The organism is Priestia taiwanensis (assembly GCF_014638355.1).
GTDB lineage: Bacteria > Bacillota > Bacilli > Bacillales > Bacillaceae_G > Priestia_D > Priestia_D taiwanensis.
Window position 1 is genome coordinate 461,371 of sequence record NZ_BMFK01000002.1, and the last position, 57,671, is coordinate 519,041.

General features: G+C 37.7%; 57 protein-coding genes, 1 riboswitch and 3 other annotated features (2 of these 61 only partly in view). Of the genes, 16 read left to right on the top strand and 41 right to left on the bottom strand.

Translation table 11 applies throughout. The features are described 5' to 3' along the window. The 4 genes from pulA to pepV all read right to left on the bottom strand — a co-directional run. Positions 1-1,762, bottom strand: the 5' portion of a protein-coding gene (pulA, locus tag IEV41_RS14405) for a type I pullulanase (RefSeq protein ID WP_188389194.1). 374 nt of this gene lie to the left of the window's left edge; 1,762 of the gene's 2,136 nt are visible here — the first part of the coding sequence; it begins with the start codon at positions 1,760-1,762; its stop codon lies off the left edge, out of view. Positions 1,763-1,768: 6 nt separating this feature from the next. Then, complete coding sequence (locus IEV41_RS14410) at positions 1,769-2,740, bottom strand: hypothetical protein (protein WP_188389195.1); 972 nt, start codon at positions 2,738-2,740, stop codon at positions 1,769-1,771. Then, positions 2,740-3,897, bottom strand: coding sequence for an MFS transporter (locus IEV41_RS14415; protein ID WP_229722253.1), 1,158 nt, complete (start codon positions 3,895-3,897; stop codon positions 2,740-2,742). Before IEV41_RS14415 ends, IEV41_RS14410 begins: the two co-directional genes overlap by 1 nt. 124 nt (positions 3,898-4,021) lie before the next feature. Then, positions 4,022-5,434, bottom strand: coding sequence for a dipeptidase PepV (gene pepV, locus IEV41_RS14420; RefSeq protein WP_188389294.1), 1,413 nt, complete (start codon positions 5,432-5,434; stop codon positions 4,022-4,024). A gap of 357 nt (positions 5,435-5,791) precedes the next feature. Between pepV and IEV41_RS14425 the strand changes: the two genes are divergently transcribed. Further along, positions 5,792-5,992: a DeoR family transcriptional regulator gene (locus tag IEV41_RS14425; RefSeq protein ID WP_373284245.1), complete on the top strand. Its 201-nt coding sequence runs from the start codon at positions 5,792-5,794 to the stop codon at positions 5,990-5,992. Positions 5,993-6,092: 100 nt separating this feature from the next. On the opposite strand, the gene IEV41_RS14430 is transcribed toward IEV41_RS14425, so the two are convergent. From IEV41_RS14430 to IEV41_RS14440, 3 genes are all read right to left on the bottom strand, one after another. Then, positions 6,093-6,806 (bottom strand): pseudouridine synthase, encoded by a 714-nt coding sequence (locus tag IEV41_RS14430; protein WP_188389197.1) that lies wholly within the window; start codon positions 6,804-6,806, stop codon positions 6,093-6,095. 4 nt (positions 6,807-6,810) lie between these two features. Next, entirely contained in the window at positions 6,811-8,439 is a 1,629-nt protein-coding gene (locus IEV41_RS14435) for a putative polysaccharide biosynthesis protein (RefSeq protein ID WP_188389198.1), read from the bottom strand. A 206-nt stretch (positions 8,440-8,645) separates the two neighbouring features. Then, positions 8,646-9,902, bottom strand: coding sequence for a hypothetical protein (locus tag IEV41_RS14440; protein ID WP_188389199.1), 1,257 nt, complete (start codon positions 9,900-9,902; stop codon positions 8,646-8,648). Positions 9,903-10,072: 170 nt separating this feature from the next. Between IEV41_RS14440 and IEV41_RS14445 the strand changes: the two genes are divergently transcribed. Then, positions 10,073-11,332: a BaiN/RdsA family NAD(P)/FAD-dependent oxidoreductase gene (locus IEV41_RS14445; protein ID WP_188389200.1), complete on the top strand. Its 1,260-nt coding sequence runs from the start codon at positions 10,073-10,075 to the stop codon at positions 11,330-11,332. A gap of 36 nt (positions 11,333-11,368) precedes the next feature. Here IEV41_RS14445 and IEV41_RS14450 read toward each other — a convergent pair whose 3' ends face one another. Then, positions 11,369-11,551 (bottom strand): sporulation protein Cse60, encoded by a 183-nt coding sequence (locus IEV41_RS14450; protein ID WP_188389201.1) that lies wholly within the window; start codon positions 11,549-11,551, stop codon positions 11,369-11,371. A 7-nt stretch (positions 11,552-11,558) separates the two neighbouring features. Further along, the gene (locus tag IEV41_RS14455; protein ID WP_188389202.1) at positions 11,559-11,792 is read right to left on the bottom strand and encodes a DUF2553 family protein; all 234 of its coding nucleotides are present in this window, start codon (positions 11,790-11,792) and stop codon (positions 11,559-11,561) included. Between the two features lie 500 nt (positions 11,793-12,292). Here IEV41_RS14455 and IEV41_RS14460 point away from each other — a divergent pair, with 500 nt between their 5' ends. Then, positions 12,293-13,216, top strand: coding sequence for an alpha/beta hydrolase (locus tag IEV41_RS14460; protein WP_188389203.1), 924 nt, complete (start codon positions 12,293-12,295; stop codon positions 13,214-13,216). An 8-nt stretch (positions 13,217-13,224) separates the two neighbouring features. Here IEV41_RS14460 and IEV41_RS14465 read toward each other — a convergent pair whose 3' ends face one another. The 7 genes from IEV41_RS14465 to IEV41_RS14495 all read right to left on the bottom strand — a co-directional run bounded on the left by IEV41_RS14465 (position 13,225) and on the right by IEV41_RS14495 (position 20,635). Continuing rightward, a complete protein-coding gene (locus IEV41_RS14465; protein ID WP_188389204.1) occupies positions 13,225-15,615 on the bottom strand; it encodes a penicillin acylase family protein in 2,391 nt (796 codons plus the stop codon). Between the two features lie 106 nt (positions 15,616-15,721). Continuing rightward, the gene (locus IEV41_RS14470) at positions 15,722-16,015 is read right to left on the bottom strand and encodes a rhodanese-like domain-containing protein (protein WP_188389205.1); all 294 of its coding nucleotides are present in this window, start codon (positions 16,013-16,015) and stop codon (positions 15,722-15,724) included. 70 nt (positions 16,016-16,085) lie between these two features. Then, positions 16,086-17,300 (bottom strand): MFS transporter, encoded by a 1,215-nt coding sequence (locus IEV41_RS14475; protein ID WP_188389206.1) that lies wholly within the window; start codon positions 17,298-17,300, stop codon positions 16,086-16,088. Positions 17,301-17,364: 64 nt separating this feature from the next. Beyond that, positions 17,365-17,940 carry a TetR/AcrR family transcriptional regulator gene (locus tag IEV41_RS14480; RefSeq protein WP_188389207.1) on the bottom strand — a complete coding sequence of 192 codons (576 nt, stop codon included), beginning with the start codon at positions 17,938-17,940 and terminating at the stop codon, positions 17,365-17,367. 125 nt (positions 17,941-18,065) lie between these two features. Continuing rightward, positions 18,066-19,286, bottom strand: a complete 1,221-nt coding sequence (locus tag IEV41_RS14485; protein WP_188389208.1) for an ABC transporter permease — start codon at positions 19,284-19,286, stop codon at positions 18,066-18,068. 1 nt (position 19,287) lies between these two features. Continuing rightward, on the bottom strand, positions 19,288-20,169 hold the full coding sequence (locus IEV41_RS14490; RefSeq protein WP_188389209.1) for an ABC transporter ATP-binding protein: 882 nt from the start codon (positions 20,167-20,169) through the stop codon (positions 19,288-19,290). A 154-nt stretch (positions 20,170-20,323) separates the two neighbouring features. Next, complete coding sequence (locus tag IEV41_RS14495; RefSeq protein WP_188389210.1) at positions 20,324-20,635, bottom strand: MTH1187 family thiamine-binding protein; 312 nt, start codon at positions 20,633-20,635, stop codon at positions 20,324-20,326. A gap of 347 nt (positions 20,636-20,982) precedes the next feature. Here IEV41_RS14495 and IEV41_RS14500 point away from each other — a divergent pair, with 347 nt between their 5' ends. Beyond that, on the top strand, positions 20,983-22,329 hold the full coding sequence (locus IEV41_RS14500; RefSeq protein WP_229722254.1) for a glycosyltransferase family 2 protein: 1,347 nt from the start codon (positions 20,983-20,985) through the stop codon (positions 22,327-22,329). 102 nt (positions 22,330-22,431) lie between these two features. Here the strand turns inward: IEV41_RS14500 and IEV41_RS14505 are convergent, their stop codons facing one another. From IEV41_RS14505 to IEV41_RS14575, 15 genes are all read right to left on the bottom strand, one after another. Then, positions 22,432-23,289, bottom strand: coding sequence for a hypothetical protein (locus IEV41_RS14505; RefSeq protein ID WP_188389211.1), 858 nt, complete (start codon positions 23,287-23,289; stop codon positions 22,432-22,434). Between the two features lie 149 nt (positions 23,290-23,438). Continuing rightward, positions 23,439-23,813, bottom strand: a complete 375-nt coding sequence (locus tag IEV41_RS14510; protein WP_188389212.1) for a VOC family protein — start codon at positions 23,811-23,813, stop codon at positions 23,439-23,441. Positions 23,814-23,912: 99 nt separating this feature from the next. After that, positions 23,913-26,330 (bottom strand): leucine--tRNA ligase, encoded by a 2,418-nt coding sequence (gene leuS, locus IEV41_RS14515; RefSeq protein ID WP_188389213.1) that lies wholly within the window; start codon positions 26,328-26,330, stop codon positions 23,913-23,915. A gap of 64 nt (positions 26,331-26,394) precedes the next feature. Then, positions 26,395-26,614, bottom strand: a binding site (T-box leader). Between the two features lie 66 nt (positions 26,615-26,680). Continuing rightward, positions 26,681-27,799 (bottom strand): Ger(x)C family spore germination protein, encoded by a 1,119-nt coding sequence (locus IEV41_RS14520; protein ID WP_188389214.1) that lies wholly within the window; start codon positions 27,797-27,799, stop codon positions 26,681-26,683. Beyond that, entirely contained in the window at positions 27,796-28,905 is a 1,110-nt protein-coding gene (locus IEV41_RS14525) for a GerAB/ArcD/ProY family transporter (RefSeq protein ID WP_229722262.1), read from the bottom strand. The genes IEV41_RS14520 and IEV41_RS14525 overlap by 4 nt, the downstream gene beginning before the upstream one ends. Next, positions 28,892-30,445: a spore germination protein gene (locus IEV41_RS14530; protein ID WP_188389216.1), complete on the bottom strand. Its 1,554-nt coding sequence runs from the start codon at positions 30,443-30,445 to the stop codon at positions 28,892-28,894. The genes IEV41_RS14525 and IEV41_RS14530 overlap by 14 nt, the downstream gene beginning before the upstream one ends. 117 nt (positions 30,446-30,562) lie before the next feature. Further along, the gene (locus tag IEV41_RS14535) at positions 30,563-31,768 is read right to left on the bottom strand and encodes an MDR family MFS transporter (RefSeq protein WP_188389217.1); all 1,206 of its coding nucleotides are present in this window, start codon (positions 31,766-31,768) and stop codon (positions 30,563-30,565) included. Between the two features lie 174 nt (positions 31,769-31,942). Beyond that, positions 31,943-32,722 carry a tryptophan synthase subunit alpha gene (trpA, locus tag IEV41_RS14540; RefSeq protein ID WP_188389218.1) on the bottom strand — a complete coding sequence of 260 codons (780 nt, stop codon included), beginning with the start codon at positions 32,720-32,722 and terminating at the stop codon, positions 31,943-31,945. After that, positions 32,712-33,920 carry a tryptophan synthase subunit beta gene (gene trpB, locus IEV41_RS14545; protein ID WP_188389219.1) on the bottom strand — a complete coding sequence of 403 codons (1,209 nt, stop codon included), beginning with the start codon at positions 33,918-33,920 and terminating at the stop codon, positions 32,712-32,714. The genes trpA and trpB overlap by 11 nt, the downstream gene beginning before the upstream one ends. Next, complete coding sequence (locus IEV41_RS14550; protein ID WP_188389220.1) at positions 33,917-34,525, bottom strand: phosphoribosylanthranilate isomerase; 609 nt, start codon at positions 34,523-34,525, stop codon at positions 33,917-33,919. The genes trpB and IEV41_RS14550 overlap by 4 nt, the downstream gene beginning before the upstream one ends. Next, positions 34,522-35,256: an indole-3-glycerol phosphate synthase TrpC gene (gene trpC / locus IEV41_RS14555; protein WP_205181488.1), complete on the bottom strand. Its 735-nt coding sequence runs from the start codon at positions 35,254-35,256 to the stop codon at positions 34,522-34,524. Before trpC ends, IEV41_RS14550 begins: the two co-directional genes overlap by 4 nt. Continuing rightward, entirely contained in the window at positions 35,257-36,864 is a 1,608-nt protein-coding gene (locus IEV41_RS14560; protein WP_205181487.1) for a bifunctional anthranilate synthase component II/anthranilate phosphoribosyltransferase, read from the bottom strand. Continuing rightward, positions 36,861-38,288, bottom strand: coding sequence for an anthranilate synthase component I (gene trpE / locus IEV41_RS14565; protein ID WP_188389296.1), 1,428 nt, complete (start codon positions 38,286-38,288; stop codon positions 36,861-36,863). Before trpE ends, IEV41_RS14560 begins: the two co-directional genes overlap by 4 nt. Before the next feature lie 52 nt (positions 38,289-38,340). Beyond that, positions 38,341-38,569, bottom strand: a binding site (T-box leader). A 35-nt stretch (positions 38,570-38,604) separates the two neighbouring features. Continuing rightward, positions 38,605-38,821, bottom strand: a binding site (T-box leader). 62 nt (positions 38,822-38,883) lie between these two features. Continuing rightward, positions 38,884-39,033, bottom strand: coding sequence for a glycogen biosynthesis protein GlgD (locus IEV41_RS14570; protein WP_188389221.1), 150 nt, complete (start codon positions 39,031-39,033; stop codon positions 38,884-38,886). Positions 39,034-39,047: 14 nt separating this feature from the next. Beyond that, positions 39,048-39,311: a DUF2524 family protein gene (locus IEV41_RS14575; RefSeq protein ID WP_188389222.1), complete on the bottom strand. Its 264-nt coding sequence runs from the start codon at positions 39,309-39,311 to the stop codon at positions 39,048-39,050. Positions 39,312-39,503: 192 nt separating this feature from the next. On the opposite strand from IEV41_RS14575, the gene mnmL reads away from it, so the two are divergent. Further along, the gene (gene mnmL, locus IEV41_RS14580; RefSeq protein WP_188389223.1) at positions 39,504-40,466 is read left to right on the top strand and encodes a tRNA modification radical SAM protein MnmL/YtqA; all 963 of its coding nucleotides are present in this window, start codon (positions 39,504-39,506) and stop codon (positions 40,464-40,466) included. Continuing rightward, entirely contained in the window at positions 40,463-41,035 is a 573-nt protein-coding gene (mnmM, locus tag IEV41_RS14585; protein WP_188389224.1) for a tRNA 5-(aminomethyl)-2-thiouridylate-methyltransferase MnmM, read from the top strand. Before mnmL ends, mnmM begins: the two co-directional genes overlap by 4 nt. A 22-nt stretch (positions 41,036-41,057) precedes the next feature. Here mnmM and tbcS read toward each other — a convergent pair whose 3' ends face one another. Further along, positions 41,058-42,119 carry a tetraprenyl-beta-curcumene synthase gene (gene tbcS, locus IEV41_RS14590; RefSeq protein ID WP_188389225.1) on the bottom strand — a complete coding sequence of 354 codons (1,062 nt, stop codon included), beginning with the start codon at positions 42,117-42,119 and terminating at the stop codon, positions 41,058-41,060. 122 nt (positions 42,120-42,241) lie between these two features. Between tbcS and IEV41_RS14595 the strand changes: the two genes are divergently transcribed. Continuing rightward, entirely contained in the window at positions 42,242-42,757 is a 516-nt protein-coding gene (locus IEV41_RS14595; RefSeq protein WP_188389226.1) for a gamma carbonic anhydrase, read from the top strand. A 16-nt stretch (positions 42,758-42,773) separates the two neighbouring features. On the opposite strand, the gene IEV41_RS14600 is transcribed toward IEV41_RS14595, so the two are convergent. The 3 genes from IEV41_RS14600 to metK form a co-directional block, all read right to left on the bottom strand. Next, the gene (locus IEV41_RS14600; RefSeq protein ID WP_188389227.1) at positions 42,774-43,241 is read right to left on the bottom strand and encodes a DUF1796 family putative cysteine peptidase; all 468 of its coding nucleotides are present in this window, start codon (positions 43,239-43,241) and stop codon (positions 42,774-42,776) included. Between the two features lie 3 nt (positions 43,242-43,244). Further along, entirely contained in the window at positions 43,245-43,397 is a 153-nt protein-coding gene (locus IEV41_RS20375) for a DUF1796 family putative cysteine peptidase (RefSeq protein WP_188389228.1), read from the bottom strand. A gap of 111 nt (positions 43,398-43,508) precedes the next feature. Continuing rightward, entirely contained in the window at positions 43,509-44,708 is a 1,200-nt protein-coding gene (metK, locus tag IEV41_RS14610; RefSeq protein WP_188389229.1) for a methionine adenosyltransferase, read from the bottom strand. 151 nt (positions 44,709-44,859) lie between these two features. Next, a riboswitch (SAM riboswitch) is annotated at positions 44,860-44,986 on the bottom strand. 350 nt (positions 44,987-45,336) lie between these two features. Here metK and pckA point away from each other — a divergent pair. From pckA to IEV41_RS14635, 5 genes are all read left to right on the top strand, one after another. Then, a complete protein-coding gene (pckA, locus tag IEV41_RS14615; RefSeq protein WP_188389230.1) occupies positions 45,337-46,923 on the top strand; it encodes a phosphoenolpyruvate carboxykinase (ATP) in 1,587 nt (528 codons plus the stop codon). A 169-nt stretch (positions 46,924-47,092) separates the two neighbouring features. After that, entirely contained in the window at positions 47,093-47,530 is a 438-nt protein-coding gene (locus IEV41_RS14620) for an ester cyclase (RefSeq protein WP_188389231.1), read from the top strand. 139 nt (positions 47,531-47,669) lie between these two features. Beyond that, entirely contained in the window at positions 47,670-48,680 is a 1,011-nt protein-coding gene (locus IEV41_RS14625) for an ABC transporter substrate-binding protein (RefSeq protein WP_373284239.1), read from the top strand. Positions 48,681-48,692: 12 nt separating this feature from the next. Next, the gene (locus IEV41_RS14630; RefSeq protein WP_188389232.1) at positions 48,693-49,448 is read left to right on the top strand and encodes an ABC transporter ATP-binding protein; all 756 of its coding nucleotides are present in this window, start codon (positions 48,693-48,695) and stop codon (positions 49,446-49,448) included. Further along, complete coding sequence (locus tag IEV41_RS14635; RefSeq protein WP_229722255.1) at positions 49,435-50,247, top strand: ABC transporter permease; 813 nt, start codon at positions 49,435-49,437, stop codon at positions 50,245-50,247. Before IEV41_RS14630 ends, IEV41_RS14635 begins: the two co-directional genes overlap by 14 nt. 65 nt (positions 50,248-50,312) lie before the next feature. Here the strand turns inward: IEV41_RS14635 and ytkD are convergent, their stop codons facing one another. Beyond that, the gene (ytkD, locus tag IEV41_RS14640; protein WP_188389299.1) at positions 50,313-50,798 is read right to left on the bottom strand and encodes an RNA deprotection pyrophosphohydrolase; all 486 of its coding nucleotides are present in this window, start codon (positions 50,796-50,798) and stop codon (positions 50,313-50,315) included. A gap of 84 nt (positions 50,799-50,882) precedes the next feature. Further along, positions 50,883-51,194: a hydrolase gene (locus tag IEV41_RS14645; protein WP_188389233.1), complete on the bottom strand. Its 312-nt coding sequence runs from the start codon at positions 51,192-51,194 to the stop codon at positions 50,883-50,885. Positions 51,195-51,424: 230 nt separating this feature from the next. Here IEV41_RS14645 and ytzI point away from each other — a divergent pair, with 230 nt between their 5' ends. Both ytzI and yidD read left to right on the top strand, forming a co-directional pair. Continuing rightward, positions 51,425-51,580, top strand: coding sequence for a YtzI protein (gene ytzI / locus IEV41_RS14650; RefSeq protein ID WP_188389234.1), 156 nt, complete (start codon positions 51,425-51,427; stop codon positions 51,578-51,580). 77 nt (positions 51,581-51,657) lie between these two features. After that, positions 51,658-51,882 (top strand): membrane protein insertion efficiency factor YidD, encoded by a 225-nt coding sequence (gene yidD, locus IEV41_RS14655; protein WP_188389235.1) that lies wholly within the window; start codon positions 51,658-51,660, stop codon positions 51,880-51,882. Here yidD and IEV41_RS14660 read toward each other — a convergent pair whose 3' ends face one another. Next, positions 51,883-52,446, bottom strand: a complete 564-nt coding sequence (locus IEV41_RS14660; protein WP_188389236.1) for a beta-class carbonic anhydrase — start codon at positions 52,444-52,446, stop codon at positions 51,883-51,885. 247 nt (positions 52,447-52,693) lie between these two features. On the opposite strand from IEV41_RS14660, the gene IEV41_RS14665 reads away from it, so the two are divergent. Continuing rightward, positions 52,694-54,037 (top strand): cytochrome ubiquinol oxidase subunit I, encoded by a 1,344-nt coding sequence (locus IEV41_RS14665; RefSeq protein WP_188389237.1) that lies wholly within the window; start codon positions 52,694-52,696, stop codon positions 54,035-54,037. Beyond that, complete coding sequence (gene cydB, locus IEV41_RS14670) at positions 54,027-55,055, top strand: cytochrome d ubiquinol oxidase subunit II (RefSeq protein WP_188389238.1); 1,029 nt, start codon at positions 54,027-54,029, stop codon at positions 55,053-55,055. Before IEV41_RS14665 ends, cydB begins: the two co-directional genes overlap by 11 nt. Before the next feature lie 38 nt (positions 55,056-55,093). On the opposite strand, the gene IEV41_RS14675 is transcribed toward cydB, so the two are convergent. The 3 genes in view from IEV41_RS14675 to IEV41_RS14685 are tightly spaced (at most 24 nt apart) and all read right to left on the bottom strand, a layout consistent with a single transcriptional unit that may run on beyond the window. Next, complete coding sequence (locus IEV41_RS14675; RefSeq protein ID WP_188389239.1) at positions 55,094-56,167, bottom strand: Ger(x)C family spore germination protein; 1,074 nt, start codon at positions 56,165-56,167, stop codon at positions 55,094-55,096. Continuing rightward, the gene (locus IEV41_RS14680; protein WP_188389240.1) at positions 56,164-57,258 is read right to left on the bottom strand and encodes a GerAB/ArcD/ProY family transporter; all 1,095 of its coding nucleotides are present in this window, start codon (positions 57,256-57,258) and stop codon (positions 56,164-56,166) included. Before IEV41_RS14680 ends, IEV41_RS14675 begins: the two co-directional genes overlap by 4 nt. A gap of 24 nt (positions 57,259-57,282) precedes the next feature. Further along, a protein-coding gene (locus IEV41_RS14685; protein ID WP_188389241.1) for a spore germination protein crosses the window boundary here: on the bottom strand, positions 57,283-57,671 show its 3' portion. 1,447 nt of this gene lie beyond the right edge of the window; only the last 389 of its 1,836 coding nucleotides appear in the window; the start codon falls outside the window, past its right edge — the gene reads right to left on this strand; the stop codon is at positions 57,283-57,285.

Consider the following 57,671-nt stretch of genomic DNA (forward strand, 5'->3'; position numbering starts at 1 on the left):
TATTATCCGGAGCATTGTAACTATTCTCCACTCCATGTTTTGTACGAAAGAACTCTTGCCCACTATGCAAAAACGGTATCCCTTGTGACAACAATACAAAAGCCGTTGCCAGTAAATGCCTCTTTCTTCTCATAAGAATTTCTTCGTCTTTATTAGACACGTATAACTTATCCCACATCGTATAGTTATCATGACACTCTACATAGTTCACACTTTGAGTTGGATGAGAAAACAAAGCATTGCCTCGTTCACGTAACGAAATACTTCCTGTCACTAAACGAAGGATCTCTTCTTTCTTCGTCACATTTCCGCTAACGAACCCTTTGTCATGACGATGAAATGTACTTCCTTTTACCCCATCTCGGAAACGATCATTGAAATGTGCAATACGCGGCATCTTATCCGCATTATGAATAGCTGCCTTCGCTTCATATGCTAATGGTGTATTTAAATCCCATCCTTCTCCTAATAAAAGAATGGATGAATCTATTTCATCTACAACTTGACGAATTGCATTCATCGTTTCAACATCAAGGATTCCCATCAAATCAAATCGAAAACCGTCTATTCCATACTCCACTACCCAGTAGTGAATCGAGTCGAGAATATACTTACGGACCATCTTACGCTCAGAAGCAAGATCATTTCCAACCCCCGTTCCATTGGACGGCATACCATGATAATCATGGCGAAAATAGTAGCCGGGAACAATCTTTTCAAACGATGAAGACTCTCGCACATACACATGGTTATACACAACATCCATAATAATCCGGATTCCGTGTTGATGTAGCACACGAATCATTTCTTTCAGCTCTGTTATACGGTTATATGGATCATAAGGATTGGTCGCATAACTTCCTTCTGGTACATTATAATGTAGCGGATTATATCCCCAATTATATGATTTACTCGGATTCTCTTCATCCACTCCCCCAAAATCATTAAAGGGAAGTAATTGGAGATGAGTAATACCCAATTCTTTTATATACGAAAGACCAGTCAGGCCACCTTGTATATCCCGTGTTGCTTCTTCGATAATCCCAATATATTTCCCTTTATTTCGAATCCCGCTTTGTAGATGCGATGTTATATCACGTATGTGCGCTTCATAAATAACCGCATCGGTCATAGAATTCCCTTTCCATGATAACCGATTTACACGAGGCGTCTTCCCTAAATCGATGACTACACTCTGTTCACTGTTAACAGTTAAGCCAATCGAATATGGGTCTGTCGCTTCCCTCCAAACAAGATTCACGCACACTAAATACGTATAGATAAAGCCGTCACAATCACCTACACACTCAATCTTCCATACACCTTTTTCTCTCCGCTGCATATCATATTCCACATATTTCATCTGTTCATATATACGCAACTTGACGTGAGAAGCTGTCGGTGCCCATAACCTGAAGACTGTTTTCTCCTCCGAATACGTAGCACCTAACTTGCCATCATATGCATACATACCATCGAACTCTTTTGTTCGAATAACAGCTCCTACTTGCAAATCAGTTTGCCGACCTTTTCCATCTACCACATCATACGTCTCCCCTATTTCAAGTGGAATTGGTACGCGACATTCATACTTCATATGTTGTGCTAAAGATAGACTATTAAAGACCGGCAATTCCCATCGCTCGTCCTTATGTACGAGCATAAACGAATCACAATTCTGTCCCGTTTGCTTCGGTACCAAAATTGTGATTGTCTGCATTGTATCGATATAGGCTTCAAAGGTGCGTTTAATTTGTAGCATGTGTATTCACCTTTCTTCTACACGTTCACCTTCTTCTTGGTCTGTTGCTACTGTTCGCTTACATGTATCTAATAACGCTTGTGCCGCCTTTAATTGCTGGAACTTAATTGGCGAAGAAAGTTGACGTAATGATTCATACCATTTATTCACATTTCGCTTATCAATAATCTCTACATCAATTGGTGGAGACGGATAATCGATGTATCCATCTCTTGCTAACAAAATGTGACGAATTGGCATGTCAATCTGCTTATTCCGATAAATAGATTGCACGATTTTCCCCATTCTATGTGATGCATGCATAGGATTTATTATTTTTTGCTCATGCCTTAATGATTTATTCACCCAAAAATTCCCTTTACGTGCCACAAACGTGCTATCACTATCTCCGTCTACGCATGTAATACACCACGTCGCTACAGGACTAATAATGATAATCTCTGCCTCTACAGGGGCACTTCCTATATGAAAAACTGGACGATACATCACAAAATAATTATCTGGTAACTTCGTGAGAAAATGTCTTAATAAGCTACTATTTTTAACAATTGCGTCCGTCATGGGCTTCTGTCCTACTAAAGAACTTGCCCATTTCATTTGCAATTGAAACATGAATCGCTGATAAGATTTTTGTAATGCTTCTGCCGAAGAGGGATTATATTGCAGGAAGAATTCTCGCACATAATAAAACGGTTGATCTTGTGGATCTGATTTAAGTTCTTCCTCCTGTATGATTTCTTTCTTCTTAAAGCGTTCAAACATTGACGAAATAAATCCTTTTTTCTCTGTTTGTGCTACTACACTATATTCTTCTTCTTGAAGAATGTTCATTCGATACTCCTGGAACAAATCACTCTCATATGTATCACTAATTCGTTTCCATTGCTCTTTCTTTAACGAAACATATTGAGAAGGATAATAATACATATCATTTTCATAGCGTGACGGATAATCTTGTAATTTAATTAATTGAGCCATTATTCATGCACTCCCTTAACCTTACACGGAAACTTCTTTACCACGTATAAAAGAATAATACCTAACAAGCTCGATAATGCAAAAATAATATACACGTAATGAATAGATAGTTTTTCTAAAACATATCCTCCAACAAGTGTACATACGAATCCACCTACTCCGAATCCCATCGCAGAGTATAATGAAATTGCTGTTGATTGCATTGTACTTGGCGTAATCTGGCGGATGTAATACAAAGCCGCGGGAATAAATAGACCAACAGATAACCCTTGCGAAATTGTTGAAGCGTATACAACCCACAAAGGAGGAGTGAAGTAGTATAATCCCCAACGAAACATACAAATGATAGCCGTTAAAATTAATAGTTTTTCCACACCTAATTTTTCAATAATATAATTCGACATTTTCATAAACGGTGCTTCACTACCAGCTGCTAATAAGAAGGCAATTCCAACCCCCGTTAACGTTCCATCTAAATCCGTAATATATAAACCAAAATATGTGTTGTTTGCATTAATGGGCCCAACAATAAGGAAAGTACATATTAAAAACATCACAAACTTTTTCTCACCAAGTAAGTGGCTTAATCCTTCTTTCAAGTTTCCCTTCAGCTCTTTCCCTTCTGATGGAAGCTTTCGGCTTAATAATGCACCAATAACAAACATAACAGCTGCAATATAAAAAATAACATGTAAACCAAATGCATCAGCAGCTCGTCCACCAACTAATACAGAAACAGCAAAACCAATTGCACCGTATAGACGAATCGATCCATAATGCTCATTACTTTTTTCTGTATAGGTCAATGTAATACTATCCGATAGTGGCGTCAATGCGCTTTGGAAAAACGCAAGTAAAAAACTTACGACAAGTAATAACCAAAGGCCTGTTGTAATGGAAAATAATAAACTAGATAATGCCATACATAGTAAGGTGAAACCTAAAATTTGCAATGGCTTTTGTGTATAGTCACTTAATATCCCCCATAAAGGCGGTCCGAAAATCATAACGATTGGTATGAGTGACATTACTAGTCCAATCTCTGATCCACTTAGTTTTAAATCATCTTGTAAATAAACAGCTAATAATGTGTTAAGTATTCCCATTCCAAAGAAAATTGCTACATAATATGCTCTAAATAACTTTCCAATATTCAATTGTAAATCTCCTTCCAACGCTGTCTCTCTATTATGCCTAAATCACATATAAATAGGCAGTAATCCTCTCACAATGCAAATAAACGTACGAGTAGGATTCACTGCCCATTATATTACAGTCTACTTACTTTGCTAATTCATATATTGCTTGTGCATAAATTGCAGTTGCTTTTAGTAAATCATCAATTTCTACATATTCATCTTTTTGATGTGCTACCTCTGGTTTTCCAGGGAATAGCGGTCCAAAGGCCACACCAGCTTCTAACGAACGTGCATACGTTCCACCACCAATAGAAAGTAATGTTGCTTCCTCACCAGTTTGCTCTTCATATACACGTTGCAACGTTTGAATAAGTGGATGATTCTTATCTACATGGTGTGGGTTAGAATTGTTATCGTTCATTACTACGAAATTCATTGATGCACTCTTTTCACGTAGCGTCGCAATGACTTTCTCACCGTCTGCTGTGACTGGATAACGTAAACTAATACCAACCTTGCCACCATTCGCTTTATCATACGAGAATTGACCTGCATTCACAGTTAAATCACCTGTAATATCATCATTATAGGCAACTTCTAGATTCACCCCGCGAGTATCCTCTAATAAATACGTTGCAATGAATGATGTGAAGTGCTTCGCCTGCTCATCTAGTGATAATGTATGTAAAAATGCTCCTAAATATAGACCGGCATTTTTACCGTTGTTTGGCTCCATTCCGTGTGCTGAAATACCTTCTAATTCCAGATGCACATCATTATTTTCAATATAACATTTTCCTACTAATTGCTTTTCTATTAAATAATCATTGTACGTACGAAGTAACGCCTCTTTTTCATCTGTTTGCACAATTGCCTTCGCAAAGTCTGGCACCATGTTTTGACGTCGTCCTGATTGGAATGAAACTAATTCATATGGACGACCTTCTGTTTGAAGACCAGACACTTCTTGTACGAAATCAAAGCCCATAATTCCTTTTTCTGCATAAATAATTGGGAAATCTGCATCCGGTGCGAAGCCCATCGTTGGCATTTCTTCATTCGCGAAATAATGCTCCACGCATCCCCAATTACTTTCTTCATCTGTGCCTAAAATCATGCGTACACGTTTATTTAATGGAAGACCAAGTTCTTTGACAATTTTCATTGCATAATACGCCGCCATTGTTGGACCTTTGTCATCGATTGCACCTCTAGCAAAAATCTTACCATCGCGAATATCCGCGCTATACGGGTCTGTTGTCCAACCATCACCTTCTGGTACAACATCTACGTGACATAAGATTCCTACTAATTCTTCACCTTGTCCCATCTCTATATGTCCCGCATATCCGTCAACGTTTTTCGTAACGAATTCGTCCTTCTCTCCTTTGTGAAGCATATAGTATAATGCTTCCTCAATTCCTTTACCGAACGGGGCACCTTCTACCTTGCTATCCTCATCTAATACACTTTTAATTTGTAAAAACTCACATGTATCATTCAAAAATAGTTCTTTTCTTTTTAAGACTTCGTCCATCCACTTTATTTCTGTCATTTTCCCACCCCATTTTTTCATATTACTTCCATCTTATCAAATCAACTTTTGAAGTGGAAGCTACTCTTCTCCTAACTTTCTTACTTTTTCACAAAAAAGAGAAGGAATTTGTAACTTTTTGTAGAATATAGGACTACTATAAACACATTTGACTCCGACACATCGTGATACGTATACTATCTAGCTTGTTTACAAAGAATTCACAAAAAATTCAACCATTACTATTGATAATATACGCATGAACGTATCATAATGGAGTAAAATGTTTAGTAGAAATACCATTTCATTCTGCTTCTATATTCGTCTAGAAGCAAAAAAACATGAAGGAGTGGTCTTTTGAATAATGCAACATCCCGTATGCTAACTCGTATCAAGTCAATTTACATGTTTATTCATGAGAAAGGAACGGTTACCACGCAGGATTTGGTTGACGAATTCGGCATTACTCCTCGGACGATTCAACGTGATCTAAATGTATTAGTATTTAATCACCTCGTCCACAGTCCCTGTCGAGGCAAATGGACTACAACTGGAAAGAAAGTGAAAAAAACTTCTTAATACTATTAACTCGTAAAATAATATCTTACTTATATAGCTCATTTTCCATGTACAAAAATACCACCTATCACTCTTATATAAGAGTGATAGGTGGTATTTTTTATACTTTATAATTTTTTAACATCTCTACTTCTTCATCTGTTAACTCGCGGTACTCGCCAACTTCTAAATCACCTAATCCAAGTGGCCCCATTTCTAAACGTTTTAAGAAAATAACTTTCTTATCAACCGATTCAAACATACGCTTTACTTGATGGAACTTACCTTCTGTAATAATTAACTCAATTTCAGATTGCTCTCCGCTCTGTAAAATTGTTAATTCTCCAGGCTTCGTATGATATCCATCATCTAACGTGACACCGTTACGGAAAGCAACGATATCTTCTTCTGTTACAATACCTTGTATCGTTGCGTAATATTTCTTCGGTACGTGTTTTTTCGGAGCAAGTAAGTGATGCGATAACTGCCCATCATTTGTTAGAAGTAATAATCCTTCTGTATCTTTGTCTAATCTTCCAACCGGGAATGGATTGAACACTGCATCGTCTAACTCTAATAAGTCTACAACTGTCTCATGCATCGTATCTTCCGTTGCTGAGATTACACCTTGTGGCTTATTCATTAGAAGATAAATAAATTCTTTATATTCAATCTTGTCATCATAAACCGTCACTTCTTCTTGTGACGGCTCAACATGTTGTTTTGCATCTTTCACCGGCACACCATTCACTTTAATAGCGCCTTCTTTTAACAACTTTTTCACTTCTTTACGACTACCAAATCCCATATTTGCTAGTAATTTATCTAATCTCATTGTTTTACCCTCTTCTTAATACTTTACGCTGTATCTTCTCCATTAACTCCGCACCGAATACTTTCGTAATTAAATTTGTCATCCATGCTAATGAAAGATACACAGCTCCTCCAACAACAGCGCAAATTGCTACAATCAACAAGCATTGAAGCTTTCCATCGTTCCATATCATAAAGAATGATAGAATCCACTGTGTAAATAACACAACTATTGCCATGATAGCTACAAATATCGCTATTAATCCTACACGTCGACGTACAATACTAAAGTTCATCGACGTATGTTTCTTAATTTTTAAGAATGTATACATAATAGAAACGAAGTAACCTAATCCTGTTGCGATAATCGCTCCTTGTGTTTCGAATAACATAATCAGCGGAATATTTAATACAAGCTTTACGAGAATACCGTAACCCAAACTTAATACTGCATATTTTTGCTGATTAATTCCTTGCAGAATAGCTGCATTCACCGAATAAAAGGCAAAAAGAATTGCCACCGGTGCATACCACATCAATATTTCTCCACCTATATGACTAGATTTATAAAACATACCATACGTCGGATAGGCTAACACAGAAATACCTACTACTGCCGGTAATGTTAAAAATGTTGTCATCTGCAATGTTTGTCCAATTTGACGATGTAGCCCCTTATAATCTCCTGCTGTGTGAAGCTTTGTAATCGCAGGCACTAACGTTAAGCTAAATGCAGTTGCTAGTGATACAGGTATCATAATTAACTTATGTCCATACATGGAGAAAATAGAAAGTAACTCCTCCGCAATATCTCCTTGGTTAATCCAAGACATTGCTTTATTAAAAGTAAGGATATCAATTTGTTGATATAACGGCGTCGCAATTCCAACGAATACGAACGGACCAGCATACATGAGTAATTCTTTGTACATCGACCACGTCGATATTTGCGAACGTTGCGTACGTGGTGTAATTAACTTATCCATATGAGTCTTACGCTGGAACCAATACCATAATAAGACAGCTAAACCACCAAGAGCACCAATAAAGGCCGCAAATGTCGCCCAACCTACTGCAGTTTGGTACCCTCCATCAAACACTTCCATAACGAGATATGTTGCTGTTAATAAAAAGACGATTCGCACAATTTGTTCCACAAGTTGTGATAATGTTGTTGGGCCCATCGATTGATGTCCTTGGAAGAAACCACGAATCAAACTCATAATTGGAACAACTAACAACGCAAAACTAACCATACGTATAACCATCGTTACATCTTCTACCGTATTTCCTTCATTACCTGAAACAGGTAATACATGCGGTGCTAATAAAGGTGCACCTAGATATAGTACAATAAACGACACGAAACCAGTCACCGTCATTAATACTAATCCAGACTGAAACATCCGCCTGCTTGTATGATAATCGCCTAACTCATTGTATTTCGATACAAACTTCGATACAGCTAATGGAACACCAGCTGTCGCAATACTTAAAAAGATTGTATATGGTACGTATCCATATTGATAAAGAGCCCCGCCCGGTTCTTTAACTAACTGATAAAACGGGATTACATAAATCATCCCTAGAAACTTCACAAGGAATGTACCGAGGGTCACAATTAATGTACCTCGTAAAAACTTCGAATCGGACATGCTTATGCCTCCTACGTATGCTTACCTACTAAATAATTAACTTAGTTATTTTAACACAAATCATTCCGACTTACATACCCCTTACTTGCTCCCCTCTATAAATAAACCGACACATTTGTAAAACTTTTTTCACATTTCATAAAAGAAATCCTTCTCTTTTTCTATATCTAAATAACTATTTTATGTATCGACAGCTAGTAAAATCATCAGCTGCCTTTAAATTTCTCCATCGGTGGATTCGGACGGTACGGAGGTCTTTTTTGCATTGTTTCCCCGTATGGGTCAGCTAATACATCTACTACTGCTAGGCTAACAATTGTACTTAGTACATCTGCTCCTAAAAAAAATAAATTCATTTTTTCTAGTTTTTGATTTTTTTTATCCCTATTTGCTTGGGTATTTGACTTAGTTTGTTTATTTAAGCTAATTGCTTGATCAAGAAGCCTCATTGGTTTTGAGCTGCTTACTTGGTTCTGAATAACTGATTTATTTGATTTACTGCCTCCGTCTAACATTCGCTCTACTCTCGGATTGTTTTCTTGACTCTGAATATCTGGATTACTTAATTTACTTCCTCCATCTAATATTCTCTCTACCTTTTCATTACTTACTTGGTTCTCAACATCTGGTTTATTTGATTTACTTCCCACGTCTAACATTCGCTCTACTTTTCCATTACTTATTTGGTTCTGAACATCTAGTTTATTTGATTTACTCCCTCCGTCTAACATTCGTTCTATTTTCGCTTTACCTGCTTGTTTCTGGACATCTGTTTTATTTGATTTACTTCCTCCGTCTAACGTTCTCTCTGCCTTTTCATTACTTACTTGGTTCTTAACATCTAGTTTATTTGATTTATTTCCCACGTCTAACATTCGCTCTATTTTTGCATTACTTACTTGGTTCTGGATATTCAGATTACTTGATTTGCTTCCTCTGTCTAACGTTCTCTCTACCTTCGAATTACTTGCTTGGTTCTTAACATCTAATTTATTTGATTTACTTCCTCCGTCTAACATTCGCTCTACTTTTCCATTACTCACTTGGTTCTCAACATCTAATTTATTTGATTTACTTCCTCCGTCTAACATTCGCTCTACTTTTCCATTACTCACTTGGTTCTCGACATCTGGTTTATTTGATTTACTTCCTCCATCTAACATTCTCTCTATTTTCGCATTACTTACTCGGTTCTCAACATCTGGTTTATTTGATTTACTTCCTCCGTCTAACGTTCTCTCTATCTTTTCATTACTTACTTGGTTCTCAACATCTGGTTTATTTGATTTACTTCCTCCATCTAACATTCGCTTTACTTTCGGATTACTGACTTGTTTCTGAATATCTGACTTACTTAATTTGCTTCCTCCGTCTACTATTCGCTTTGAATTCGGATTGTTTGCTTTGCTCCATATATTCTGCCTTTTTACTTGACCTCCTCCATCAAATATACGTGGAGGCATGAGTTCTCTCCTTTTATCCTCTTGTTCTCTCTCCATTTGCCCACCCCTTATTCTCTATCGTATGTACCATACTAGCTGTAGGCGTGGGTAACCTTTTCGTTCTCTTTGTATATTTTTCACTACAAAAGTGGTATCCTGTACTACAGTATACTGATAAAGTTGGTGAAAGAATGAACTATGATGTTATCGTCATCGGAGGAGGACCATCTGGACTAATGGCGGCAATTGCAGCTGGTGAACAAAACAAAAAAGTCCTTCTTCTTGATAAAGGAAACAAACTTGGCCGAAAATTAGCCATTTCAGGTGGCGGACGTTGTAACGTAACGAACCGTCTTCCAATCGATGAAATTATTAAGCACATTCCAGGAAATGGTCGCTTCCTCTATAGCGCCTTTTCACTTTTTAACAATGAAGATATTATTACTTTTTTCGAAAAACTAGGCGTACGCCTAAAAGAAGAAGATCATGGACGTATGTTCCCTGTATCCGATAAAGCACAGTCTGTCGTAGATGCGCTATTAAAACGTCTTGATCAACTTCACGTAGAAATTCGTGTGAATACACCTGTCAAAACAGTCGAATATGAGAATGGACAAACGAAAGGCATTGTATTACAAAACGGCGAATTCCTTTCTTCTCCGAATGTTATCATTGCTGTAGGCGGTAAATCTGTTCCACACACTGGTTCAACCGGTGACGGATATGCTTGGGCAGAAAAAGCTGGTCACACCATTACAGAACTATTCCCAACAGAAGTACCAATTACATCACATGAACCATTCATCCAGCAGAAACAACTACAAGGGCTTTCTCTTCGGGATGTAGCACTAACGGTACGTAATCCAAAAGGAAAAGTAGTGAAAACACATCGTATGGATATGCTATTCACACACTTTGGTATCTCTGGCCCAGCTGCCCTTCGTTGCAGCCAATACGTTGTAAAAACGATGAAAAAATTCAAGGTCAATCATGTAACAGTGTCGATTGATATGCTTCCAGACAAAAATAACGAAGAAGTATTCCAACAACTTGTAAAGCTAACGAAAGACGAGCCTAAAAAAGCAATTAAAAACTTGCTAAAAGGGATTGTCCCAGAGCGTATGTTGTTATTTGTACTTGAACGAAACAATATTGACTTAGCAAAAGAAAGTGGTCACGTATCACATGAACAACTTCGTCAACTAGTAGAAGAATTCAAGAACTTCTCGTTCTCTGTTCATGGTACACTATCACTTGAAAAAGCATTCGTAACAGGTGGAGGCGTGTCAGTAAAAGAAATTAACCCGAAAGAAATGGCATCTAAATTCATGAACGGGCTATATTTCTGCGGAGAAATTCTTGATATCCACGGTTATACAGGTGGTTATAACATTACATCTGCTCTTGTAACAGGGCGACTTGCTGGTTTAAATGCAGGGCTAAATAGCTAAATAAAATGAGCCTAACCATTGTTCCTATAAAAATGGTTAGGCTCGATATACAATCATGACCGAAAAACAATAATACTGATGGGCACTATCCGTACTCGTCGCAGCTACGCGATACTGAATATCTTTTATATCCTTTTCTCCTACCGTCGCTAAAAATGTATTTACCGCATACTCCAAATCTTTCTCATGCTCTTCATCAAATACTTTTACTTTTAACATTTCTTCATCACCAACCTATATACCCATCCTCTACATATGACCTCTCTTCTCTACCGATATCGATCACTTTATAAAATCGGCCTTTTTCATATATATACCCATCTGTCAATTCAGCTTTTTTCTCATCTATATCTATATGGTATTTCCCAATACAAAACCCACTCAAATAAACCTCTAAATATGACTCCTTAAACTTCGCCACGACATTATCTGTAATATCAATCTTTAAGATTCTCTTCACCTTTCCTTCTCCTTTCATGCATAATCTTCCTTGTTCATATGTATTTATTTCCACAAGAAAATATTCAATCATTTTCTTATGTCTAACTTGAATACACATAATATAGAAAGTATTCATTTCAAATAAACAAAGGGAGGTTCTCTATGCTTTCATACAAAATATACTCCTATCTTTATATAGCTATTCTTCTGCTCAGCATCACTGTCGGTATAATAGGGATTAGTTACAACACGTATCTCTTTGGTATCTTCTCCTACTTCTTTTCCTTTTTTCTCTTATATGTTATCTTCCTATGGTATCCCTTCTATCACACAAACAAAAAGGAAAAAAGCCATCCTTTCATGCACACATATTGCAAATGGATAAAAAAAGGCGGCGTATATAAAAAATTGTTTTAAGTATTTCTACTATCTTTTTCGTTCATTTTTTCATACAATAAAAAGTAAATAAAATTGACTAAATTTCTCATTCGTTCAATCAATAGAGGAGGACATTTATTTATGCTATGGGAAGGAACGATACCATCACATGATGGTACTTTATTATATGTACGTAAGCGTATTCCATCTAACGTACGTGCTGTTATACAGATGGCACATGGAATGACAGAGCACGGTGGAGTATATGATGAATTTATTGATGCACTAGTAGCAGCAGGATTTGCTGTTTATATTCATGATCACCGTGGCCACGGCAAGACGGCTTTAGAAGAAGATTTAGGTCACTTGGAGCCGAAACTCGGTTGGAATCACGCCGTCCAAGATATTATTTTTCTATCTGAACATATTCGAGAGGAAGTAGACGCACCACTATTCTTATTAGGTCATAGTATGGGATCTTTCTTATCACGACGCGTTGTGCAACTACGTGATGACTTATATGATGGTCTACTTCTTTCTGGGACAGGCGCTTCTCCCGGGTTATTAGGAAAGCTTGGCGAAATCGTAGCAAAATTTGAAATGACTGTTCGCGGGAAGAGAACAAAAAGTCCACTCCTAAATCACCTGTCATTTGGGAGCTTTAATGCCCACTTCAAACCAGCAGCAACAGAAAGCGATTGGCTATCATCAGATCCTCAACAAGTACAACGTTATATGAATGACCCACTATGTGGATTTATTTGTACAACGAGTTTCTACAAAGAATTATTTAGTGGTGTAGCACAAGCAACAAGTAAAGCTGGAATGATGCAAACTCCTACTACACTTCCTATTTATTTATTCTCTGGTGATCGTGACCCAGTCGGAGATATGGGAAAAGGTGTTCAACAATCATACAACTTATACCGTAAATGTGGTGTACAAGATGTCACAATTAAATTATACAAAGATGGCCGTCACGAAATGTTCCATGAGGTGAACCGACAAGATGTATTCCAAGATGTTATTCATTGGCTACATGCACACATACGAAAAAATGAGTAGGGAATCCCCTACTCATTTTTCTTTGTTTTTGGCATAAGAAGAAGCGTATTCTCTTTCGCTCCTTCTTCCTTCAAGCTTGTGACATGATATATACCGTCAGCCCAATCTTGAATTTGATTATCATACCATTCGCTCTTCACATGCCCCGATTGTCCAGGACCAACAACATGATATCCTTTCGTCAAATCAGCTGCATCAATAACAAACCTCCATGATGCTCCGTGATTAACAAGTCCCGTCTTCTTATTCCAACCAGCTGCTTGAACTGTTACATGACTTCCACCAACAGGAACTGGGTTCTTCCAATTGAACATCCACTTCAAAGCACTAACATTCGATAACGGATGCAAAAAGGCTAATTGATGCTTCTCTCCCCATTTCCACTTCTCAATCTTGTTCCCTTGTGCCTCGCTTACTTCATCTATTGTTTCTTTCAACGCTGCATGTAAGACTGCAGGAAGTCCTCCTTTTTCATGAATCCAAATACTTTTTTCTCCTTTTGCTGCTTTTCGAAGGAGCTCATCGACAATATTTCCTTTCCCGGAAAATAATTCGAGCATTTTCTCCGAAATATCATCTTTAAATAACACATTCTCTACTTTTTCAATTAATGTATGAAAGATAAGTGGCGCTGCAAACTCTTTATCATCTACATAGTTCCACTCTTCTAATGCTGCCACAGCCTGCTTTTCCTTTTCTGTTAACGATACTTGTTCGAACGCTTGAAGGAAAATAGGCACAAATTCTTTTGCTTGTAAGTTTACTTGATCCATTTGGAGCTGTTGCATATCTTCTACTGTAAACTTTTCTTTCGATTTCAATACTTCTACAATTCGCATTTGTCGGTACGGTTGTGCCCACGTATAAGAAATATGATATGGATACGTATCATTAACTACTTTATTATTTGCTGTTGCAATGAATCCTTCTGATGGATTTATCACCGTTGGCAATTTATCAAATGGAATATATCCATTCCATTCGTATTCATCTGTCCATCCAGGAACAGGTACCATACTCGCTCCTTTTTTACGGATAGGAATCTTTCCATTCGCTTTGTATGCAATTGTCCCGTCCTTCGCTGCAAATACAAAGTTCTGGGCGGGTGTATGAAATAATTCTAAGCCTTTCTCAAATTCAGTCCAGTTCGTCGCTTTATTCAATTTCAAAATAGCTTCTAATTCCGGTGATGGATCGTGCGCTGTCCATCTCATTGACAGAACCTTATCGTTACCATTGTCATGTGCAAATTCTGAAATAACAGGTCCATGTCGGGTCACTACTACTTCATAAGGGATAGCTGTTTCACCCTTTACTTTAATCGTTTCTCTATATATTTCTGCATTTTCCCATTTATCGTTGTATAAGAACTGTGTTTTATTTGCTGGATTCCGTTTTTCAATATATAAATCTTGTACGTCTGGCCCAACATTTGTCACACCCCATGCAACGTGTTCATTATGGCCAAGAATAATTCCTGGAACTCCAGCGAAAATAACACCACTCACATTCATATCAGGTGTTTGTAACTGTGTTTGATACCAAATAGCTGGTGTTGCCAATGATAAATGTGGATCATCTGCTAAAAGCGGCTTTCCAGACACACTTTTCTCACCACTAATAACCCAATTATTACTACCATTAAATTCATTCGGAAAGACAACCGAAGCAAAGCTTTTCTCAACATCTATGTTTGTCGATTCTACAATTGTCGGTGCGTCTTTCGGATAAGATGGAAATAGTTCATACGCCTTTTCTTTTGGAAGCTTCTGCATCAAGTAATGGCGGAAAGCTTGACCTCTCCAATGACCACCTAAATCATATGCCATGTACTTACCAATCGTGAGTGAATCAAATGGCGTCCATTCTTTCGGTTCGTATCCTAAGAGTGTAAATTCAACAGGAAGCCTATTTTCCTTTTTAGCTTCTTCTATAAATGCATTCACTCCGTCTGCATACCACTGCAAAACATTCTTTCCTTCATCTGAATACACATCATATGAAGCTATCGCCGCTCGCTTTAAGCCAAACGTTCGAAAAAATTTATCTCGCTCAATTGTCGCATCCCCAACAACCTCACTTAATTCTCCAGATGCTTGCCTCCTACTCATATCCATCTGAAAAAGACGTTCCTGCGCAGTCACGTAGCCTTGTGCAATAAATAGATCACGTTCATTACGTGCCGAAATATGTGGAACCCCTTCTTTATCTCGTACAACAGATACTTCTTCTGTCAATCCATCAATTACCATTTCTCCACTAAGTGGCGGTACCGCTTTATGTAAATAACTATTCACAAAACCGAGTAACAACGCGAGCAAAAGAACAAGTGCAATAAACGCATATAAAATAAATCGATACCCTTTTCTCTGTATCTTCTTCTTGACTACAACTTCCATCTTTTCACCTCTTTCAGCTTAGTAACGATTTACTTCCATATTTATGAGGGAAATTCCTTTTCAAAACATAAAAAAACATGGACACTACTGTCCATGTTTTCCATTTTCATTCCGTCTCCCACTCAAGCATACCGCCGACCATGTTCTTCACGTTAAGACCTTGCTCTTGTAAGTAGTGGCACACATTCTCACTACGCACACCTGAACGACAAACAAAAATATATTCATTCTCTTCATTAAAGTAATCTAACTTCTCTGGAATATCATTCATTCGAATATGCACAGCTCCTGGAATCATACCAAACTGTACTTCATGATCTTCACGTACATCTATTAAATATAACGTTTCATCGTTTGCTAAACGTTCTTTTACTTCTTGTGGTGTAATTGTTTCAATCATGTTATCACCCTCCTATTGTTTATCACATTGCCATTGTAGCAATAGTTACAAGGAGACGCAATGATGCAGCTTATAGAGAAGGAGCTACCTTCTCTTGTTTCGTTTCTTCTACTACCCTTGTTGAGAAAATAACGGCTACTAGCATAATAGACGCCGCTAATATAAACACTCCCCATAACGAAATTGTCTCCATTAGAATACCTGCTAGCGAAGAGCCAAGCAACATTGTACCCATGAACATCGGCACAATTGTTCCATTTACTCGACCTACTAACTCACTATCTACTAACTTAATAAACAAAGTCGTTGTAATCATCCCAATAGCTGCGGTCATCATTCCACCGATGAAACGCATCGTCGCCGTTAACCAAAACGTAGTCGACCAAACTTCCACGACAAACGACACACTAAGGAATAATAAACCTGCAAACAATACCGTCTTACTCTTTAAGCGCTGTGACACCATAGCTGCTACTATTCCACCTACTAAAATTCCAATTCCGCCCACTGCCGTTAAATATTGTACATATTCTTTTGATAATCCAAGACGATTTGTCACAAGAAACACTTCAAGAGGTTGCGTTAAACCCACTGCTAAACCAACGAAAACATACGTTATTGCTAAGTTACGTAACACAGCTTGACGGTATACATATTTCCAGCCTTGTTTCATTTCCTCAAAGAATGTTGCATCTGTCTCTACAGTTCCTTTCTCATCTTTTGGTAAAAATGATAAGATAATCGCTGATAAAAGAAACAACACACATAAACTAATCAGCGATGGATACATACCTACTTGTGTATAAATAATTGTCCCAATAATAGGTCCAATTATAATAAATAATGACATCATGCTTTGCGAGATTGCGATAGCGGTAGGCACATGTTGTTCTGGAATATGCTTCTTAAAAATTTTTGCTGATGAAGGCTGTGAAAATTGACTAACAACCGCTGACACAAATGTTGCGAAAAAGACTGCCATCCAAAGACCATTCCAAATGAGGAAAATAATAACCAAGATCGAAGCAAAGCTTAATATATCTCCCCATATCATTGTACGCTTCGGACTATTCCAACGATCAGCAAATACCCCACCGACAAATGAAAAGATAAAAATCGGTGCATATTCTGCAACTGTTAATAACGATACAGAAACTGGATCATTATTCGTTATCTCCATAACAAAAAAGAGTAGGGCCATATTTCGAATCCAAATTGCTATTTGTTGCATAACGTCCGATGTTGTCACAAGCATAAACGTTTTATTTCTCCATAAATCTCCCATCTAATCTCCCCTTAGTTTTTAAACCGACTATCCGGTCTAATTTATTTCAAAAAAGAAAGAGTAACTAGGTACTCATTCCATCTAAAAACACTGTTATACCTTCTTTGTATACATCTTTCATTTCTTCAATTGACATATCATAATACGTAATACCAAGCCCTGTCATTAATCCATATAAAATATACATAATGGTACGAGCATCTTTCTTTTTCAATTCTCCTCGTTCCATTCCTTCCACAATTAATCGTTCATACACAACATATGGTTGACGAGATAATTCCAATGCTTCTTCCAAAATATCTTTTGTCGCTAATTGACTGCCTGAAAACTCTTCGACAGCTTTCATAAAAGGATTCTCAAACTCATCAATATGGTGTTCTGCAAGCGCATATAGTTTCTCTTTCGTCGTACGATAGTACTTTTCTTTCTCATTCCATGTCTGAATCCATTCCTCTGTTATTGTACGAAAGATGAATAAGAACAGTTCCTCTTTACTTTTAAAATGGTAATATATACTCCCTTTACTACGACCAGTAGTTTGACAAATTTCTTCCATCGACGTTGCACTATATCCTTTTGTCGCAAATAAATCTTTTACTTTCAACGCTATATCTAATTTTGTTTGTTGTCCTTTTTGCATCGTATATACACACCCTTTTCACTAAACCGACTGTTCAGTCTAATATTAACATATCATGGAATTATTTAGCAACCAAAAAGAAACTTCCAACCAATTGCAATTGGTTGGAAGTTTCTCTACATGTATTAATTCTTCTTCATAAAGCGAACAAGGTTTTTCCACTGCCATTTTTCGCTGTAGTTCATTACTGCGTTCACATAAATACGATTTACAAAAATATTGATAATAATAATAGTTACAAACAATATCCCAAGTGAAATACTCATATCATATGCACTCATTTCGCCCATAACAACTCGGCTTAATCCAGCAAGTGGTGATAAGAATGGCACATATGATGAAATAACCGCCATTGTCGAATTCGGGTCTCCAAGTGTACTCATTCCAATAAAGAATGCTGCCAATATTAACATTGTAGCCGGCATGACCGCTGTTGGTAAGTCTTCTGTACGGCTAACAAGTGAGCCAAGTGCAGCATATAGTATTGCAAACAACCAATAACCTAAAATAAAGTATGCAATAAATGCAACTAGCACCAATGGGGTAACAGAAGAAAAATCAATAGCTCCACCAAATAAAGACAAGTTATCTGGATCTAACCAGCCAAGCCCCATTGCCACTCCGATTGCTATACCAATTACGGAAAATTGAAGAATACTTAAAGATAACATAGCTAATATTTTTCCGTACATCATATAAATTGGTTTTACCTTTGGAATTAGTACTTCCATTACGCGTGATGATTTTTCCGCTGCTACCATTGTAGCAATCCCTGGTGCAAAGGTAAGCAGAAAAATATACATTAAAATCATAAAGACATTTGCAAGTCCAAGTGTACTAGATTTATCAGCAATTGCTTCTTCCTTCATCTCCACTTGTGAGAATAATTTTGCTGCTACTTCTGGCGCAACGTTATTTTCCTTTACTGTCGTATTTATAAATTGCTGCTGCACATATACATTAGTAAGTGTCATAATTTCTCTATCAGGCAGATTATTATATACATATGTAAGTACAGGAGTACCGCTACCTTCTTCTAATACAATAACACCATCTAATTCATCTTCTTTTACTTTATCCTTCAATGATTCTAAATCAGAAGCCTTTCCATCTTTAAATGCCGCTGAAGGTACTGCTTGATTAAGTCCTTCCGTATCTACGGCATAATTAGTTGTGGTATTAATAAATACAAAGTCTTCTTTTTCTTCTTCTCCTCCACTACTAAAGTGCATGAAGGCAAACATCCCTAATGTTAAAGCGAAAAAAATCGCCATTGTAATAAACGTTGATTTTTTCTTTATTCCTTCAAGAAAATGATACGAGAAAACTGCTCCGAATTTACCCATCTTATTTCGCCCTCTCTATAAATATTTCATTCAACGTAGGTTCAAGCATTTTGAAGTAACGTAACGAAATAGAATGGTCTTGGAATGCTTGTAATATTTCTAACGCCTCTTGATCTGTTGTTACCTTTATATATAAATCTCCTAACTTCTGCTCAAACGCAACATCTAATAACGCTAGGCACTTTTCGTTCTCTTCTGTTGCTTCAAGAATCAAATTACGGAACCCGTACTCTTGTTTTACTTCCTTTAGACTACCTTGAACAACAACATCACCATGCTTTAAGATGCAAACGTATTCACAAAATGCCTCTACTTGATCCATACGGTGACTAGAGAAAATAACTGTCTTTCCTTTTTCCATTTCCTCTTGAATAACAGATGCTAACATATTGGCGTTAACCGGATCTAGCCCACTAAACGGTTCATCTAAAATAATAAATTCCGGATTATGTAATAACGTTGCGATAATTTGAATCTTCTGCTGGTTCCCTTTCGATAGTTCTCCAGCCTTCTTATTCTTATACTCTGTAATTTGTAATCTCTCTAACCAGTAATCTATTGATTGGTCTACAGCCTTTTGCGTCATACCTTCTAACTTCCCGAAATAGCGAAGTTGATCTAAAACTGTGCTTTTTGGATATAAGCCACGTTCTTCTGGTAAATACCCAAGCGATAACTTAGCATCCTTAAAGTCTTTGCCATTCCACTGTATTTCTCCACTACTTGGCGTTAATAAACCAAGCATCATTTTAATCGTTGTTGTCTTTCCTGCGCCATTACGTCCCAAGAGACCTAGAACACTACCCTTTGGCAATGTAATATTTAATGATTTAACAGCTTGATTGTCTCCGAAATTCTTTGCTAACTGTTTAATTTCTAACAATCATTTCCCCTCCCTTTATTCTGTATGGTATTATTATACATCCAACCTCCTACTTTTTCCATATAAAAGTTCGAAAAACAAGATAATTTGAAAGTTCTTTAAAATAGTTCTTTTGAACCTTTTAATAGGAAAAGAAAGCTACGAATGTAACTTTCTACTCGGCGTCTATTTTAGCTTGTACAGCTTTTAACTTTCCTTCCATCGTGCTTACTTTATCACGACGATCATCAATACGAATGTTTGTGGCTACACGTTTTGCACCTTTTTCAAACGGCACCTCGTGTAATTCTTGAATGATTTCAAATAGAACTGGTAGTTCTCCTTCAATAAGTGTATTCATCGGTGTTAATTGATATTTCACACGATCTTCATGTTTCTTTAGCACGTGATGAATTTTTGCTACATATGAACTAACACTTGGAGACTCTGTTCCAACTGGAATAATTGTAATATCAGCGATTGGCATGTTACTACCTCCTATGATTCTTTCTTCATTAAGTATATCATATTCCCTCCAAATCTAATGCATCGGTATATGCTACTATCCCTGCTTCATTATTTGTACTACATCCAAGCTCATTCCACTTATCCAATTCAACTAGTTCCCTGTAAAACAGATCCTCTATATTTCAATTAATTAACACAACAAATAGTACTAATATAGTAACCCTATCTATTATCCATACTTATATTAATTGTCATTCCCTTCCCACGTTCTTTTTCCACACTGACGGCAATTTCTCCTTTCATGAAAGAAAACTTTTCCATTTGTGCATACTAACATGGAATGCTATGTACTAGGAGGTAAGTACCATGAAAAAACCACTGTTTTTATTCTTCAGTTCCTTACTTATTTGGACTATTGGTTATATGTTCACAGAAGATGCCCTTCATTCACTTCTTATTCTAGGAAACATCTTCTTAATGCTCATTCAACTATATATGATTTGGATGGCACTCTATAATACCGCACTCGGATATTTAGGATTACGGAAATATAAACCTCTTATCTTAACAACGCCCAAACATCGCTTTGCAGTCATTGTAGCAGCGCATAACGAAGAGAAGGTAGTCGGCAGTATCGTAAAAAATCTTCAAAAACAAGAATACCCCCAAGAACTTTATGACGTATACGTTATTTGTGATAATTGTACAGATAAAACGGCTGCCGTTGTACGTAGCCATGGTGGGAATGCAATGGAACGCTTTGATACAACAAAACGTGGAAAAGGCTTTGCCCTTGAATGGATGTTCACAAAACTATGGGAAATGGAAGCCGGTGGAACTAGGTATGATGCAGTAGTTGTATTCGATGCCGATAATATTGTTTCCCGTAATTTCTTACATGTAATGAATACGAAGATGGATGAAGGATTTGAAGTTGTTCAAGGTTATTTAGATTCAAAAAATCCGGAAGATACATGGGTAACAAAGTCGTATTCATTTGCTTATTGGTCAACGAATCGTATTTATCAATTAGGTCGTGATAACCTTGGACTAAGCGCTCAGCTAGGTGGTACAGGCCTACTTGTCGCAACAAATGTGCTAAAAAAAATTGGCTGGAACGCAACTTCATTAACAGAGGATTTAGAGTTCACGCAACGTTATATTATCGAAACCGGACGACGCATCGGATGGGCACATGAAGCTATTACGTACGATGAGAAACCGCTTGGCTTACTCGCAAGCTTAAAGCAACGAGTTCGTTGGATGGCTGGTCATTCTGATTGCACCATGCGCTACACACTGCCACTCCTAAAGCAATTTGTTAAAACACGTAGCTTAATCCCTTTCGATTCTGTGATGTACTTAATTGGGCCAGCTCGTTTCATTTTAATTTTATTCTTTATGCTCTTTTCTCTTCTATCTTTCTTGAAACTTGCTGATATTTATACACCACTTGATAGTATATTGGAAGGACTGACATTGCTACATCCTGCAGTGTATATCACTGTTTTCGCATGCTATTTCTCCCTCCCATTACTTGCAATTATTTTAGAGAAAAAGGCATCGAAATTGCATTGGTTCTTCTTCTCTTATTTATTTGGTTTCACGTGGATTCCGGTTACACTTATGGGATTCATTAAACGAAAAAACAGAGTATGGTCTCATACTGAACATGTACGCAATGTGGATGAAGATGATTTAGAAAATATTTAAACTAACACAAAAATAACCATCTATAGATGCACATAATACGTCATTTACAGATGGTTATTTCTTTGTCATCAATTATTCTCTTTGAATTAAAAACCTATTATCCTAATCAATACAATGTCTCGCACATTTATTTTGTGGGTATAGTCTATTCGCACGACTTCGATTACACCTACGTGTACAACCACACGAGCAAGTTGAACGTGTCTTTTTATGTTGTTTCGTCTTTGTTGTTGTCTCCACTTGCTTTTCTGATTGATCTGTTGTTTTAGATGGAATAAGTTGCTCAATTCGCTTTGTACGAGGATTCACTATATTCTTTTCAGCAGGTTTAACGAATTGATTACTCTGCTCTTTCTCTTGGCCCGTTTCCTTTTTTGGCGATGGTCTAGTAAGTTGATCAATTCGTTTTTTCACTACATTCGTTTCTTGCTTTCCTACTAACTTGGCTAATTGTTCAACCCGTTTTTTCGCACGATCTATTACTTTTTTTTCGGGTACTTCGATTTGTTCTATTGTTTCTTCCAGCTCGTTTATTGAACTAATTTCTTCTGTTTGTATAGATTCTTCACTTTGTATTGTTTCTTCTATAGACTCCGCTTCCATTACGGAACTTACGTCTTCTAATAAATTTTCTTCCGATGATTTCCCCTCTTCTACCGGAATTACTTCTTCCTCTAGTACATCTGTCGACGGTTCTATCTCTTCTTCCAAATTACCTACTTCCTCGGATTGTACCTCTGTCGATTGTTCCTCTCCTGCTTCGTTAACTGCTTCTTTTGACGTTACCTCTATCGATTCTTCTACGACACTAACTACTTCTTCCTTCTTAATCTGTGGAACAACTACTTTTACTTTTGGCAATCCAATCTTTTCCCAATCATCAGGAAGTGTATACGTTATTTCCTGCTCTTCTCCCGCATGTATTAAGTAATCTCCCGTTTCCTCCTCATCATGGAACATATGCGATTCGACACCTCACTTTTTACAAATAGGAATGTTTCTTATGAATAAAACACCTAATCGCAATATATGAGGGCTAAAGATGATGTGTGTATAACTACCAGTGCCTAAAAAATAATGGAATAGCCCTTATATCTCTATTATATGGATTAAACAATTGTCTCAGAGGTGATACGTAAGAAATATCCATCCGGATCAATTATGTTAAATCCACTCATGCCCCAAGAATAATCTTCAATCTCTGTTTCAATTGAATACTTATTAGCCACACATCGCTTATACACCTCTTCTAAGGAGCTTACAGCAATAATTATTTCTAGTCCGTTACCTTTTCCATGCCTATTAAAATAATGCGTTTCATCTAAACTAGATCGTAACCCTATTAATAATGAAAAACAATCATGATTAAATCTACCAAACTGCTCGCTCCGCCTATATAACTTCAAACCAATGATATGTTCATAAAAGGATAATGACTTTTCAATATCTTCTACGTACAGTTTTATACGAAAACGTGGCTCCATAATGATTTCCTCCCGATTGTATTAGTAGTTCATACACAAAAAAGCTACATCGCTCTTTTTCAAGAAACGATGTAGCTTTTCCTCTTTATAACGATGAAATTAGTTTGCTACGATGTTAATTAATTTTCCTGGCACAGCAATTACTTTGCGAACTGTCTTGCCTTCGATTTGCTCTTTTACTAAATCGTTCGCTAATGCTACTTCTTCTAATTGCTCACGTGTGATGTCTTTTGCAACGTTCATTTTCGCTTTTACTTTACCGTTAATTTGAACAACGATTTCTACTTCAGCTTCTACAAGCTTCGATTCGTCAAATGTCGGCCATGCTGCATATGTGATTGATTCACTGTGGCCTAACTTCGCCCATAACTCTTCTCCAATATGCGGTGCAATTGGTGCTAATAACTTCACGAATCCTTCTACATATTCTTGCGGAAGTACGTCTTGCTTGTATGCATCATTCATGAATACCATCATTTGTGAAATTGCTGTGTTGAAACGTAAACCTTCGAAGTCTTCCGTTACTTTCTTCACTGTTTGGTGGAATACTTTCTCTAATGCTTTGTTTTCTGCACCTACAACAACTTTTTCGCTTAATTCACTGTTTTCACCTACGAATAAACGCCATACACGGTCTAAGAAACGACGAGATCCGTCTAATCCATTTGTTGACCAAGCGATAGAAGCATCTAAAGGTCCCATGAACATTTCGTATAAACGAAGTGTATCTGCACCGTGTGATTCTACGATATCATCCGGGTTAACAACGTTACCTTTTGATTTACTCATCTTCTCGTTGTTTTCCCCTAAGATCATTCCTTGGTTGTATAACTTTTGGAATGGTTCTTTCGTTGGCACTACTCCGATATCGTATAAGAACTTATGCCAGAAGCGTGCATATAATAAGTGAAGAACAGCATGCTCTGCACCACCGATATATAAGTCAACCGGTAACCATTGTTTTAACTTCTCTGGATCTGCAAGTGCTTCACTATTGTTTGGATCGATGTAACGTAAGAAGTACCAGCAAGAACCGCCCCATTGTGGCATTGTGTTCGTTTCACGGCGACCTTTCTTACCTGTTACTGGATCTACAACATTTACCCACTCTTCGATGTTTGCAAGTGGTGATTCACCAGTACCTGAAGGACGAATGTCCGTTGTCTTCGGTAACTCTAATGGTAATTGCTCTTCTGGTACAGCTGTCATTGTACCATCTTCCCAATGGATAATTGGGATTGGCTCACCCCAGTAACGTTGACGACTGAATAACCAATCACGAATACGGTATGTGATTTTTTGCTCACCGATACCTTTTTCTTGTAACCATTCGTTCATTTTCTTAATTGCGTCTTCTTTGTTTAAACCATTTAAGAAGTTAGAGTTTACATGCTCTCCGTCACCAGCGTACGCTTCTTTTTCAACATCTCCACCAGCTACTACTTCTTTAATTGGTAAATCGAATTTCTTCGCAAACTCATAGTCACGCTCATCATGTGCTGGAACAGCCATGATTGCACCTGTACCGTAGCTTGCTAATACGTAGTCTGCAATCCAGATTGGCATTTTTTCGCCATTAGCTGGGTTAATTGCATATGCACCTGTGAAGATACCTGTCTTTTCTTTTGAAAGCTCTGTACGCTCTAAGTCTGATTTTGTTTGAATTGCATCTACATACGCTTCTACTGCTTCTTTTTTTTCTGATGTTGTAATCTTTGCTACTAACTCATGTTCTGGAGCTAATACTGCATATGTTGCACCGAATAATGTATCTGGACGTGTTGTGAATACTGTAAAGATAGCATCATGTCCGTCGATTACGAAGTTTACTTCTGCACCTTCCGAACGACCGATCCAGTTACGTTGCATTTCTTTTAAGCTTTCTGGCCAATCTAATTCTTCTAGGTCTTCTAATAAGCGGTCTGCGTATTCTGTAATTTTTAAGATCCACTGACGCATCGGTTTACGAATAACAGGGTGTCCACCACGCTCAGATTTACCGTCAATTACTTCTTCGTTCGCTAATACTGTTCCTAAAGCTGGGCACCAGTTAACTGGTACTTCGTCCATAAACGCTAAGCCTTTTTCGAACATTTTCGTGAAGATCCATTGTGTCCACTTGTAGTAGTTCGGATCTGTTGTATTAATTTCGCGATCCCAGTCATAAGAGAATCCTAGCGCCTTAATTTGACGACGGAATGTGTTAATATTTTGCTCTGTGAATTCCGCAGGGTCGTTACCTGTATCTAATGCGTATTGCTCTGCTGGAAGACCAAATGCATCCCATCCCATTGGATGTAATACGTTGTATCCTTGCATACGCTTCATGCGTGATACGATATCTGTCGCTGTATAGCCTTCTGGATGACCTACGTGTAAGCCAGCTCCAGACGGATAAGGGAACATATCTAATGCATAAAACTTCGGACGATCCTTATCTTCTGTTGTTTTGAATGATTTGTTTTCTTCCCAATATTGCTGCCACTTTGTCTCAATATCTCGATGGTTATAGTTCATCAATTTCACAACCTCTCTTTTATGTGAATCTTTCAATAAAATAAAAAAACCTCTCATCCCTATAAAAAGGGACGAGAGGATTATATATCTTCCCGCGGTACCACCCAACTTAATGTGTATGCACATTCGCTTGAAATCCGTAACGTGGACAAACGATAACGACTACTATAAGTTCACCGTTATAACTCCAAGGCGAGTTCATGAATGTTCTGCATTGACTCGCACCACCCGTCAACTCTCTTTAGCATCACTACTTCATTACTATTCCTTTTCACAGTTACATATATGATTAGTTAGAGTATATTCTAATCTATTCTATTCTGTTCGTCAATTGTTAACAAAATGTTTCCTTACGGTAATAAGCCTGTTGTGAATAACTGTATGTCAGCATTCACTTTAATCTCCGCCTTCGAAAGTTCTTCGCCCCAATTGTCCTCTACTTTTTTCCACTCATTATATTCATACGCTTTCGCATACTGGCCTAAACCAATCGGGTCGACTTTTCCTTCTTGGAATTTCTCTACCACTTTTTTCAACTCTTTATCTAATTCTTGTGTTATTTGTTTGTTTAATACCTCTGCTTCTTCCCCTAACTTTGATATATCTTTATTTAGCCTCATTTTTGTTTGCTCAATTAAATCTGCGTGTAAATGTACATTAATCGTATAAACAAACTTCCCGCCAGTGTAAGATACATCAATATCTCTCTTTAAGTCTGTCACTAATAAAGAAACGTTATTTTTTTGTTTCGCATCTTCATCTGGCAATGCTAAGCTAATGGACATTGCACCTTTTTCCCGTGGTAAACGGAGTAAATTCAAGAGATTATTTTCTTTTAATGATAGCCTTACTTTCGGTTGACCACTTTCGTTAAGAAGTGCTGTCCCTTGAAATTCTAATTTCTCCCCTACCTTTTTAATAACAGGCAACGTCGCTGTAATTCCTTTATCATTCGCTATATTACTGAATGTACGAACTGGTGCAGGAATAAATGTATTATTCGTTTGCATACTACGAATAATTTCCATTAAATATGTTGCTAGAATCAGCTTATCCTTTAATTTCACATTTAATACTTCGTCCATTCCTCCCTCAATAATAACAAGCTCTGCATTATTAGAGGATTTCGGGTCTCGTTGATACAAATCGATTTCTTTAAACCATTCTTTTTGCTGCGTTACCTTTTCTCCAATTAAAATAACTTCCGTCTTCCCATTAGAGGTAATTCCGCTAATCTTCGCATTAATATACTTGAACGCATCTCGCAAAGATGTTGCTTTCACTGTTTCTTCGGATGTTTTTTTCGGTGCACCTTTTTCAAATGAAGGGGCGCTAATGCTAACTAATAAATTACCTTTATCATCATAATCAACACCTAATACTAAGAAAAGCGTCACTTTCTCGATTGGTACACGGTCACTACATGCCACTAAAAAAAGGCAGCAGAACATGATGAATATTCGTTTCATCGTGCTTTCCCTCCTTTAATCTTATGGAAAATAGCACCGTACACCCATAAGAACATAGGGACAATAGCAAACAAGTAAAAGTACACTTGACCTGTCAGCTTTTCTAATAGCATCTTCACTTCAAGTGTCATTGGAACTGTTAAAAAAACACCAAAGATAATCACTAATAAAGCTACAAGTGCTTTTCGATAAGAAATAAATGTAAATATGTTCGAAATAGATGATGCAGCTACATATAACGCTGGAATATAATTCGTTGAGAACTGGAATAAATACAGCGATAAAAAGATAATTTCTAGACGCTCTAAGAACGCAAACTGAATACCTTTTAATAAACTTAATGTTGGCCACACGTTAATCTTTAAGTTGTCTGGTGTCATATACAAGAAGCAAACAATTGTAACAAATAATAAGAAGAATCCAGAGATAGCATTTGCGATAAAAATACTAGATGCTGCTTTCTTTTTATCTTCTAAATACGGATACAGGAAATATGCAATTTCAAGTCCTGAGAATGCGGTAGCCATTTCAACTGTCGCATTAAGGACAGGTCCCCATCCATCTTGCAATACAGGTAAGAAATAGAGGATATTACAATTGTTCTTCAACGCGAATACGAGTAGAAATGGAAGTCCTAAAATAAAAAAGAAAACAAACTCTGCATAGCGTCCAATTGCCTGTATTCCTTTTCTAGCTAATATATAAACAGGCACCATTAATAAAAAGACAAAATGGTAAGACGGCGTATAGGATAAGGCCCATACGTTAATCATACTCGCAGCATTTAGGAGACTAAAAAAAGCCATGTATGCATATAACAGCGCAAAAGCTAACAGCGCAAGTTTACCAAGCCATCTCCCGAAGAACATCTGCAAAATTTGACCGAATGTTTTCCCTTCATATAATGCCATCACATAAATAATTGCATATCCAATAATACAGCTGTACATCCAACCAAAGATAAGCGAAATCCAACCATCCGAACCGGCAACAGCAGCTAGCTGTTGTGGTAAATAAAGAATCCCCGTCGCCATCTGTGTACCATGGATTAACAAAATAAACTGTGTCCTCGTTAACGCTAACTTATTTCCTTTATTCATTTGCATCACCGTTAGATTCACTTTGTTTCTGTTCTTGCATTGTATTTGCTGCTTCTGGTCGCTTTGTTAACATACTTTCTGGCAAACGAACGAATGTATCTTTTAAATCACGCCAACGCAGGGGAGCAATTGGAACCCCATAAGGCGTTCCAAATGATTCAAGCGTAATAAGGTGAGCAACTAAAACCATCATACCAATCACAATACCAATCATTCCGTAAAAATACGCAATAACCATCATTGGAAAACGAATAAGTCGAATTGAAGATGATAAATCAATATTAGGTACAATAAAAGAAGCAATAGCTGTAATCGAAACAACGATTACCATGATATTACTTACCATTCCAGCTTGTACGGCTGCTTGACCAATAACAATACCTCCAACAATACCAATCGTTTGTCCAATTGGAGGTGGCAGTCGTATCCCTGCCTCCCTCAGCATTTCTAACGTTATCTCCATAAAGATTGCTTCTAAAAATGGGGAAAATGGAACTCTTGCCCGCGACTCCGCAATCGATAAATAAAGAGAAAGTGGAACTACTTCAAAGTGAAATGAGATAATTGCAATATAAATGGCTGGTAACAAAATTGCCATCGCAAAGCCAACATAACGAAGCATACGAGTAAACGAGGCAACAAGCCAACTCGTATTATAATCATCAGGGGTTTGAAAGAATCCAGTTAGGTTAATTGGTACAATCATCGCCGAAGGTGAACGATCGACCATCACAACAACTTTCCCCTGAAGAATGTGAGCTGCTGTAGCATCTGGTCTCTCTGTCGTATAGGACTGTGGAAACGGTGACCACGTATTATCTTCCGTATAACGAGATAATGTTCCAATATTAGAAATAGTATCTACTTTAATTTTGTTAATACGGTTCTCCACCGCTTGTACAACCTCTGGATTCGCGACGTCACCTAAATACATCATATATACTTCTGTTTCTGCACGTTCACCGATTGTAAGCCTTTTAATTTTCAACTCGGTTGTTGGAACATACCGACGAATTAATCCGATATTTTTCGATACGTTCTCTACGAAGCCATCATGTGATCCTTTAATCGTCGTCTCTGTCTTCGATTCTTCAACAGAACGCTCCGCCCATCCTTTCGTATTAATAACGAGCGCTTCGTTATACCCATCAATAAATAGTACACTTTGTCCTTGAAGCAAGCCTTTTTCTACCTCATCCCATGTCTTCACTTTACTCATATAACACGCAATTGTATGAGGTTCTACTACTTGCCAATCTTCATGTACGTCATGTAATAACGGATGAATGACGTTATCTTTTAACGCGACTCCGTCTGTTAATCCTTCGAAATAATACAGTAACATGTTTGTCCCAGTTCGTAGCGTTAGCGGATGCTTAATCAAATCCGTCGCTTCATCAAAAATGTCTGTTATCCCTTTTTCGTGCTCACGCAATGAAGAAGAAGCGATATCTCCTAATTCTTCTTTCTTCATCTCCTCATACGATTTCTTTGCTTTTTTGTTTTCTTTCGGTTTCTTCTTTAAAAAAATAGAAAATATACTCATCGTTTTTCACCTATTTTGTAAATGTATGCCTTTAGTGTGAACAAAACTGGAAAGAACATACGGTGAATTTTTGCGCATAAAAAAAGCAACTTGTATCTATGCAAGTTGCTTCAATCGTTATGAACCTTTTTGAATGAACACTTCTTCTTCCTTCACCGTGTCTACTTGTAACACACGATCATACAAGGATGCCATCACTAACGCAAACGTTAAAACAGCGAACAAGAAGATAAATAACATAGTAATATTACTATTATCTACAATTGCACCACCAACTAGCGGACCAAACATTCTTCCACCTGTCGCAGCACTATTTACAATACCTTGGTAGAAACCAACACGTCCTTCTGGCGCTAAATTGTTCGCAATCGTCGGCACAGCTGGCCATACAAACATTTCACCAATTGTTAAAATAACCATTGCAACAACAAACATCGTAAATTGCTCTGCAATACTTACAACCCCAAACGATACCATTAGAATGAGAATACCAACGATAATTTGTTGCTTAAGCGAACGTGTAAAGCGAGAAACAATCATTGATACAAGTGGCTGTGCAAGGACGATTAATGCTCCGTTAATTGTCCATAACAAACTATATTGCTTTAAATCAATATCTAATGCTTGGATATGTGTTGCAAGTGCGCCTTGCCACTGAACATAAGAGAACCAACATAATGCATATGCAATACACACCACTAATAAAGCTTTCATCGGTCCTGTTAATGTAAAACCATTAGAAATTGACTTTACATCCGCTATGTCAGACTTCTTCTTCGTTTGAATACTTCCAAATCCGAACAATGCAATGAAGAAGAAGACCGTATATAATACCGCGTTTGCGATAAAGATATAATGGAATGAAAATGACGCAACAAAACCACCTGCGGCTGAACCAATCGCAACCCCAACGTTTTGTGCAACGTAAAGCGCATTAAATGCTTTTCTACCACCTTCTGGCCAAGCATCACCTACCATCGCAAACATAGCTGGAAATACTATCCCGCTACCGAAACCAATTAACGTTAAGAACACAACATAAAATGGCCATTCATGATAAAAGACCATTCCACTAATGGAAAGAAGCGTAATAACAATACCTGTTAAAATAGACTTATATCCACCGATACGATCAAATAGCCAACCACCTAGCATATTACCAATTACCCCTGCAATTGAGTTAAACATAAGCGCCATCCCCGCGACGGATAACGACTTCTCAAGATGACCATGTATATAAATTGTATTAAAAGGCCATAAAAAAGACGCCCCAGTCATGTTAATAATCATTCCGATAATTAATAACCAAATACGCTTTGGCATGCTTCTCCCCCCGTTCCTTTTCCGTTTTTCTATTCATCCTTTTGATTCTAGTCCTTTTTCCTATCGTTCGCAATATGTAAATAACACGACCAAAAAAGAGTGTTTTTTCTGATAATTAAACATGAAAAAACAACCATTCGAGATGAATAGTTGTCTAAACGTTCATTTTTTTGATTAGTTTTTTACCACACGCGTTGCTTGCATTAATTCTTTCAGTGTATCTACCTCGCCTTTCCTAAATAGCTCAATAACTTTGCTTCCAACAACAACACCGTCACAATGTGGCAATAGGTGTTTCACATGTACTGGGGAAGAAATACCGAACCCTGCCAGTACTGGTAATGAGCTCATCTCCCTTAGTCGTGCTAAGAAAGCTGTTAATTCTTCTGGAAACTCTGCACGTTCTCCTGTTATCCCCCGTACGGTTACCGCATAAACAAAGCCGCTTCCTTCTTCTATTATTCTTTCTAACCTATCTTCTGTACTCGTTAACGTCACTAATGGAATCAATGCCATCTCACGTAAGTACGGTAACACAAGTTCTTGCTCTTCATATGGAAGGTCTGGAATAATGAAGCCATCGATTCCCACTTCTTCGCATCTCTCCATAAATCGCTCAATCCCGTATGCAAGAATCGGATTCACATATGTCATTAAAACAATTGGTGTATCGACTGTTGGACGAACTTCCTTGATAACACCTAAAATATCATCTATATGAACTCCTTGTTCCATTGCTCGCAATCCTGCTCGTTGAATTGTTGGTCCATCTGCAACAGGATCAGAAAACGGAATGCCTACTTCGATTGCTGTTGCCCCGTTCTCATGAAGAAAATGGAGATATTCTGTAAATGTATCGAGCCCGCCATCTCCTCCCATAATGTACGGAACAAATGCTTTATCTCCATTCTTTTCTACTACTTGAAACGCACGCTGTAATCGATTAATCCCCATCTTTCACACCCCCTAAGTACGCTCTTACACTCTCTACGTCTTTATCCCCTCGACCAGATAAACAAACGACAATCGTTTCTTCTTTGCTCATTCCCTTTGCTAGTTTTAATGCATACGCAACCGCATGAGAACTTTCCAGTGCAGGAATAATTCCTTCTCGCCTTGCTAATAACTGAAATGCTTCTAATGCTTCTTCATCCGTAACAGACTCATATTGTACCCGATTCAAATCTTTCAACAAGCTATGTTCTGGACCGACGCCCGGATAATCAAGACCTGCGGAAATCGAATGTGCTTCTTGAATTTGTCCCTCTTCATTTTGCAACACATACATCATCGAACCGTGCAATACGCCAACACGCCCTTTCGTCAATGTTGCTGCATGCTTCTGTGTATGAAGACCCGCTCCTGCTGCCTCTACCCCATATAACTGTACTTCTTCATCTTCGATAAATGGATAGAACATTCCCATCGCATTACTTCCACCACCGATACACGCAACAATCGCTTCTGGTAACTTCCCTGTTAATCGTGTATATTGTTCCTTCGTTTCTTTTCCAATAACACTTTGAAAGTCCCGAACCATTTGTGGAAAAGGATGTGGTCCAAGTACAGACCCCATAATGTAGTGCGTATCTTCCACGTTCGTTACCCAATAACGAAGTGCCTCATTCACTGCATCCTTCAACGTTCGGCTTCCTGCTGTCACACTCACTACCCTCGCTCCGAGTAATTCCATTCGAAATACGTTCAATTGTTGACGCTTCACATCATCTTCTCCCATGAAAATAACACACTCAAGCCCTAGTAGAGCGCAAACCGTCGCCGTAGCTACCCCATGCTGTCCTGCTCCAGTTTCTGCAACAACTTTTTTCTTACCCATTCGAACAGCTAATAACGCTTGCCCGATCGTATTATTGATTTTATGAGCACCAGTATGATTCAAATCTTCTCGCTTTAAGTAAATAGTTGCACCACCTGCTATCTCCGTTAAATTCTTCGCATAATAAAGTGGTGTTTCCCTTCCCACATACTCTTTCAAATAAGAATGAAACTGACTCATAAATACTTCGTCTTCTTTTGCTTCTTCATATGCTCTCTCTAATTCTAGTACAGACGTCATTAACGTTTCTGGAATGTACCTTCCTCCGTATTTCCCAAAATGTCCTCGCTTATCTGGATAACAATACGTGGTCATCTTATTTCCCCCTTTGCTTTCACGATAAATTGTTTTATTTTCTCACTATCTTTTTTCCCATTTGTTTCAACACCACTACTCACATCAACGACAGCTGGATGAACTTCTTGAATTGCTCTCTGCACGTTATCAACATGAAGACCACCTGCTAAAATAATTTGGTTATGCAGCATATTTCCTTTTAGTACATCCCAATCAAAACTTGTTCCATTTCCTCCGTAATACTGCTCAATCGAACTATCAAATAAATGATAAGCAACGTTATACTTGAAAGCTTGCTGTACATCTTCTTCTGTATTCGCCCGGAATGCTTTTATGACTGGCACACGAAAAGACTGACAATACGCTTCCGTTTCTTCTCCGTGAAACTGTACCATCGTTAGACCACACGTTCCCACAATCTCTTGCACAACATCACGTTCTTCATTTACGAATACACCAACTTTTTCAATGGTAGCTGGTAACGATTCAATGATTTCCTTTGCTTGTTCAGGCGTTACACGACGCTTACTTTTCGCAAAGACAAATCCAATCATATCGGCACCGTATTCATACACTGCCTGAGCTGTTGGTATATCGCTTATCCCACACACTTTCACCTTCATCGCTGCACCTGTAATTCGTTGAACATCTCTTCTACATTTTCTGCTCGCATAAACGTCTCACCAATTAGCATCCCGTCTACACGAGCTTTGTGTAAGCGGAGGACATCTTCTTTCGTTCTAATCCCACTTTCACTAATTACAAATACTCCGTGTGCTTTCGCTTTTTCTGCTAATCGTTCTGTTGTTTCAAGACTTACTTCAAATGTTTTCAAATTACGATTGTTAATGCCAATTAAATCCGGACGAATTGACAAGGCTATATCTAATTCTTCCTCATCATGAACTTCTACTAACACTTCAAGCCCTAATGATACGGCGCATTTGTATAGTTGCTGTAATCGCTCTTTTGTTAATGCGGCAACGATTAAAAGAATAATGTCTGCTCCAACGCTTTTCGCTTTGTAAATCTGTATTTCATCTACTATAAACTCCTTACATAAAATCGGAACATCAACACATTCTCGAACTTGACGTAAATCTTCATATGAACCTTTAAAAAATACTTCATCCGTTAGAACAGAAATGGCACTTGCACCGTATGCCTCGTATTGCTTTGCTTGTTCAATAATATTAATACCTATATTAATATCTCCTTTGGACGGAGAAGCACGCTTAATTTCAGAAATAATCGCTAACGATGAATGATTACGTATTTTCTCTAAAAAAGAATGTTTCTGTCTCTTCATTTCTTCTATTTCTCGTTGTTTCTGTGTCAAAATTTTCGTTAACATTCAGTTCACCTCTTCCATAATTTTGTTACTTTGAACGATTAATTCTTGTAATTTGACTAACGCTTTTCCAGAGTCAATGCTATCCCTCGCTAGTTCTACTCCTTCTTGAAAGCTATTTGCTAAACCACTAACAAAGAATCCAATCCCCGCATTCAATAGAATAGTATCGCGATACGCTCCTTCTTCTCCGTTCAAAACACGCATCGTAATAGCTGCATTTTCCTTCGGGCTTCCGCCACGAATATGCTTGTTATCTAGTTGCTTTAAACCGACTTCGTGTGGATGTAATGTGATTGTACGTACCGTTCCTTCCTCTAGAATTGCTAAATGGTTCTCGCCTTGTAACGACGCTTCATCTACATACCCACTTCCGTTCACCACAACAGCCCTCTTTCTCCCTAACTTGTGCAAAATGCGTGCAATTGGCTCCATCATATCTCGTTTATAAATACCTAGCATTTGATTCTCAAGTGAAACAGGATTTGTTAATGGACCTATTAAATTAAAAATCGTTGGAATATTTAACTCCCTCCGTACTTTCATAATGCGATTTAAATTCGGATGTACATGCGGTGCAAATAAGAATGCAATACCAACTTCTTTTAATAATTGCTCTATATGTTCCGGTGAACATGTTAAATTAACCCCTAAATGCTCTAACACATCTGCACTTCCGCTCTTACTTGAAACAGAACGGTTGCCATGCTTCGCCACTTTTACTCCACCACCAGCTAATACGAACGCGGATGTTGTACTAATGTTGAAACTCCCTGACTTATCACCGCCAGTACCACAATTATCAAGCACACCTTCCACAGATTTTGGGAAATGAACAGCTTTCTCTCGCAACACTCGTACTAAGCCTAATACTTCCTCTAACGTCTCCCCTTTTAATTTCAGCCCAATTAAGAATGCTGCAATCTCACTTTCTGTTGTTTCTTCTGCAAATAATTTCTTCGAGGCTTCGTACGCCTCTTGTTCGGTTAAATCTTCTTTCTCCATAATTTTACGAAGGTACGTGTTCATCGTTTTCGTACTCGTTGCTTCGACAAGGAATTGTCCAATTAAGTCATCCCCTTCTTCCGTCGCAATTGACTCTGGGTGAAACTGCAAGCCATATACAAGATACTCTTTATGTTTAACTGCCATGATTTCCTCATCATCCGTTGCTGTCGCATACACATCTAAGCAAGATGGTACCGTCTCTTTCCGAAGAACTAACGAGTGATATCGCATCACACGAAGGTGTTGTTTCTGATGCTGAAATATACCTGTTTGATTATGGGTTAGAAGCGATGTCTTTCCGTGTTTAATTTGTTTTGCATGTATAATATCCGCTCCGAACGCATAACCAATTGCTTGGTGCCCAAGGCAAATGCCAAGAATCGGAATCTTCTTGTAAAACGAACGAATCACTTCAACACATATTCCTGCATTTTCTGGTCGGCCTGGTCCTGGTGATAAAACAATAGCTTCTGGCTGCAATGCCTCTAATTGTTGAAGTGAAATTTCATCATTACGAACAACTTTCACATGCTCAGTAAACTTTCGTAATGACTGATACAAGTTATACGTAAATGAATCATAATTATCGATTAATACAATCATTTCAACACCTCCATTAATGCTTTCGCTTTATTTACTGTTTCTTCAAATTCTTGTTGTGGAATAGAATCATATACAATACCTGCCCCAGCTTGAACATATGCACAATTATCCTTTGCAACGATTGTTCGGATCGCTAACGCCATATCCATATCACCTGTGTATGAAATGTAACCGACTGTACCTGCATATATATGGCGGCGGATAGTTTCTAACTCATCGATAATTTGCATCGCCCGTATTTTCGGTGCCCCTGATACAGTCCCAGCTGGGAAACACCACGGTAAGGCATCGAAGCATGTCATCCCTTCTCGTAATTCTCCAACTACTTCAGATACGAGATGCATTACATGGGAATATTTCTCAATCTCCATGAATTTTCGTAAAGAGACAGAACCAATTTCACTGACAAAACCAAGATCATTTCGTCCTAAGTCCACTAACATCAAATGCTCTGCCCGTTCTTTCTCATTCAGAAGTAATTCACGTGCTACTTCTTCATCCTGCTTCTTTGTTGCCCCTCTTGGTCTCGTTCCAGCAATTGGATTCGTTGTAACAATCTTCTCCTTCACACTCATCACACTTTCCGGGGATGAACCAATTACTTGATAGCTTCCGAAATCAACATAGTACATATAAGGAGACGGGTTGCTAATGCGGAGTTTTCGATACAAGTCAAACGTATCGCCATGAAATTTAGTTTCGAAACGTTGTGATAACACAACTTGAAAAATATCTCCGTCACGAATATATTGCTTTGCCCTCTCCACTAATTCCATATACTCTTCTTTCTCCATATTCGTTGTTACGACTCCATCCACTTGTACACTGATTGCACGTGGCTGACTTGTTGCATATAATTCCGATTCAATCTTTAATAATTGTTGTGTAATTTCTTCATAGGACGCTACATCATCCTTACGATACAAATATACAACCGATGCCTTTTGCAATTCGTGATCAAAAACAACAACAATCTGATACACCATCATGTGAGCTTCTGATATATGCAAGTCATCCTCTATTCCCTCGCCGATGGTTTCATATTGTCGGACAACATCATAACCAATATACCCAACTGCCCCACCAATAAAGGGAAGATCTGTCTCTACTTCCACGGCACGTATCACTTCCTGAAGTACATCTAGCATTTTCCCTTTTCTTGTTGTACCTTTCTTTCCTTCATGTACCTCAATAATCCCTTTTTTACTAATAACCTCCACTGATGGATTCATTCCAATGAATGAATAACGTCCTTTCTCTTCTTTCTTTAAAGAACTTTCTAAGAGAAACTTCTTTGTCCCAGACAATCGATAATACATCCCAATTGGTGTTAACTCATCTCCAGCTATATCACGTATTACTAAAAAATCTTTCTTCGCTTCTTTCAATTCCATAAACTGTTCTTTCGTTATATTCATCTTCATCCCCCACTTTTTAGACAATAAAAAAAGTCCCCTACACGCACAATACATGCGTATAGAGGACGATAAATTAATTTTACCGCGGTACCACCTCAATTGGAGTAATCCCACTTTTCAGGTACAATCATACCCTATCTCTATAACGGGAGAACCCGTGCTTACCTACTTATAATTCGGTACGCCTCTCATAAGCCCATTCCATATCATTTATCATACCGGTTCCCACCATCCCGGCTCTCTGCTATGCATCAACAATATGTACTCTTCTTATTCAACGATTTCACTATTTTTCCATACAAAAAGGGAGTTCTATCCTATTAAAAAGGACGAGAACTCCCGCGGTGCCACCTTCATTAGTTACATAACGTAACTCACTTTCTCTCCTGTAACGAGGAGATGAATCGTCTTAACCTACTCTACTTTCATTCGGCTAAGAAGCTCCGAAGTCCATTCCATATTCGCTCTTACTGATTCGCACCAACCACCAGCTCTCTAAAAAGAACATAATATGTACTACTCTTCATCAACGCTTACGCAATCATATGATTAGACATAGTGTATGCGATAAGAATATCTATGTCAATGTTTTTCTGATTTTTCAATAATTCTTCTGTGCACGTTGTGGCTGCCCTTTTTTCAAGTTTGCCTTTTTCGCTTCTTTAATCACATTTAACTCGCCTGCAAACTCTGAAATATAGGCATTCTTCGTTTTTTGTTCTGGATTGTTTTGATTAGAACGTGTCGCCATTTGCTTACCTCCAATTAATGTGGTGTGATAATCATTTCATTTTGAAGTTGCTGCAGTTGTAGGCGTTTTCGATATAACTCATCCTTCTGCTCAGAAACAGCTAATCGCTCTAATTTCTCAACCTCCAGCGTAGCCGTTTCCAATAATTGCTGTGCTTGCGAATACTCAATACCGTTATACGATTCTTGCAATCGGCCAATATCTAACTGCTCTTTCGCTAAATCCATTGCTTCTTGTGCCATCGATAACGTTTCTTGAATAGCAGAACGGTCACCCATCTTACAATTCCTCCTTCGCAATTCACATAATAAAGGTAGAAGAAATATTTCTTCTACCTTTATTATGTTCAAGAATAGAAGGGCTATAACTTTTTCCCGTTGGAATTGGTACCATATCATGCTACAATGCAGACTGTATAGCCTACGAGAAGAAGAGGTAAATTAATCACCACAAATAAGGAGGTGCTTGTCGTGACACAAGCAAACCCATTTCCATACGCACAAGATAATAAACGTTACCATACATGGAACTACCATTTACGTGGACAATTTGGTCATAAAGTATTTAAAGTAGCTATTGATGCTGGCTTCGATTGCCCAAACCGAGATGGTACAGTAGCATTTGGAGGTTGTACATTTTGTTCAGCATCAGGATCTGGTGATTTCGCCGGAGACCGTGCTGAAGATGTTGTAACGCAATTCCATAAAATTAAAGATAAAATGCACACAAAATGGAAAGATGGCAAATATTTGGGCTACTTCCAGGCATATACGAATACACACGCACCAGTAGAAGTATTAAAGCAAACATTTGAGCCAATTTTAGAACAAGAAGGGGTCGTTGGTCTTTCCATCGCAACTCGTCCTGACTGTTTACCCGATGACGTGGTCGAATACCTAGCTGACTTGAACAAACGTACGTATTTATGGGTAGAAATGGGGTTACAAACTATCCATCAGAAGACAGCCGACATTATTAACCGTGCGCACGATTACGCAACGTATGTAGAGGGTGTCGCGAAATTACGCAAACACAATATTCGTGTATGTTCTCATGTTATTAATGGGCTACCACTTGAAACACCAGAAATGATGATGGAAACAGTTCGTGAAGTCGCAAAACTGGATATTCAAGGAATCAAAATTCACTTGCTACATTTATTAAAAGGAACAGCAATGGTGAAACAATATGAAAAAGGAATGGTAGAATTCCTTGCCCTTGATGACTATGTTAACTTAGTATGCGATCAATTAGAGCTTTTATCACCTGAAATTATCGTTCATCGTATTACAGGTGACGGGCCGGCAGATTTAATGATTGGCCCAATGTGGAGCTTACGTAAATGGAACGTATTAAATGCTATTGACGATGAGTTAAAACATCGCGATAGCTATCAAGGAAAATTCGCTGTGAAAAGAGAGAGCACACGATGAAACTAGAACGTATTTTACCTTTTGCTAGAACCATTCTACAAAAGGCTATTTCAGAGGGAAATGTTGCTGTTGATGCAACGATGGGGAACGGGCACGATACGCACTTCTTAGCGGAATTAGTCGGAGAAAGCGGACATGTCTTTGCGTACGACATTCAACAGGAAGCAATAACGAATACAACTATACGCCTACAAGAACATCATGTATTGGAGCGTACGACGCTACTTCATGAAAGTCATGCAAAGGTTGCTGAGACAATTCCAGCACATTTACATGGGAACATAACAGCTGCGATTTTCAACCTTGGTTACTTACCTGGTGGCGATAAACATATTACTACAGCTGCTAATTCTACGATTGAAGCCATTGAAAAGTTACTAGAAATCATGGCCTTCGAAGGTATAATTGTACTTGTTATTTATCATGGTCATCCAGAAGGACAAGTAGAGCGTGATGAACTGTTGCATTATGTACAAGCCATTCCACAAGAGAAGGCACACATTTTGCAATACCAATTTATAAACCAAGTAAATAACCCGCCATTTATTGTGGCAATTGAAAAAAGGTAGGAGCCACTCCTACCTTTCTTTGTTATGTCCCGCTCACTTTTCGGTACACTTTCCCGTTCCAATAAAAGAAACGTGACGTCAAACCACCGCATTTCACTAATTCCTTTGCCATGCGACGTACATCCTTCTGTTTCTTAATTTTTCGGTCAGATAAATAAATACCAAGCAAACCTCTGTGGATTAAGCGATGAAACTTCTCATGTGGGATTTGTGCGAGATGTGCATCTGCTTCGCTAATAAAATATTTCAAACGCATCATTAATTCTTGTTGATCTTCATAATACGAACAGAAATTTAAGTCTCCACCAATTTTATCTTCCTCTTGATCAATGAAATAATCGAGTAAGATATGTAACCCTTGTACATAAGGGAAGTAACTTTTTCGAATGTTATCAATTTGCTGCTGCTCTAGTGTCTCACCATATGCATAGGCCACTAAACAAAATACCCCTAACGTAGAACCAGAACAAGCTGAAAACTCATACCATTCCATTGGAGGCACATTTTGTTGATGTTCAGAAAACCAATTTTTCAATCTTGGTTCCCTCTCTTCTATCGTTACATGCTTATGTACTTGTAAATCGCAATAATAGCTAGATAATTCCCGCAACACAGGGGCAATTTTATCGTAGTGCTTCGCTTTTTTCAACGCTTTCTGGCATGTATATACCAATTCTTGCAAATAACCACCGTCTAGTTGTTCATCTCGGAAACGATAGTAATTCACCGATTTATTTTGACCTTGAAGTGCATGTAACATTGCTTCGTGCAGTGCAGCAAAATCATTTGGATCAAGCGATGTACTTCGATCACATAGATTATCTAAATAGTCACTAATTGTTTGATATGCAACGATAAAACGGATACACGTTGCACTCTCTTTTTCAGCTAACAATGCTAAAATACCGCCCCCTTCGCAGTGGAATGCTTTCTGTTCTAGACTAGCTAATGCTTGATTTCGTAACTCTTCATTCGGTATTTGTTCTGCACGTTTCTTCCAATATGCTAGTTCTTCATGCACATTTGGAAGAACATTGCTGTAGACTTTTTTCATTAATGAAAGTGGTGTTGTTGGAACATTCATTCAGTGCACCTCATTTTTTCGTCGTTTTGCTTATTTTTTTCCTTATTGTCGCAAATATCCCCTATTTTTGAAAGGTCCATCTTTCCTATGATAACATTAGTCATATACAGGAGGTGATTTCATTGATTTATCCATATAAAGAGAAAGAACCTGTTATTTCTCCTTCTGCTTTCATTGCAGATTACGTGACAATAACAGGAGATGTCACAATTGGTGATGAGGCAAGCATTTGGTTTAATACATCTATTCGTGGTGATGTTTCTCCAACTATCATTGGAAACCGTGCGAATATCCAAGATAATTCTGTTTTACACCAAAGTCCAAATCGCCCGCTTATTATTGAAGAAGATGTCACAATTGGACACCAATGTATTCTTCATAGTTGTCACATTGAAAAGAACTCCTTAATTGGAATGGGAAGTATCATTTTAGATGGTGCAAAAATTGAAGAAGGCGCGTATATCGGGGCTGGTAGCCTTGTACCACCAGGAAAAGTCATTCCTGCTGGTATGTTAGCATTTGGCCGCCCTGCAAAAGTAGTACGCTCTTTAACAGACGAAGATAAAAAAGACATGGTACGTATTCGTACTGAATACGTACAAAAAGGTCAATATTATAAGTCCTTGCAAACGAAGTAAATTTCGTTTGCAAGGACTACTCCTTCAGACTAACCCCGTCTAATACTTCCTTCCATCGTTCGATATTTAATAAGTCAAACGAAAGGAAACAAACATTCTCTAAGCTTGTCCTTTCTTCATATATTGCATCACTTTGTATCCAATTCACAACAACTAATACAAAGCGTCCCTTCACTAATTTAGACAGTAACGCATGCAATTCCTCTATTTCTTCAAGATTCCCACCTTCTCGTATGAAAAGAATAGAATTACACTCCTCCATATGTTCATATAATCGCTTTATCCGACGATTGTACTTCTTCTGTACGTCGCAATACGTTTGATAATCTGGTAAATAATCATATTGTAAACAGTCTAATGGATAATGATGTGCGATCAAAATATCATAACGTGTATCTGTGAATAACAAGTGTTTTCCTAATCCATTTACACCATCATAACGAAGATATTCATATTCCATGAACCGTTCAAATTTACTTTGCACTAATTATGTCACAGTAGATAATTCTTTTGTTTGAATCCAATCAAAAATCCCACTGTACTTCCGTAGTTTCAATTCATTCAATACATTCGCAACTGAACAGCGATACCCAAGACTATAAACGACACTATACACACCCTTTAGTTCTCGCGTATTCATCCAATATTTTCTCCTCTCTTATTACTAACATATGAAGAGGAGAAAATATTGGACAAGGCATCTATGCAATAAAAAAAGAATCAACACAATGTTGATTCTTTTTCATATCTTTTATAAACCAGCGCCAGCTTTTAATGCTGCAGCTTTATCTGTACGCTCCCAAGGTACATCTAAATCTGTACGACCGAAGTGACCGTAAGCAGCTGTTTGTTTGTAAATTGGGCGACGTAAGTCTAACATCTTAATGATACCAGCTGGGCGTAAGTCGAAGTTGTTACGTACTAATTCTACTAATACATCTTCTGATACTTTGCCTGTGCCAAATGTATCTACTGCAATCGAAACTGGTTGTGCAACACCGATTGCGTATGCTAATTGTACTTCTGCTTTCTCAGCTAAGCCAGCAGCAACAATGTTTTTCGCTACGTAGCGAGCTGCGTATGCTGCAGAACGGTCTACTTTTGTAGCATCTTTACCAGAGAATGCACCGCCACCGTGACGAGCATATCCACCGTAAGTATCTACAATAATTTTGCGTCCTGTTAATCCTGCATCACCTTGTGGTCCACCGATTACGAAACGACCAGTTGGGTTAATGAAGTATTTTGTATTTTCATCAATTAATTCCGCTGGAACAATTGGGCTAATAACTTGTGCTTTTAAGTCAGCTTCAATTTGAGCATGCTCAACTTCTGGAGCATGTTGTGTTGAAATAACGATTGTATCGATACGAACTGGCTTATCGTTCTCATCATATTCAACTGTTACTTGTGTTTTTCCATCTGGACGTAAGTAAGCTAATGTTTCATTCTTACGTACTTCTGTTAAACGACGTGCTAATTTATGAGCTAATGAAATTGGGAGTGGCATTAACTCAGTTGTTTCATTACATGCAAAACCGAACATTAAACCTTGGTCCCCAGCACCAATTGCTTCGATTTCAGCGTCACTCATTTGTCCTTCACGAGCTTCTAACGCTTGGTCAACACCCATTGCGATGTCTGCTGATTGCTCATCGATAGATGTTAATACTGAACACGTTTCCGCATCAAATCCATACTTCGCACGTACATAACCAATCTCACGAACTGTATCGCGAACGATTTTCGGAATATCTACATACGTAGAAGTAGTAATTTCCCCTGCTACTAACACTAATCCTGTTGTTACAGTAGTTTCACACGCTACACGTGCATTCGGATCATTTGTTAAAATAGCATCTAAAATAGAATCAGAAATCTGGTCACAGATTTTATCTGGATGTCCCTCTGTTACTGACTCTGAAGTGAATAAACGACGTTTGTTTGTCATTATCCTTCCTCCTCTGTTTTCACAAAATTATTTGATACGGAACTCTTCCCAAACGTATGATGAGTACAACGTTCTATTTTAACCGAAAGAAAATAAAAAACCTCTCCTGCATTTATATGAGGAAAGGTTGGAATGGTTCTTTTGCCTTTCACTCTTATCGTCCAAGGCAATATAGCCTTGCATCAGTTTAGCACCTTTTCATTGTCTGCAATTCTAATAGACAAGACGGTTGCTGGGTTTCATAGGGTCTGCGTCCCTCCACCAGCTCAGGATAAGAGAGTATCCGTTCAGCAGTTATCATAGTATATTTTTCATAAAGTTGTCAATACTCTTCTTTTTTTTGTTTATTTTCCTATAAATTGTATTTTCCTCATCTACTGTAGACGTTATAATCATTATCTTTTGTACAAGACAAAGAAAACCCTTACAATAAAAGTAATCTTCACATTATAATCAAAATATTATATACTATTTATATAAATGTGATATACTATTAGGGAAATGTGACATATATATAGTATTACTTTACTTAGTAACTATTTTCTTCCCGCCATGATTGTTTCATGGCATAAGTAAAACATCCACGTGAAAAAATTTTTTAAACTATATGAAAAAGGATGGTATGAAAATGCGTTCAGTTAACGTTCAAATTGATTTACACGAATTAACAAAAGGAAATAATATTCGCTATCAACTAAGTACGTCACAATTAATCGAGAGAATTCTTCATAAGAATGAAGGAATTTTAACTGATACAGGAGCTGTAAGCGTTTCAACTGGTAAATATACAGGGCGTTCGCCAAAAGACAAATATATCGTTGATGAAGAATCTGTTCGAGAAAAGATTAACTGGGGAAATGTCAATCAACCAATTTCAAAGGAATCTTTCCGCACATTATATACGAAAATGTTAGAGTACTTACATGGCTGCGAAGAAGTATTCGTATTTAAAGGATTTGCAGGAGCAGATACAAAATCTCGCTTACCAATTCAAGTAATTAACGAGTTTGCATGGCATAATTTATTTGCACAACAATTATTCATTCGTCCAACAGAAGAAGAGTTAGTAAATCACGAGGCACAATTCTCTGTTGTTTATGCTCCAAACTTCAAAGCAAATCCAGAAATAGACGGTACAAATTCAGAAACATTTATCATTATTTCATTTGAAGAACGCGTCGTATTAATTGGTGGAACAGAGTATGCAGGTGAATCGAAGAAATCAATCTTCTCTGTAATGAACTACTTACTTCCAGAGCAAGATATCTTATCGATGCATTGCTCAGCAAACGTTGGAGAAGAAGGAGATGTTGCTCTATTCTTCGGTCTTTCTGGAACAGGAAAAACAACGTTATCTGCAGATCCTCACCGCAAATTAATTGGCGATGATGAGCATGGTTGGTCCGATCACGGTGTATTTAATATTGAAGGTGGTTGCTACGCAAAATGCGTGAATTTATCACGTGAGAAAGAACCACAAATCTTTGACGCCATTCGTTTCGGTTCTGTCTTAGAAAACGTCGTATTAGATCCAGATACTAGAATACCAGATTACAATAATGTATCTTTAACAGAAAATACACGTGCATCTTATTCTTTACAAGCAATTGATAACATTGTGGTTCCAAGCGTAGCTGGTCACCCAAATACAATTATCTTCTTAACTGCAGATGCATTTGGAGTGCTTCCTCCAATTAGCAAATTAACGAAAGAACAAGCAATGTACCACTTCATTAGTGGTTATACAAGTAAATTAGCTGGTACAGAGCGTGGTATTACGTCACCACAAGCAACATTCTCAACATGCTTCGGTTCACCATTTTTACCACTTGATCCATCTCGTTATGCAGAAATGTTAGGAGAGCGCATCGACAAGTATGAGGCACAAGTATTCCTTGTAAATACAGGTTGGACTGGTGGCGAGTACGGTATTGGTAACCGTATGAAATTAGAATATACACGTGCAATGATTCATGCCGCATTGGCTGGTGAATTAAAAAATGTTGAAACAGTAAAAGACCCTATCTTCGGCTTAGAAATTCCAACTCGTATCGCCGGTGTTCCAGACGAAGTATTAGTTCCAAAGAACACATGGACAGACAAAGAAGCATACGAGGTGAAAGCAAACGAACTTGCTCGTAAATTCAAAGAAAATATTAAACGTTTCCCAAATGTAACAGTGGAAATTATTGAGCAAGGCGGCCCAATTCTATAATTAGTTACACATCCTTCCGTACGATGGAATGACATCATCGTACGGTTTTTTGCGTTTTTTACATTCATATGATAAAAACAAGAGAAAAAACAGACGAAACATGCTTCAAGTGATATACTTGAGTACATATATAATAGAAAGAAATTTCAGATAAAAGAGGTGTATCTCAGTGAATCCAGAAGAAATCGTAAAACAATTTATGAAGGAAGTACGTTCAGGTCGTAATATCCACTTAGCACCTGAACTAATGGCAGATAAAGTATTTGCCCATCAAATTCAATCAGAAGAAGAGACGACAATTGAAAGAACCCCGTACGAATATGCAGAACATGTACAAGAAATGCTAGACGCATATGGTAACTTCTCCTTAGAAATTGAAGAACTTTTACCATCTACTGATAATCGTGTATATGTAAGATGGAAGCAAATCGGTACTCATATCGGTGAAATAGATGGATTTGCTCCGACCGGCCTCCCTGTCATTGAATATGCGAGTGCTGTCTATGTTGTTGAATGCAATAAAATTGTAGAATATTGGATTCAAATTGATCGAATGGGTATTCATCGCCAGCTAGAACAAAACAAACAAACTATCACTTCACTCTAGAACACGTCACATAAAAAGAACGTTACACGCATAGGCGGATGTAACGTTCTTTTTTATTCAAAACATTTTCTCTAGGCCTTCACATATAGCCCTTCCAACACATATTCTACACTATCGATTGATAGAGGGGGAATGACAATTGAAACGCCTTTGGAAATACTTTTTACTCACATGTATGAGCGTCTTATTCATTAGTGCATGTACTTCTACAAAAGACTCAACACCAGAGACAAAAACAGAAAAAGTTCGAATTGCAGAAGTAACACGCTCTCTCTTCTATGCTCCGCAGTATGTTGCGATAAGTAAAGGCTTTTTTAAAGAAGAGGGACTAGATATCGAACTCACGACCACACCAGGTGGTGACAAAACGATGACGACCTTATTATCAAACGGTGCAGATATCGCACTAGTCGGTTCAGAAACATCCATTTATGTGTCATTACAAGATGCGAATAATCCTATTTTAAATTTCGCACAACTGACCCAGAATGATGGCACCTTCCTCGTTTCTCGCGAGAAGATAAATAATTTTACATGGGATCAACTAAAAGGAAAAGACTATCTCGGCCAACGAAAAGGCGGGATGCCACAAATGGTTGGAGAATATGTACTAAAAAATCGTAATATTGATCCACAAAAAGACGTTAACTTAATTCAAAATGTGGACTTTGCCAATATTGCAAGTGCCTTCGCCTCTGGAACAGGTGATTTCGTTCAATTATTCGAACCAACAGCTAGTATTTTCGAGAAAGAAGGAAAAGGTTACATCGTTGCAGCATTCGGCAAAGAATCTGGTGCCCTCCCGTACACAACTTTCATGGCAAAAGAAAGCTTCCTAAAGGATAAAAAAGACATCGCAGAAAAATTCACTCGTGCCCTTTATAAAGGACAACAATGGGTAGATGCTCACTCACCAGAAGAAATTGCAGATGTAGTAGTAGACTATTTCAAAGAAACACCGAAAGATATTATGATAAATGTCATTAAGCGCTATAAAGAACAACATGCGTACGCAACAAATCCACTATTAGAGAAAGAAGAATGGAACCGCCTAATCGATGTGATGAAGACAGCTGGACAATTGAAAGAAGATATAAGCTATGAAAAACTCGTTCATACAGAGTTTGCAAACAACGTCATAAAAAAATAAGAAGGGATAATCATGAGTTTCGTAACATTACAGCATGTATCTCATGCCTTTTTCAATAAGAAAGAACTAACGGAAGTATTAGAGGATATTACATTATCTGTAGAAGACGGAGAATTCGTTTCCTTTATCGGACCGAGCGGATGTGGAAAAACAACACTCCTCTCTCTCATCTCCGGTCTTCTCACCCCTCTTGAAGGAGAAATTCACTTTACAACTAATACGAAAAACATCGGCTATATGCTTCAACAAGATTACTTGTTTCCCTGGAAAACGATTGAACAAAACATTTTGCTTGGCTTAAAGGTTACTAAAACCCTTGATGAAGACACGAAAAAAAAAGCATTAACCTTATTAGAAAAAGTCGGGCTCGCTCACGTTCAACATGCATATCCACGACAACTTTCAGGTGGAATGCGTCAACGTGTCGCACTCGTACGCACGTTAGCAACAAATCCCGGATTGCTTTTACTTGATGAACCTTTTTCTGCGTTAGACTACCAAAACAAATTGAAATTAGAAGATTTAGTGTCTGTACTGCTCAAGCAATACAACAAAACATCTATTCTCGTCACACATGATATTGAAGAGGCTATTGCCATGAGCCACCGAATTTTTTTATTTGGTGGGAAACCTGGAAAACTCATTCAGACATTCATCGTCCCAACAGATATACAACAACTAACACCATTTGAGGCAAGAAGACATCCTACTTTCTCTCTTTTATTCGAAGAAATTTGGAAGGAGATGGAACAACTTGAACGCACATAAGCCTTCCTTTCGAACCCTTCATCAGCAGTATATTAAGCGTACAAAGAAAACGACGCATATTATTTGGTCCATTCAACTTGCAATACTCGTTCTATTCTTTGCTGGCTGGGAACTAGCAAGTACACAACGATGGATTGACCCACTCTTATTTAGCTCACCATCTAAAATCTATACATTGTTCATTTCCAATACCCAAGATGGTTCCTTATTCCCACATGTATCTGTAACCATTATTGAAACATTAGTAAGCTTCATCATTGCGACAATTCTTGGAACATTTATCGCATGCATGCTATGGTGGTTCCCAATGCTCTCACGCATTTTCGATCCGTATTTAGTAACGCTAAATGCAATGCCAAAAGTAGCACTTGGCCCTATTATCATCGTAATCTTTGGACCCAATATTTCATCATCTATTGCCATGGGCGTTATCATTTCAATTATCATCACAATCATCGTTATTTACAACGCATTCACAAATGTAGATGCGAACTATATAAAGGTACTTCAAACATTCCGTTCAACCAAACGACAAGTCTTTACAGAGGCTGTTTTCCCGTCCTCCTTCTCCGCCATCATTTCCACATTAAAAGTAAATGTTGGATTATCATGGGTAGGTGTTATTGTAGGAGAATTTCTCGTCTCAAAAGAAGGACTTGGTTATCTCATTAACTACGGTTTCCAAATTTTTAATTTTAACCTTGTGTTAATGAGTGTGCTTCTTATTATGGTTGTCGCTGCTTGCATGTATGTGCTTGTCGATGCATTAGAAAAAATTATCATTCGTAATGACAAATAACCAGTTTCTTCGCTTAGAATCATTGAGCGAAGAAACTGGTTATTTCTTTACATCTGTATCATTCTTTATTTTGACATAGAATTTATATTCATAGATGCTATTTTATTTATGCTATGTACTAACACATCATCACGCATAATGAAGCTAAAGCGATTGTCTTTTTTAAGGCTTTTTGGTAATTTATCCATCAGTACAGGACCTAAAGTCTCAAAGTAATGTGGTTGAGGCTGTAAGTCATCTACCACTGCATGATAAATATTTTTGACGATTACTTTTTCTCTGCCATTTACTTTGTACTGGCCAAGGTAAAATAAAGCCGAAACCTCTCCACCTGTTTCTTCCTTTACTTCACGAATTGCCGCTTCTTCAGAAGTTTCACCTTCTTCTACTTTTCCACCTGGAAACTCTAATCCACGATGTTTGTGTTTTGTTAGCAACCACTTTCCTTGATGCTTACACACTACCCACACATGCTTCGCAAAAGAAGCATAAGGATGATCATCAAAAGAAAGCTCTACCGTATTCCCATAATAATCTTTAAATGTATACATAATTAACTCCGCTTCTTTCGACAAGAATAACTTTTTCTACATCTTATCATACAATTATTCCTTACAAAAGAAAAACAGGCTCATTCATTCCCTTTGTAAAATATTCATTCCCTCAATATGCTTCTTCGTTTCTTCATTTCCTAATTGATAAATATGAGCATATGCACGTCCTAATGCCTCATCATACCTATCATTCTCTTCGTCATAATGATATTCTAGGAAAGGAATATGTGCACGCCAATACGATGATCGATCATCATCATACATATGTTGGAATAGTGTACGCAAGTAATGAATCTCCTCGTCCGTTGCTCTTATGACAAACATTGATTCTTCCGTCCGTACACGAGCTATTTCACCTTGTGTCAATGATACATAATATGTTCGCTTCTCCATTCTAACTCCTTTCACCTTTTCAAACATATTCTTTCTTGCTTCCATCTCTTACATGTTACGATATATAAAGAAACATCCTTGTTACTAGCATGTTCATGTTTGTGGCGAAATATAAGGAGGGAATTCCTTATTCATCACAATATCGCTTATATGTATTACTATTATGTTCGTTCTGACTAGTATCATGATTCAAACTAGACAGATGAACCAAAAAAGAAAGAGGTTAAATGATGAATACTGTATTGCTTGTTGCACTCGGCATTGTTGCTGTTGTGCTTATACTATCTGTACTAACCATTAATAAAGCTTATTCATATAAACACTCTGTTGATAATATTGAAGATAATCCATATAAAGAAGAAAATGAAAAGAAGAAGCAACCGTAATTGCTTCTTCTTTCATTTGACAAATAGTAGCCAAACCTACTAATGTAAAAGTTATCTTTATTCTGTAGGAGGCTACAATGAAACACGTATTCATTTTGCTTATTCGCTTTTATCAAAAATGGATTTCACCGATGAAGCCACCGTCATGTCGCTTTTATCCAACATGCTCACATTATGGTATTGAGGCATTCAAAACACATGGCTTTTTTGTTGGATTGTACTTAACAGTAACCCGTATTTTAAAATGTCATCCATTTCATCCTGGCGGCCATGACCCTGTACCACCGAAAAAAAAGAAATAATTATTTATTATATCCATCTACAACAACATCTAATTTACCTGTCTTCGGATCAATAACAAGACCGTGTACTGGTAATTTAGATGGTAATAATGGGTGATTACGAATCATTTTAACCGACTCACTCACGCTCTCTTCAACACAATCAAATCCATGTAACCATTTCTCTAAATCCACACCGAAATATTCTACTGCTTCAATTGCCAAGTCTGAAATACCACGATCACGCATCGTATCTAAAATATCATCTGCTTTTAACGTAGCCATTCCGCAGTCATGGTGCCCCACAACACATACTTCATCTGCATTTAATGCGTAAATTGCGACCAATATACTACGCATAATAGATCCAAATGGATGGGAAATTACTGCTCCTGCAACTTTCACAACCTTTACGTCCCCGTTACCGATGTTCATCGCACGCGGCAATAATTCTACTAGACGAGTATCCATACAAGAAACAATTACTAAACGCTTCTCCGGATACTTGCTCGTCTCAAATTTTTCATATTCTTTATCTGTCACAAATTTTTCGTTATGCTCTAAAATTTCATGTAATAATGTCACGCTGTTATCCCCCTTGTTTCCATCATTTCTTCTATTTTTCCCTTTTCTATCATTTTAGTCAAGAAGGAGTTCGAAAAAACAAGTTTTCCACTATGCAAATGTTACGTTCAAACAACATCCACAAAGTTTCTATAGTTCTGTCACATCCCCAATATTTTCTAATCTATCCTATCAATTACACTATAAGTAAGTAATGTACCTAGTAATTACTAAAAACAACTAACACCATTAAAAAAGGAGTGGAAACATGGAGAGTGTTTTACTATTAAGCCGTATTCAATTCGGTATTACAATCTTTTATCATTTTTTATTCGTACCATTAACAATCGGACTCGTTATCCTAGTAGCAGCAATGGAAACTCAGCACGCCCGTACATTAAATCCACAATATCGCAAAATGGCAGACTTTTGGGGAAAGCTATTTGCAATTAATATGGTACTCGGAATTGTGACAGGTATCACAATGGAGTTTCAATTCGGAACAAACTGGTCTGAATACTCGAAATATATGGGGGATATTTTTGGATCACCACTTGCAATTGAAGCACTCGTAGCATTTTTCTTAGAATCTACCTTCATGGGCATTTGGTTATTTGGAAAAGACAAACTTTCTCCAAAGATGCGTGCCTTCTGTTTCTGGATGGTCGCTATCGGAACAAATCTTTCGGCATTATGGATTATTACAGCAAATGGATTCATGCAAAATCCTGTAGGATATAACATTGTCAATGGACGTGCAGAAATTGCAGACTTCTGGGCAATTGTAACAAACCCTTACGCTTGGCATATTTTCTTTCATACAGTTATTAGTTGTTACATTGCAGGTTCTTTCTTTGTTATGGCAGTTAGTGCCTATCATTTACTTCGTAAAAATGAAGTTGCATTCTTTAAGAAATCATTTAAATATGGACTTATTATGGCAGTATTTGCCGCCACAGTAACACCACTTATCGGTCACCAATCAGGAGTGAATGCTGCAAAAATGCAACCGGCAAAAGGTGCTGCAATGGAGGCAGTATGGGAAACGACAGATGAACTCGACTTCTCCATTATTTCTGTCCCAATTCCTGGTGAAGAACGAAATTTCGAATTATTTACGATTCCAAAGCTCGGTAGTTTCTTCTATACGAACTCATTTGACGGCGAAGTAACTGGATTAAAAGACATTCCAGAGGAAGAAAGACCAAATGTCCCAATCGTTTTCTGGAGCTTCCGCGTCATGGTAGCATTAGGAATTTTCTTTATGATGACAACATGGTATGGTGTCTACCTGTACAGAAAGAACAAACTCGAAAACGCAACACGCTATTTAAAGTTAACGATGTGGTCTGTTCTACTTCCTTACATTGCTATCAATGCTGGATGGATGGTTGCCGAAGTTGGAAGACAACCTTGGACTGTATATGGACTAATGAAAACACAAGATGCCGTATCACCACTATCAACATCGCAAATTTACTTCTCACTAGTCGGACTTGTGTTATTCTACACAATCTTATTAATTGCTGATGTATACTTAATGCTCAAATTTGCGAAAAAAGGACCTTCTCAACAATCAACCAAACAAGGAGGAATCGAGCATGTCTCATGATACGTTAGCAATTATTTGGTTCGCCTTATGGGGTGTAATCTGGACTGTTTACTTTATACTAGATGCGTATTCATTGGGAACTGGGATGCTATTTGGAAAAATCACAAAAGATCGTGCGGAACGCAACCAATTACAAGAAGCAATTGGACCGTTTTGGAATGGTAATGAAGTATGGTTAATTACTGCTGGTGGTGCAACATTTGCCGCATTTCCAATCGTCTATGCAGACATGTTCTCGTTCTTATATGAGGCGATGATGCTCATTTTATTCGCACTCATTCTCCGTGCAGCGAGTCTTGAATTTATGCACAAGGACGATCATCCAAAATGGATAGCAACATGTAAGTGGACATTTATTATTAGTAGCTTTGCCTTACCAGTCTTATTTGGCGTCGCCTTCTCCAATCTTTATTACGGTTTACTAATTGGGCCAAACGGGTATGAAGGAAACTTATTTAGCTTATTGCATCGCTATGCACTACTAGGAGGTGCATTATTTGTAGCACTCTTCATGACATCTGGTGCCCTTTGGATTATGATCAAAACAGCTGGAGAAGTAGCCGAACGTGCTAGCAAAATTGCTCGTTACACATCTATTGCAGCTGGTGGGATTTTACCAATCTATTTCGTTGCAACAGCAAACAAGACGTTTATTTTCGACAACTTTAACGATAATCCAATTTTATATGCTATCCCGTTACTATGCATGATAACGGCTATCATGACAATTGTCTTTGTCTTCAAAAACAAAGTAGGATTAGCATTTACAAATGTTTGTTTAACGATTGGAACATTTATGGCAACTGGCTTCATCGGTATGTTCCCGCGTATGTTACCATCTCGTATCAACGACGCATTAAGTATTACGCTATTCGAAGCCCGAGGAAGCGAATTAAACTTAAAAATCATGTTCGGTGTTGCAATGGTTACGGTACCAATTGTAATCAGTTATCAATTATGGAGTTATACATTATTCAAAACAAAACTAACAAAACAAAATGCAAAAGGCTATCATTAAAAAAATCCTAGTCCATCTCATGTATGGACTAGGATTTTTTATTCTACGACACCAGATTGAACAATATCTACGTTATACTTCACTGTAATAGGAGCATCCTTATACATCGCTTTCCATTCTTTTTGATTAAACTCCCGGTAATGTTGTTTGAAATGTGCACCTAGGCCAAGAGGATCTATATCTAACTCCTGAAATGTTTTCACAAGGTTCGTTGCTTTCTTCTCCCATAACTTATCTATTTTTCTCTCTATTCTCTTTAGTGCTTCTTCTTCCTCTAAATTTTCACGTCTTGAGAGAGCTTCAATTTTCCCTTTCATATCTACCTCAATCATAAATGATGGTTTCCCATTTTTTACGCTCACCTTATACTTTGGGTGGGAAGAAATATTGTGTACAGCTACAGACTCCCCATCCTCAAAATTCACTCCTTGCGTTCCTTCTTTATGCGTCTCGATTAATGACTTAAAGAGAAACATATCCTCTACTTCTACTTTAGATACATATTTATCTTCATGAAACAATGCAAGCCCATTTATTTTAATCTCTTTATCCGCTTTCTTCAAAATAGGCAAGTAGGGATCTTGTCCAACTTGAAAATATTGAAACATAAACGTATGCAAACTCGTTTCTGGCAAGTTCCCACTTTCCATATTATTTTCTAAAATCCGCTTTCCATATAACGCAATATTATTGCGCGGGGGTGTTTTCATTTGTAAAAATTCATTCGCACTTCCTTCAATAATAGCTAAATATACACGATTTCCAATCGAAGGGTCTCGGTTCAATGTATCAACAATGCTATACATCCCTTTTTCTGCAAGCTTTTTACCGTATACAGCTAAGCGTAATTGTCCACTTGCGAGCGGTTGAAATGCTTTTTCATTCGCACGACTCTTCACTTCTTTCGCTGTAGCTCCAATACTACTATATGTAACAACTTCACTTTTCTCTTTTTCTGTGAAGACTGGTACAACTAATGTAATTTCAATTTTGTCATCTTTCGCATCATAGCCAGATGCTTGTATCAAATCTAAATCATCAATAATTAACTTTTGGGCACATCCGACCAATGCTATACACATACATACCCATACGTACATAACTTTTTTCATGCGCGCGCCCTCCTCTTTTTATACCAAACATACAGAAGCGTTAAAATCGGGATATACCCAAAGACAACTAGCAAATATGTATTCGATAAAAAGGAAATAGATTTATTTATTAAATGGCGTTCATTCAACACTTGGCATAGACCGAAAGCAAGAATAACTAATAACCACAGTGAGTACTTTTGTTTTAGTCCAAATACTTCCCTAATACCACGATTCGCTGCCCAAAGCGTAATAACGACACTTGAAAGGACAATTGCCGCGTACAATGAAATAACAATATATTCGAGCCTTTCAATAACAGGTAAACTAATAACACTTGTCATCGCCAATTGTGACCAAATAGATTGAGATAACTGTTCTTCGCTAAAGAAAACAAACGTCGCAAGAATATTTGTTACAAACAAAACATTTGAAAAAGCGATTCCATACTGTGCATACTTTTGTGATTTCTCCGCATTTTGGATAAACGGATAAAACATTAAGATCGTCTCGAAACCTAGCATCGTATAAGTAGAATCTTTCGCCGCTAATAAAAGATCTGAAATCGAGTGATTAAAAACAGGTAACAAATTTGAGATATGAGCATACTTCAGTGGAAATAATAAAACAACCATGACAATAATAAGCATCAATATAGAGATACAAGCAATTCCCGTAATGACTCGAAAACCAGATGCAATCATGTAATAACATAGCAATAATAGTACGATAGATAGTGACCAGGTAGGCAGGCCTGGAAACATCCATACTTGAATGATTTCAATATACGTACGCAAAATAGAGACGCTCCCTAAGAAAAAGTAAACAATAAAGAAGACATTAAAAAGTCCCCCAATCCATTTACCGAACAGGTCATGATGGATGTGAATAATATTTCCTTGTCCTGTCTTAAGTAGTTTATATATTACCCACATAATAAGATGAATACATATTCCTGCAAAAATTACGCTAATCCATCCATCGTATCCTGCACTTTTTGCAACAATACGTGAATACCCTAATACCCCTACACCAAACTGTGCCGTATGAACTAAACAAAATGTAACAGTAGCCGATATCTTTTGATTTTCTTTTACAGTTAACTCATGCATATATATCCCTCCCATCTCCTGTACTTAATCATCGAAATCCGTGAATACCGTCTTTTGTTTTATCTTTTTTTGATTCTTTTTTGGTTTTTTTGTGCTCGTTTGAGCAGGTCTATTTTTCAAAGCTGATAATGGCCCACGTACCCAGCTATCTTGAATATCTTGCATTCTAAAAGGATATAATCCATAAGGTCTTCCTAACGATTTCAATCGAAGCATATGAGTAGCAAAGAATAGAAAACAAATAGATATACCTATTAATCCCCACATCTCCGCAAAAACAATAAACGGAAAGCGAAGCCAACGAATAGAATTACCCATTTTATAGATAGGGGTAATGAATGATGCTAATGCTGATACTGCAACAATAATGAGCAATACATTACTCGTCAATCCAGCTTCCACAGAGGCTTGCC

What these genes read in the sequence shown, in the direction of transcription:
- IEV41_RS14430 (WP_188389197.1), bottom strand. Translation starts at nt 6,806, where the DNA reads ATGAGATTAGATAAATTACTAGCAAATATGGGATTTGGTAGTCGTAAA.
- IEV41_RS14680 (WP_188389240.1), bottom strand. Translation starts at nt 57,258, where the DNA reads ATGCATGAGTTAACTGTAAAAGAAAATCAAAAGATATCGGCTACTGTT.
- IEV41_RS14505 (WP_188389211.1), bottom strand. Translation starts at nt 23,289, where the DNA reads ATGTTCCATGATGAGGAGGAAACGGGAGATTACTTAATACATGCGGGA.
- IEV41_RS14485 (WP_188389208.1), bottom strand. Translation starts at nt 19,286, where the DNA reads ATGGGTAAATTCGGAGCAGTTTTCTCGTATCATTTTCTTGAAGGAATA.
- pepV (WP_188389294.1), bottom strand. Translation starts at nt 5,434, where the DNA reads ATGACAGAAATAAAGTGGATGGACGAAGTCTTAAAAAGAAAAGAACTA.
- IEV41_RS14570 (WP_188389221.1), bottom strand. Translation starts at nt 39,033, where the DNA reads ATGGCGACACGTTCTAATCAAAACAATCCAGAACAAAAAACGAAGAAT.
- IEV41_RS14510 (WP_188389212.1), bottom strand. Translation starts at nt 23,813, where the DNA reads ATGGAGCCACGTTTTCGTATAAAACTGTACGTAGAAGATATTGAAAAG.
- ytkD (WP_188389299.1), bottom strand. Translation starts at nt 50,798, where the DNA reads ATGTATACATTTAAAGATTATTATGGGAATACGGTAGAGCTTTCTTTT.
- IEV41_RS14440 (WP_188389199.1), bottom strand. Translation starts at nt 9,902, where the DNA reads ATGCCTCCACGTATATTTGATGGAGGAGGTCAAGTAAAAAGGCAGAAT.
- IEV41_RS14435 (WP_188389198.1), bottom strand. Translation starts at nt 8,439, where the DNA reads ATGTCCGATTCGAAGTTTTTACGAGGTACATTAATTGTGACCCTCGGT.
- pckA (WP_188389230.1), top strand. Translation starts at nt 45,337, where the DNA reads ATGCGTTCAGTTAACGTTCAAATTGATTTACACGAATTAACAAAAGGA.
- ytzI (WP_188389234.1), top strand. Translation starts at nt 51,425, where the DNA reads ATGAATACTGTATTGCTTGTTGCACTCGGCATTGTTGCTGTTGTGCTT.
- IEV41_RS14500 (WP_229722254.1), top strand. Translation starts at nt 20,983, where the DNA reads ATGAAAAAACCACTGTTTTTATTCTTCAGTTCCTTACTTATTTGGACT.
- trpB (WP_188389219.1), bottom strand. Translation starts at nt 33,920, where the DNA reads ATGACCACGTATTGTTATCCAGATAAGCGAGGACATTTTGGGAAATAC.
- IEV41_RS14520 (WP_188389214.1), bottom strand. Translation starts at nt 27,799, where the DNA reads ATGAAACGAATATTCATCATGTTCTGCTGCCTTTTTTTAGTGGCATGT.
- trpA (WP_188389218.1), bottom strand. Translation starts at nt 32,722, where the DNA reads ATGGGGATTAATCGATTACAGCGTGCGTTTCAAGTAGTAGAAAAGAAT.
- IEV41_RS14645 (WP_188389233.1), bottom strand. Translation starts at nt 51,194, where the DNA reads ATGGAGAAGCGAACATATTATGTATCATTGACACAAGGTGAAATAGCT.
- IEV41_RS14450 (WP_188389201.1), bottom strand. Translation starts at nt 11,551, where the DNA reads ATGTTAAAAGTAAAAGTATTTGATGAAGAGCATGAGAAAGATTTGGAG.
- IEV41_RS14525 (WP_229722262.1), bottom strand. Translation starts at nt 28,905, where the DNA reads ATGCAAATGAATAAAGGAAATAAGTTAGCGTTAACGAGGACACAGTTT.
- IEV41_RS14630 (WP_188389232.1), top strand. Translation starts at nt 48,693, where the DNA reads ATGAGTTTCGTAACATTACAGCATGTATCTCATGCCTTTTTCAATAAG.
- trpE (WP_188389296.1), bottom strand. Translation starts at nt 38,288, where the DNA reads ATGAAGATGAATATAACGAAAGAACAGTTTATGGAATTGAAAGAAGCG.
- cydB (WP_188389238.1), top strand. Translation starts at nt 54,027, where the DNA reads ATGTCTCATGATACGTTAGCAATTATTTGGTTCGCCTTATGGGGTGTA.
- metK (WP_188389229.1), bottom strand. Translation starts at nt 44,708, where the DNA reads ATGACAAACAAACGTCGTTTATTCACTTCAGAGTCAGTAACAGAGGGA.
- IEV41_RS14475 (WP_188389206.1), bottom strand. Translation starts at nt 17,300, where the DNA reads ATGGGAGATTTATGGAGAAATAAAACGTTTATGCTTGTGACAACATCG.
- IEV41_RS14560 (WP_205181487.1), bottom strand. Translation starts at nt 36,864, where the DNA reads ATGATTGTATTAATCGATAATTATGATTCATTTACGTATAACTTGTAT.
- IEV41_RS14530 (WP_188389216.1), bottom strand. Translation starts at nt 30,445, where the DNA reads ATGAGTATATTTTCTATTTTTTTAAAGAAGAAACCGAAAGAAAACAAA.
- leuS (WP_188389213.1), bottom strand. Translation starts at nt 26,330, where the DNA reads ATGAACTATAACCATCGAGATATTGAGACAAAGTGGCAGCAATATTGG.
- IEV41_RS14675 (WP_188389239.1), bottom strand. Translation starts at nt 56,167, where the DNA reads ATGAAAAAAGTTATGTACGTATGGGTATGTATGTGTATAGCATTGGTC.
- IEV41_RS14410 (WP_188389195.1), bottom strand. Translation starts at nt 2,740, where the DNA reads ATGGCTCAATTAATTAAATTACAAGATTATCCGTCACGCTATGAAAAT.
- IEV41_RS14665 (WP_188389237.1), top strand. Translation starts at nt 52,694, where the DNA reads ATGGAGAGTGTTTTACTATTAAGCCGTATTCAATTCGGTATTACAATC.
- IEV41_RS14465 (WP_188389204.1), bottom strand. Translation starts at nt 15,615, where the DNA reads ATGGAAGTTGTAGTCAAGAAGAAGATACAGAGAAAAGGGTATCGATTT.
- IEV41_RS14550 (WP_188389220.1), bottom strand. Translation starts at nt 34,525, where the DNA reads ATGAAGGTGAAAGTGTGTGGGATAAGCGATATACCAACAGCTCAGGCA.
- IEV41_RS14445 (WP_188389200.1), top strand. Translation starts at nt 10,073, where the DNA reads ATGAACTATGATGTTATCGTCATCGGAGGAGGACCATCTGGACTAATG.
- IEV41_RS14535 (WP_188389217.1), bottom strand. Translation starts at nt 31,768, where the DNA reads ATGCCAAAGCGTATTTGGTTATTAATTATCGGAATGATTATTAACATG.
- IEV41_RS14425 (WP_373284245.1), top strand. Translation starts at nt 5,792, where the DNA reads ATGCTAACTCGTATCAAGTCAATTTACATGTTTATTCATGAGAAAGGA.
- IEV41_RS14480 (WP_188389207.1), bottom strand. Translation starts at nt 17,940, where the DNA reads ATGCAAAAAGGACAACAAACAAAATTAGATATAGCGTTGAAAGTAAAA.
- trpC (WP_205181488.1), bottom strand. Translation starts at nt 35,256, where the DNA reads ATGTTAACGAAAATTTTGACACAGAAACAACGAGAAATAGAAGAAATG.
- IEV41_RS14575 (WP_188389222.1), bottom strand. Translation starts at nt 39,311, where the DNA reads ATGGGTGACCGTTCTGCTATTCAAGAAACGTTATCGATGGCACAAGAA.
- IEV41_RS14460 (WP_188389203.1), top strand. Translation starts at nt 12,293, where the DNA reads ATGCTATGGGAAGGAACGATACCATCACATGATGGTACTTTATTATAT.
- IEV41_RS14470 (WP_188389205.1), bottom strand. Translation starts at nt 16,015, where the DNA reads ATGATTGAAACAATTACACCACAAGAAGTAAAAGAACGTTTAGCAAAC.
- yidD (WP_188389235.1), top strand. Translation starts at nt 51,658, where the DNA reads ATGAAACACGTATTCATTTTGCTTATTCGCTTTTATCAAAAATGGATT.
- tbcS (WP_188389225.1), bottom strand. Translation starts at nt 42,119, where the DNA reads ATGAATGTTCCAACAACACCACTTTCATTAATGAAAAAAGTCTACAGC.
- IEV41_RS20375 (WP_188389228.1), bottom strand. Translation starts at nt 43,397, where the DNA reads ATGAATACGCGAGAACTAAAGGGTGTGTATAGTGTCGTTTATAGTCTT.
- IEV41_RS14495 (WP_188389210.1), bottom strand. Translation starts at nt 20,635, where the DNA reads ATGCCAATCGCTGATATTACAATTATTCCAGTTGGAACAGAGTCTCCA.
- mnmM (WP_188389224.1), top strand. Translation starts at nt 40,463, where the DNA reads ATGAAACTAGAACGTATTTTACCTTTTGCTAGAACCATTCTACAAAAG.